49 protein-coding genes (1 of these 49 running past the window's edge) are annotated in these 57,671 nt (G+C 51.8%); 17 read left to right on the plus strand and 32 right to left on the minus strand.

Annotation, left to right across the window (positions count from 1 at the left end):
- Nucleotides 1-444: 444 nt before the first annotated feature.
- Both ACX93W_RS09045 and ACX93W_RS09050 read right to left on the minus strand, forming a co-directional pair.
- The gene (locus tag ACX93W_RS09045; protein WP_459392041.1) at nucleotides 445-1,029 is read right to left on the minus strand and encodes an AAA family ATPase; all 585 of its coding nucleotides are present in this window, start codon (nucleotides 1,027-1,029) and stop codon (nucleotides 445-447) included.
- An 86-nt stretch (nucleotides 1,030-1,115) separates the two neighbouring features.
- On the minus strand, nucleotides 1,116-1,511 hold the full coding sequence (locus ACX93W_RS09050; protein WP_459392042.1) for a hypothetical protein: 396 nt from the start codon (nucleotides 1,509-1,511) through the stop codon (nucleotides 1,116-1,118).
- Between the two features lie 97 nt (nucleotides 1,512-1,608).
- Here ACX93W_RS09050 and asnB point away from each other — a divergent pair, with 97 nt between their 5' ends.
- Nucleotides 1,609-3,453, plus strand: coding sequence for an asparagine synthase (glutamine-hydrolyzing) (asnB, locus tag ACX93W_RS09055; RefSeq protein ID WP_459392361.1), 1,845 nt, complete (start codon nucleotides 1,609-1,611; stop codon nucleotides 3,451-3,453).
- Between the two features lie 67 nt (nucleotides 3,454-3,520).
- On the opposite strand, the gene ACX93W_RS09060 is transcribed toward asnB, so the two are convergent.
- From ACX93W_RS09060 to ACX93W_RS09070, 3 genes are all read right to left on the minus strand, one after another.
- Nucleotides 3,521-4,324 carry a non-canonical purine NTP pyrophosphatase gene (locus tag ACX93W_RS09060; protein ID WP_459392043.1) on the minus strand — a complete coding sequence of 268 codons (804 nt, stop codon included), beginning with the start codon at nucleotides 4,322-4,324 and terminating at the stop codon, nucleotides 3,521-3,523.
- Between the two features lie 4 nt (nucleotides 4,325-4,328).
- On the minus strand, nucleotides 4,329-5,066 hold the full coding sequence (gene rph, locus ACX93W_RS09065) for a ribonuclease PH (RefSeq protein WP_459392044.1): 738 nt from the start codon (nucleotides 5,064-5,066) through the stop codon (nucleotides 4,329-4,331).
- A gap of 260 nt (nucleotides 5,067-5,326) precedes the next feature.
- Nucleotides 5,327-6,412 carry a GerMN domain-containing protein gene (locus ACX93W_RS09070; RefSeq protein WP_459392045.1) on the minus strand — a complete coding sequence of 362 codons (1,086 nt, stop codon included), beginning with the start codon at nucleotides 6,410-6,412 and terminating at the stop codon, nucleotides 5,327-5,329.
- Nucleotides 6,413-6,539: 127 nt separating this feature from the next.
- On the opposite strand from ACX93W_RS09070, the gene ACX93W_RS09075 reads away from it, so the two are divergent.
- Nucleotides 6,540-7,079 carry a phosphatidylglycerophosphatase A family protein gene (locus ACX93W_RS09075; protein ID WP_459392046.1) on the plus strand — a complete coding sequence of 180 codons (540 nt, stop codon included), beginning with the start codon at nucleotides 6,540-6,542 and terminating at the stop codon, nucleotides 7,077-7,079.
- 188 nt (nucleotides 7,080-7,267) lie between these two features.
- On the opposite strand, the gene glpX is transcribed toward ACX93W_RS09075, so the two are convergent.
- The 3 genes from glpX to ACX93W_RS09090 form a co-directional block, all read right to left on the minus strand.
- Nucleotides 7,268-8,272 (minus strand): class II fructose-bisphosphatase, encoded by a 1,005-nt coding sequence (gene glpX, locus ACX93W_RS09080; protein WP_459392047.1) that lies wholly within the window; start codon nucleotides 8,270-8,272, stop codon nucleotides 7,268-7,270.
- Between the two features lie 268 nt (nucleotides 8,273-8,540).
- Nucleotides 8,541-9,566, minus strand: a complete 1,026-nt coding sequence (locus ACX93W_RS09085; RefSeq protein WP_459392048.1) for an MBL fold metallo-hydrolase — start codon at nucleotides 9,564-9,566, stop codon at nucleotides 8,541-8,543.
- Nucleotides 9,567-9,643: 77 nt separating this feature from the next.
- Nucleotides 9,644-10,390 carry a class I SAM-dependent methyltransferase gene (locus tag ACX93W_RS09090; protein ID WP_459392049.1) on the minus strand — a complete coding sequence of 249 codons (747 nt, stop codon included), beginning with the start codon at nucleotides 10,388-10,390 and terminating at the stop codon, nucleotides 9,644-9,646.
- A gap of 150 nt (nucleotides 10,391-10,540) precedes the next feature.
- On the opposite strand from ACX93W_RS09090, the gene ACX93W_RS09095 reads away from it, so the two are divergent.
- Genes ACX93W_RS09095 through ACX93W_RS09105 form a run of 3 tightly spaced genes read left to right on the plus strand, consistent with a single transcriptional unit; the run spans nucleotide 10,541 to nucleotide 14,069 of the window.
- The gene (locus ACX93W_RS09095; protein WP_459392050.1) at nucleotides 10,541-11,872 is read left to right on the plus strand and encodes a spore germination protein; all 1,332 of its coding nucleotides are present in this window, start codon (nucleotides 10,541-10,543) and stop codon (nucleotides 11,870-11,872) included.
- Entirely contained in the window at nucleotides 11,869-12,969 is a 1,101-nt protein-coding gene (locus ACX93W_RS09100) for a GerAB/ArcD/ProY family transporter (RefSeq protein ID WP_459392051.1), read from the plus strand. Before ACX93W_RS09095 ends, ACX93W_RS09100 begins: the two co-directional genes overlap by 4 nt.
- Entirely contained in the window at nucleotides 12,966-14,069 is a 1,104-nt protein-coding gene (locus tag ACX93W_RS09105; RefSeq protein WP_459392052.1) for a Ger(x)C family spore germination protein, read from the plus strand. The genes ACX93W_RS09100 and ACX93W_RS09105 overlap by 4 nt, the downstream gene beginning before the upstream one ends.
- Before the next feature lie 10 nt (nucleotides 14,070-14,079).
- On the opposite strand, the gene fni is transcribed toward ACX93W_RS09105, so the two are convergent.
- Nucleotides 14,080-15,123: a type 2 isopentenyl-diphosphate Delta-isomerase gene (gene fni, locus ACX93W_RS09110; RefSeq protein ID WP_459392362.1), complete on the minus strand. Its 1,044-nt coding sequence runs from the start codon at nucleotides 15,121-15,123 to the stop codon at nucleotides 14,080-14,082.
- 344 nt (nucleotides 15,124-15,467) lie between these two features.
- Between fni and nagB the strand changes: the two genes are divergently transcribed.
- The 3 genes from nagB to ACX93W_RS09125 all read left to right on the plus strand — a co-directional run bounded on the left by nagB (nucleotide 15,468) and on the right by ACX93W_RS09125 (nucleotide 17,887).
- Nucleotides 15,468-16,193 carry a glucosamine-6-phosphate deaminase gene (gene nagB / locus ACX93W_RS09115; protein WP_459392053.1) on the plus strand — a complete coding sequence of 242 codons (726 nt, stop codon included), beginning with the start codon at nucleotides 15,468-15,470 and terminating at the stop codon, nucleotides 16,191-16,193.
- Complete coding sequence (gene nagA, locus ACX93W_RS09120) at nucleotides 16,194-17,417, plus strand: N-acetylglucosamine-6-phosphate deacetylase (RefSeq protein ID WP_459392054.1); 1,224 nt, start codon at nucleotides 16,194-16,196, stop codon at nucleotides 17,415-17,417.
- A 143-nt stretch (nucleotides 17,418-17,560) separates the two neighbouring features.
- The gene (locus ACX93W_RS09125; protein WP_459392055.1) at nucleotides 17,561-17,887 is read left to right on the plus strand and encodes a YnfA family protein; all 327 of its coding nucleotides are present in this window, start codon (nucleotides 17,561-17,563) and stop codon (nucleotides 17,885-17,887) included.
- A 206-nt stretch (nucleotides 17,888-18,093) separates the two neighbouring features.
- Here ACX93W_RS09125 and ACX93W_RS09130 read toward each other — a convergent pair whose 3' ends face one another.
- The 7 genes from ACX93W_RS09130 to citZ form a co-directional block, all read right to left on the minus strand.
- Nucleotides 18,094-18,876 carry a DeoR/GlpR family DNA-binding transcription regulator gene (locus tag ACX93W_RS09130; protein ID WP_459392363.1) on the minus strand — a complete coding sequence of 261 codons (783 nt, stop codon included), beginning with the start codon at nucleotides 18,874-18,876 and terminating at the stop codon, nucleotides 18,094-18,096.
- A gap of 2 nt (nucleotides 18,877-18,878) precedes the next feature.
- A complete protein-coding gene (locus ACX93W_RS09135; RefSeq protein WP_459392056.1) occupies nucleotides 18,879-19,835 on the minus strand; it encodes a sugar kinase in 957 nt (318 codons plus the stop codon).
- Between the two features lie 53 nt (nucleotides 19,836-19,888).
- On the minus strand, nucleotides 19,889-20,314 hold the full coding sequence (locus ACX93W_RS09140; protein WP_459392057.1) for a hypothetical protein: 426 nt from the start codon (nucleotides 20,312-20,314) through the stop codon (nucleotides 19,889-19,891).
- Nucleotides 20,315-20,439: 125 nt separating this feature from the next.
- Nucleotides 20,440-22,773 (minus strand): DNA helicase RecQ, encoded by a 2,334-nt coding sequence (gene recQ / locus ACX93W_RS09145; RefSeq protein ID WP_459392058.1) that lies wholly within the window; start codon nucleotides 22,771-22,773, stop codon nucleotides 20,440-20,442.
- 1,584 nt (nucleotides 22,774-24,357) lie between these two features.
- Entirely contained in the window at nucleotides 24,358-25,302 is a 945-nt protein-coding gene (gene mdh / locus ACX93W_RS09150; protein WP_459392059.1) for a malate dehydrogenase, read from the minus strand.
- Between the two features lie 247 nt (nucleotides 25,303-25,549).
- Nucleotides 25,550-26,845, minus strand: a complete 1,296-nt coding sequence (icd, locus tag ACX93W_RS09155; protein ID WP_459392060.1) for an NADP-dependent isocitrate dehydrogenase — start codon at nucleotides 26,843-26,845, stop codon at nucleotides 25,550-25,552.
- A 231-nt stretch (nucleotides 26,846-27,076) separates the two neighbouring features.
- Entirely contained in the window at nucleotides 27,077-28,189 is a 1,113-nt protein-coding gene (gene citZ / locus ACX93W_RS09160) for a citrate synthase (RefSeq protein WP_459392061.1), read from the minus strand.
- 350 nt (nucleotides 28,190-28,539) lie between these two features.
- Between citZ and ACX93W_RS09165 the strand changes: the two genes are divergently transcribed.
- Complete coding sequence (locus ACX93W_RS09165) at nucleotides 28,540-30,054, plus strand: Ppx/GppA phosphatase family protein (protein WP_459392062.1); 1,515 nt, start codon at nucleotides 28,540-28,542, stop codon at nucleotides 30,052-30,054.
- A 133-nt stretch (nucleotides 30,055-30,187) separates the two neighbouring features.
- Here the strand turns inward: ACX93W_RS09165 and ACX93W_RS09170 are convergent, their stop codons facing one another.
- Nucleotides 30,188-30,898, minus strand: coding sequence for a gamma-glutamyl-gamma-aminobutyrate hydrolase family protein (locus tag ACX93W_RS09170; protein WP_459392063.1), 711 nt, complete (start codon nucleotides 30,896-30,898; stop codon nucleotides 30,188-30,190).
- A 210-nt stretch (nucleotides 30,899-31,108) separates the two neighbouring features.
- On the opposite strand from ACX93W_RS09170, the gene ACX93W_RS09175 reads away from it, so the two are divergent.
- The 7 genes from ACX93W_RS09175 to ACX93W_RS09205 all read left to right on the plus strand — a co-directional run bounded on the left by ACX93W_RS09175 (nucleotide 31,109) and on the right by ACX93W_RS09205 (nucleotide 38,440).
- On the plus strand, nucleotides 31,109-32,527 hold the full coding sequence (locus ACX93W_RS09175; RefSeq protein WP_459392064.1) for a spore germination protein: 1,419 nt from the start codon (nucleotides 31,109-31,111) through the stop codon (nucleotides 32,525-32,527).
- 21 nt (nucleotides 32,528-32,548) lie between these two features.
- Nucleotides 32,549-33,685, plus strand: a complete 1,137-nt coding sequence (locus tag ACX93W_RS09180) for a GerAB/ArcD/ProY family transporter (RefSeq protein ID WP_459392065.1) — start codon at nucleotides 32,549-32,551, stop codon at nucleotides 33,683-33,685.
- Between the two features lie 33 nt (nucleotides 33,686-33,718).
- Entirely contained in the window at nucleotides 33,719-34,912 is a 1,194-nt protein-coding gene (locus ACX93W_RS09185) for a Ger(x)C family spore germination protein (protein WP_459392066.1), read from the plus strand.
- 36 nt (nucleotides 34,913-34,948) lie between these two features.
- Nucleotides 34,949-35,167 (plus strand): hypothetical protein, encoded by a 219-nt coding sequence (locus tag ACX93W_RS09190; RefSeq protein WP_459392067.1) that lies wholly within the window; start codon nucleotides 34,949-34,951, stop codon nucleotides 35,165-35,167.
- A 327-nt stretch (nucleotides 35,168-35,494) separates the two neighbouring features.
- The gene (locus ACX93W_RS09195) at nucleotides 35,495-36,091 is read left to right on the plus strand and encodes an ECF transporter S component (RefSeq protein WP_459392068.1); all 597 of its coding nucleotides are present in this window, start codon (nucleotides 35,495-35,497) and stop codon (nucleotides 36,089-36,091) included.
- A gap of 4 nt (nucleotides 36,092-36,095) precedes the next feature.
- Nucleotides 36,096-37,649: an ABC transporter ATP-binding protein gene (locus ACX93W_RS09200; protein WP_459392069.1), complete on the plus strand. Its 1,554-nt coding sequence runs from the start codon at nucleotides 36,096-36,098 to the stop codon at nucleotides 37,647-37,649.
- Nucleotides 37,643-38,440 carry an energy-coupling factor transporter transmembrane component T family protein gene (locus tag ACX93W_RS09205; protein ID WP_459392070.1) on the plus strand — a complete coding sequence of 266 codons (798 nt, stop codon included), beginning with the start codon at nucleotides 37,643-37,645 and terminating at the stop codon, nucleotides 38,438-38,440. Before ACX93W_RS09200 ends, ACX93W_RS09205 begins: the two co-directional genes overlap by 7 nt.
- Before the next feature lie 129 nt (nucleotides 38,441-38,569).
- On the opposite strand, the gene ppk1 is transcribed toward ACX93W_RS09205, so the two are convergent.
- The 15 genes from ppk1 to ACX93W_RS09280 all read right to left on the minus strand — a co-directional run bounded on the left by ppk1 (nucleotide 38,570) and on the right by ACX93W_RS09280 (nucleotide 56,993).
- Nucleotides 38,570-40,639: a polyphosphate kinase 1 gene (gene ppk1, locus ACX93W_RS09210; RefSeq protein ID WP_459392364.1), complete on the minus strand. Its 2,070-nt coding sequence runs from the start codon at nucleotides 40,637-40,639 to the stop codon at nucleotides 38,570-38,572.
- Between the two features lie 116 nt (nucleotides 40,640-40,755).
- Nucleotides 40,756-41,148, minus strand: coding sequence for an FxsA family protein (locus tag ACX93W_RS09215; RefSeq protein ID WP_459392071.1), 393 nt, complete (start codon nucleotides 41,146-41,148; stop codon nucleotides 40,756-40,758).
- Nucleotides 41,149-41,165: 17 nt separating this feature from the next.
- On the minus strand, nucleotides 41,166-41,633 hold the full coding sequence (locus tag ACX93W_RS09220; RefSeq protein ID WP_459392072.1) for an acyl-CoA thioesterase: 468 nt from the start codon (nucleotides 41,631-41,633) through the stop codon (nucleotides 41,166-41,168).
- 120 nt (nucleotides 41,634-41,753) lie between these two features.
- Complete coding sequence (gene pyk, locus ACX93W_RS09225; protein ID WP_459392073.1) at nucleotides 41,754-43,508, minus strand: pyruvate kinase; 1,755 nt, start codon at nucleotides 43,506-43,508, stop codon at nucleotides 41,754-41,756.
- 145 nt (nucleotides 43,509-43,653) lie between these two features.
- Nucleotides 43,654-44,745 (minus strand): acetyl-CoA carboxylase carboxyltransferase subunit alpha, encoded by a 1,092-nt coding sequence (locus ACX93W_RS09230; protein ID WP_459392074.1) that lies wholly within the window; start codon nucleotides 44,743-44,745, stop codon nucleotides 43,654-43,656.
- Nucleotides 44,735-45,607, minus strand: coding sequence for an acetyl-CoA carboxylase, carboxyltransferase subunit beta (gene accD, locus ACX93W_RS09235; protein ID WP_459392075.1), 873 nt, complete (start codon nucleotides 45,605-45,607; stop codon nucleotides 44,735-44,737). The genes ACX93W_RS09230 and accD overlap by 11 nt, the downstream gene beginning before the upstream one ends.
- 43 nt (nucleotides 45,608-45,650) lie before the next feature.
- Nucleotides 45,651-45,839: a glutamate decarboxylase gene (locus ACX93W_RS09240; protein ID WP_459392076.1), complete on the minus strand. Its 189-nt coding sequence runs from the start codon at nucleotides 45,837-45,839 to the stop codon at nucleotides 45,651-45,653.
- 94 nt (nucleotides 45,840-45,933) lie between these two features.
- On the minus strand, nucleotides 45,934-46,425 hold the full coding sequence (locus tag ACX93W_RS09245; protein WP_459392077.1) for a phosphatidylglycerophosphatase A family protein: 492 nt from the start codon (nucleotides 46,423-46,425) through the stop codon (nucleotides 45,934-45,936).
- A 144-nt stretch (nucleotides 46,426-46,569) separates the two neighbouring features.
- The gene (locus ACX93W_RS09250; RefSeq protein WP_459392078.1) at nucleotides 46,570-48,810 is read right to left on the minus strand and encodes a helix-turn-helix transcriptional regulator; all 2,241 of its coding nucleotides are present in this window, start codon (nucleotides 48,808-48,810) and stop codon (nucleotides 46,570-46,572) included.
- 31 nt (nucleotides 48,811-48,841) lie between these two features.
- The gene (locus tag ACX93W_RS09255; protein ID WP_459392079.1) at nucleotides 48,842-50,029 is read right to left on the minus strand and encodes an MFS transporter; all 1,188 of its coding nucleotides are present in this window, start codon (nucleotides 50,027-50,029) and stop codon (nucleotides 48,842-48,844) included.
- 489 nt (nucleotides 50,030-50,518) lie between these two features.
- Nucleotides 50,519-51,466, minus strand: coding sequence for an ROK family protein (locus tag ACX93W_RS09260; RefSeq protein ID WP_459392080.1), 948 nt, complete (start codon nucleotides 51,464-51,466; stop codon nucleotides 50,519-50,521).
- 135 nt (nucleotides 51,467-51,601) lie between these two features.
- Entirely contained in the window at nucleotides 51,602-53,296 is a 1,695-nt protein-coding gene (locus ACX93W_RS09265; protein ID WP_459392081.1) for a hypothetical protein, read from the minus strand.
- 16 nt (nucleotides 53,297-53,312) lie between these two features.
- A complete protein-coding gene (locus ACX93W_RS09270; RefSeq protein ID WP_459392082.1) occupies nucleotides 53,313-54,185 on the minus strand; it encodes a carbohydrate ABC transporter permease in 873 nt (290 codons plus the stop codon).
- 202 nt (nucleotides 54,186-54,387) lie between these two features.
- On the minus strand, nucleotides 54,388-55,290 hold the full coding sequence (locus tag ACX93W_RS09275) for an ABC transporter permease (protein ID WP_459392083.1): 903 nt from the start codon (nucleotides 55,288-55,290) through the stop codon (nucleotides 54,388-54,390).
- Between the two features lie 89 nt (nucleotides 55,291-55,379).
- Nucleotides 55,380-56,993 carry an extracellular solute-binding protein gene (locus ACX93W_RS09280; protein ID WP_459392084.1) on the minus strand — a complete coding sequence of 538 codons (1,614 nt, stop codon included), beginning with the start codon at nucleotides 56,991-56,993 and terminating at the stop codon, nucleotides 55,380-55,382.
- 450 nt (nucleotides 56,994-57,443) lie between these two features.
- On the opposite strand from ACX93W_RS09280, the gene ACX93W_RS09285 reads away from it, so the two are divergent.
- Nucleotides 57,444-57,671, plus strand: partial view of a hypothetical protein gene (locus ACX93W_RS09285; protein ID WP_459392085.1) — the 5' portion only. Its footprint extends 102 nt past the window's final position; the window shows 228 of its 330 coding nt (coding positions 1-228); its start codon is at nucleotides 57,444-57,446; the stop codon falls past the right edge of the window.

The raw sequence follows: 57,671 nt of genomic DNA on the forward strand, positions 1-57,671 counted from the left end.
TGCCTATCCTTTTACATTAGGAGTTTTTTTAATGGATTTCCAGAGAATACCATCAATTTCTTCAAAATATAGGAACTTATGAGAAGGTTGTTTTTCATGTTAGGTTTGGTGCAAGGCTAGTGCCATTACAGCCTAAAAACATGCCATTGGGGCTCTTTTTCAAGCTGTAACGGTCATATGTGACCATTACATTGTTGAAAAGTTGCTTTTTCCCCTTCTTAGGGACATACATGTCCGCTACAGCGAAGATGACATAGCAGGTGAAAGTGGCGGGGATGCGTCTCGCCATGCACCTGCAAAAGCAGGCACATAAAAGGCTGGACGAAAAACCTTACGTTTTCCCGCCCAGCCTTTTATTTTAGGGACTTTTTGGACAGCCCCTTCCAGCCATGTTTATCCATTCGCTGGACGAAAAACCAGAACACAATTACCGCCGCCCAGCCTCTAGCCGATAAAGGACCGCAGCTGCTCCACCTTCTCATCGGTCAACTCGCCGCTGTTGTCGAACACCAAAATGGATGAGGAAGGGATATCCCAATTAATAGCGGGAACAAAGTCTACGCGCTTCTCGAAATCGCCCCAATTTTCCAGCTTCCACTGATCGCGCTCCGTCTGGCGGCCCACAATACGCGCCTTTTGCATACCCATGTCCTGCAAGGTAACGACGACGACTTTGACATCGACCCGCTCCTTGTCCAGTCCAGCAGCTGCCAATACCTCTTCGATCCATGCTTTATTTTTCAATTCCGCCGTGAACGGGGAAATCATAAACACGTTTTGGCCCGCGGCCAGATTTTCGATGCAAACGTCCTTGGCCGTATCATACTCAAGATCACGAAGGTTTTCCTTGTAGAACTGGGAATCCCGATCGTTTTTGTCCAATCCCTTCATTTCCAGAATCGCCTCTACAAAACGTCCGCCTATCGTATCGCGATCAAGAAAAGCAGCGGGAATATCAACGGACAGCTTGCGGGCTACCGTTGTTTTCCCCGTTCCCGCCACACCAACAAAAAATACCAGTTTCTGCATCTATACGCCCCACCTTTATGTAGTAAGAATTGCCAGGGCGTGTGTTCAGACACGCCATAATTCCTATCCTACCATAATCGGGGCATTCAGGGAATCTGGAAACCCAGTCCCATTGACGCAATATGCTCTTTCGTTTCAGCCGTTCCGCATTGATACAGATGCCGGTAAATATCCCGCAGGATGTCGTCGCTGCCTCTATTGATCTCGCTGTCGCCTGCCGTGCCATACGGGGATTTGGCAAAATGGAACGTTTCGGCTTCATCCATGCTGGACAATTCCTCAAACAGCTCCTCCAGCTTTGCTACATCCTCCTGATTGCCTTCAATCACGAGCTCATAAGCGGCTTCCTCCGGATTTTGCAGAATTTGACCCGCCTGTACGGAAATATAGTAGGTGGTTTTATCCTGAACATGTGTTTGCTGACTATTCTCAATGTCCATTTCGGTTGCTCCTTCTCTTGTCGTCAGAACTGGATTTATCACCTTAGCGTCCCCTGTCGGACAGACATTTTATTCCTTTTTTCAGCATATAACAATTATTATTGCATCTGGAGTCCAGCAGAAGAGAGGAATGAGGGAAATGTGCGGAATTACCGGCTGGATCGATTGGAACAGCGACTTGACCAAGGAAAGCGTCCATCTGGAGAGAATGACCGATACGCTGGCCCCGAGAGGGCCTGATGCCGCAGGCTCGTGGATTTCGGCGCATTGCGCGCTGGGCCACCGCCGCTTGTCGGTTATTGATCCCGAAAACGGCGCTCAGCCGATGATCCGGTATACCGGCGACGATCAATATGTGGTCGTCTATAATGGAGAGTTGTATAACGCGCCCGAGCTGCGCAAGGAATTGGAAAGCAGGGGAAGAATTTTCACGACATCCTGCGACACGGAAGTGCTGCTGGTGTCTTTTATGGAATGGGGACGCGCCTGCGTCGAGCGGTTTAACGGCATATTTGCATTTGCGATATGGGACGTCGCTTCGCAGGAGCTGTTTCTGGCCCGCGACCGGCTTGGCGTCAAGCCTCTCTTCTTCAGCAGGGGAGAAGGCTTATTTATTTTTGGCTCCGAGCCCAAAAGCATACTGCAGCATCCCGCAGTCAAAGCCGAGGTTGGCGCGGAAGGAGTTGCGGAAATATTTGTCATGGGTCCGGCGCGCACGCCAGGGGTCGGGGTTTATAAAAGCATCAGCGAAGTAAAACCGGGTCAATGCATGGTCGTTAACGCTGCGGGAGACAAAACGATTACGTATTGGCGGCTAAGAAGCGTTGCGCACGGACACGACAGTGAAGAAACCGCCCGACGGGTGGGAGAGCTGCTGCAGGATACAGTGGAGCGCCAGCTTGTGTCCGACGTTCCAATCGGGACGTTGCTTTCGGGCGGCCTCGATTCCAGCGCGCTCACAGCGATCGCGGTGCGCTATTATACGGAGAGGGGTCAAGGCGCCCTCCCGACGTTTTCGGTCGATTACCGCGACAACGACAAGCATTTCCAGGCGCATGATTTTCAGCCCAATAGCGATGCTCCCTGGATTGAACGGATGGTGTCCCATCTGTCCACCATTCATCATCCCGTGCAGTTTGACACGCCGGAGCTTATTGCCGCATTAAGGGACGCCACGCTTGCCCGGGATTTGCCCGGCATGGCGGATGTGGATGCTTCCCTGCTGCTGTTTTGCCATGAAATTAAAAAAAGCGCCACCGTTGCGATATCCGGCGAAGCTGCCGACGAAATTTTTGGCGGTTATCCATGGTTTCACCGGCAGGAGGCGCTTAATGCAGATACCTTCCCATGGTCCCTTGCCACGCCTATGCGCGCAGGGCTGCTGGCGCCGGAGGTTGCGGAATGGATCAGGCCCGCGGAGTATATCGGCGACCGGTACGCGGAAGCCGTAGCGGAGGTGCCGGAGCTGCCTGGAGAGACCCTTCAGCAGAGCAAGATGCGGCGTATGTCCTACCTCAACATCACCCGTTTTATGCCAACTTTGCTGGATCGCAAGGACCGGATGAGCATGGCTGCGGGGCTGGAGGTTCGCGTTCCCTTCTGCGATCACCGGCTGGTGGAATACGTCTGGAACATCCCTTGGGAGATCAAATCGGCCGGAAATCGGGAAAAGGGCATTCTTCGCAAAGCGCTTGGAGGCGTATTGCCGGAGGATGTGCTGACCCGCAAAAAAAGCCCTTATCCCAAAACGCATAACCCGGCTTATCTCGCTGCTGTCAAAGGGCTGTTGCTGGAGGTGCTGGATGACAGCAGCTCCCCGCTGCTGCCGCTGATCGACGCCAAAAAAGTAAGAGAGCTCGCCGACTCGTCGTCGGCAAGCTCCAATATTCCCTGGTTTGGCCAGCTTATGTCCGGCCCCCAATTATTCGCTTATTTGTATCAGGTCAACTTATGGCTGAAGCAATACAAGGTTTCCATTGGATAGTCAGTGGAATGAGATATCCGGCAGCTGCTCGTCTTATAAAGGGGTTGAAATGGCGGTTATCGGCACACTAGAGGGATGCAAGCAGCTTGCGAAGCGCTTCTCCCCGGTGGCTGATGCCGCCTTTTTCCTCGCGGCTAAGCTCGGCCATGCCCCGGCCAAGCTGCGGCAGCCAGAACAACGGATCATAGCCAAAACCTCCGTCGCCGTGAGGCTTGTCCGTAATGACGCCGTCCACGGTGCCTTCTGCCTCCACAAATTCTCCCGTAGCGGGATCGTACAGCGCCAGCGCGCACACAAATTGCGCGTGGCTGAGAGCCTTGGAGCCGTCCTGCGGCAGACGCCAGCCATCACTTTCCGAGAAGCCGGCTGCCGAAGACGATGTTGGGACTGCAGCGTGGCCCGCTTCGGAGGCTGCTGCTAAAGCTGCTTCCGAGGCTGCATCCTTGCCTTCCGGTTCAGCGCCTTCAGCTTCATCCCCTGATGCCGCTTCATGCGGTGTCTGGAGGACTGCGCCGATGGCGGCCAGTTCCTTCAGCAGCTTGGCATTGTTGCTGGCGTCTGTCGCTCCTTCGCCGCTGTAACGGGCGGAATATACGCCTGGCGCGCCATCCAGCGCGGCAACCCGAAGGCCGGAATCATCCGCAAGCGCCGGAACGCCCAAAGCGTCTCCGGCTGCTTTGGCTTTAATGCGCGCGTTGGCGGCAAAGGTATCTCCATCCTCCGGAATGTCGGGAATATGGGGATAATCGTTCAAGCTCACGATTCGTTTTCCGATTTTGGCGAAGGCATGGCCAAATTCTTTGGCTTTGCCGTTGTTTTTGGTGGCAACAACAATGAGATCGCCGTCAATCCCTCTTCCGTTTCCGTTCATGCTATTATCCTCCGATCCGTTCAGCCGCCGCTCCCAGCGTCTGCCGTTGGAGCTCGATTAGCTTGGAAATGCCGCCTTCAGCCAATGCAAGCAGCTGATTCAGCTCGTCGCGGCTAAACGGTGCTTCTTCACCCGTTCCCTGCACTTCAACAAATTTGCCTTGTCCGGTCATAACTACGTTCATATCGACCTTTGCTTTGGAGTCCTCCTCGTAATTGAGGTCCAGCAAAGCTTTGCCTCCAATAACGCCTACGCTGACCGAAGCCAGAAAATCGGTAATCGGGTATCTGGCAAAGGTGATGTTTTGGGACAGTTTATGTATAGCAAGCGCCAGCGCTACAAATGCGCCCGTAATCGATGTGGTGCGCGTGCCGCCGTCCGCCTGGATGACGTCGCAATCCAGCGTAATCGTTCTTTCCCCCAACGCTTGAAGGTCCACGACCGAACGAAGCGCCCGGCCAATCAGCCTTTGGATCTCCATCGTTCTTCCGCTCAGTTTGCCCCTTGCCGCTTCACGCTGGTTGCGGGAATGAGTCGCGCGCGGCAGCATGGAATATTCCGCCGTGATCCAGCCTTTACCCTGTCCCTTCATAAAAGGCGGAACCCGTTCTTCAACGCTCGCCGTGCAAATAACCTTCGTATCGCCAAACTCGATCAGCACCGAACCTTCCGCATGTTTATTGACGCCTGGTTCAATAACAGCGTGACGCAATTCGTCCGCTTGCCGCTTGTCTGTTCTCATATTCATTATGCCTCCTGAAATGGTTCTCTCGTCCGCAAGTCCTGTCTATTTTATCAGAAGCGCCGACGAAATGCATCCGCCAGCAACATAAAGCACGGCTTGAAAGAGTTTCTTTGTTCGGCCCAACAAAAAACAAGCCTCCGCTACACCGCTTTGTGCAAGCAGATAGGAAGGCTTGTTTGGGCTGTTGCATTTCAGTTTCTCATGCTGAGTTCAATGCATCAGATGGAATAGTCGGCTTTGAGGCGCACCGTATCGCTTTACGATTTCAGCGCATTGACATGATGCGGTCGGCCTACAGGCTCGCTGTAGGATTTTTGCTGATCGTCGACCAGATTGCTTTCTCCGTTAATCCGGATTTGAACGGTTTCCGCTTTGCTGTTTTCCGTTAACGAAAGAACAACCGCCTGCAGCATTTCGGCCGGAAGCACGGAACCTTTGCCGAATGTTTCATCCTCCAGATCCAGCACCGCTACCCCGTCTTTTACCTCCAGGCTTGTAACCTCCACATCGGGCCAAATAACGCTTGTCAGCTCTTTTTTGTTCAGAGGACCTGCAATCAACTCTTCCATTGCGGCTAGAGGAGCGGAATCGCTGCGTTCGACCAGGCGCGTAACGGGCACGTAATATTGCTCGTCATGCAGCGTTTGGGACGAGAAGTAGAGCGTTACGGGAGAGGATTTGGCAATATCCACTCCGTCCGCAGCTTCAATATTAATGCCGATGGAGCGGGTTAACACGTTGTCGATGGGATAAGCGGCTTGCGGCATTTCCACAAGACGTTCGCCGTCGACGGACAATTCGACGCCTTTGATGCCGGTCATGGCCGTTAACGTCCATGTAATCGCCTCAACAATGGAGCGTTCGTCTCCGGCGTAGTAATCGTTAAACGCACCGGAAAAATCCACTTGCGCAACCTGGCGCTCCTCGTCGTAATCATAACCAAGCACAACCGTGCCTTGCGGAATCAACGGACGGAAATCCTCCGGCAAGCTTGAAGCATACATGCCGTTTTCCACCATCAGCTCCAGCGCCCGTCTTGGGTACGTTTCATTCTCCGTAAGCGTCACGGGCACGGAAACCGGCGCTACATAGCCGTTGCGGTCAGCCAGATAGACGGTTACGCTGGAATCCTGAGCCACCGCAGCGGTATCATCGGGCAAGGCCTGTCCGCTCGGCGCCGCTTCTTCCCCGGTTCCGCTCTGAATGCCTCCCCCCGTCTCTACCTGAGGCGGATCAATTTCCTTGCTGGCCTGTTTGGAGAACAATCCGCATCCCGCCGTAACAACGGGCAGCGCCAATACGGCGACCATCGCGGTATAACGAATCCATTTTTTCTGAATCATGTACATAATTCCTCCCCAATGAATATTTGCCTGTCGGCTTTGTACAACTCCTGATTTGTAGTAATATGTATACGAGCCCTTCCTTGTTTTAGACCTGTTTTATCCAAAAATCGCTAGGGGGTACAGTATGAGCAATCCTGGTATTTACAGCTTGAACAGCGCGCACGTCGCGCATGCAACCGATGAATGGCTGGCCAAAAGAGGCGTTGCCAAAAGAGATATCGCCGAGCTGGTTCTTTTTTTGCAAAAGGACTATTTTCCCGGACTTACGATAGACGATTGCATTGTGCATGTTGATGCCGTGTTGTCGAAGCGCGAGGTGCAAAATGCCGTTTTGACGGGCATTCAACTTGACATATTGGCGGAGGAAGGCAAACTGATCCCGCCGCTGCAGGATATGATCAAACACGATGAAAGCCTGTATGGCTGCGATGAGATTTTGGCATTGTCGATCGTTAACGTTTACGGCAGCATCGGCTTTACGAATTTTGGTTACGTGGACAAGGTTAAACCCGGCATTCTGGTGCGGTTAAACAGCAAAACGGATGGAGAAATTCATACCTTTCTGGATGATATCGTAGGCGCGATCGCCGCGTCCGCTGCCAGCCGTATCGCCCACCGCAAGCAGGCCGAGCGCGAAGGCGTTACAACGCCTCCTTTGGACTAGCTCCCTGCAGGCAGGTTAGCTTATACACTGAAGATATCTTTAAGCGGTCGGAAAACGAATTGTTTGATGAAATGGAAAAAGCGTTCCTGTGCCACTCCATCCCCCTTGAAGGGGTGTGGCGGCATAGGAACGCTTTTTTGGCTTTAAGACCATTTTCAAAGTCTTGTTATCAGACAAAAGTCTTATGATCAGACGCTGCCAGCAGCAGCTTCAGCCGCTTGCGCCCGCTGCTCCTGAAGAAGCGGTTTGTTGGGCAAATAGTGAAGCGACTTGATAAAACGGATCGTTTTAGTTTTGGCCCGCATGACGATGGAATGCGTCTCGGCTCGCTGACCGGGAAGATAATGCACGCCGCCCAAAAACTCGCCGGGAGTTACGCCCGTAGCGGCAAAAATAACATCCTCCGTGCCAACCATATCATCCATGTTCAAAATCCGGTACGGATTATCAATCCCCATCCCGATGCAGCGTTCATATTCAAGTGCGTCGGCAGGCATCAGACGCCCCTGAAGCTCGCCGCCCAGACATTTCAGAGCCGCTGCCGCCAATACGCCTTCCGGCGCGCCGCCTGAGCCCACATACAAATCGATCCCGGTTTCCGGGAAAGCCGGGGCCATGGCCCCAGCCACATCGCCGTCCGATAAAAACTTGATTCGCACGCCTACCTTGCGAAGCACCTTGATCGTTGCTTCGTGGCGGGTACGATCCAAAATCATGACGGTGAGATCCGCCACCTTTTTGTTCAGCCCTTCCGCGGCCTTGCGCAGCGTCACTTCCATGGGATCGGCAATGCTGAGCTTCCCGCAAAGAGCGGGACCGTATGCAAGCTTCTCCATATACATATCCGGCGCGTGAAGGAGCTGGCCTTTTCCTGCCACCGCAATAACGGATAACGCATTATTAAGCCCTTTGGCAACAATTTCGGTGCCTTCCAGCGGGTCTACGGCGACATCAACTTCCGGGCCGTTCATGCTGCCGACCTCTTCCCCGATATACAGCATCGGTGCTTCATCCATTTCGCCTTCGCCGATAACTACCGTTCCTTTGATAGAAACCGAATCAAACATGGCCCGCATCGCGGAGGTCGCGGCTCCATCCGCCTGGTTTTTGTCTCCTCTTCCCATCCATGGCGCAGAAGCCAAGGCAGCCAGCTCCGTAACTCGAACAATCTCCAATGCCAATTCTCTCTCCATGACTCACGCTTCCTCTCAAAGGCTCTTTTAGAATGTCATATAAAACGAATATGACCACTTTTCATACTCTAATATGTATCATAATTTTATATATGACGCAATATATAATTTCATTATTATCATAATAGGGGTGTTCATCACGAAAAAGACATGCCAGAAAAGCCGAAGAAGAACCCGTGTTGATCGCGCCACGCAAAAAAGTTGGAGCGGAAACTAACGCGTTTCCCTCCAACTACGTGGGGTTGATAAAAATGTTTTTTTTTGAAAACTACTTGACGGTCTGATAATGCAAGACGCCTAAGCGATCATGGGCAGCGATGGCGCCCTTCAGCTCGAGGTGCACCAAATGCGCCAGCGTTTCTCCCATCGCAAAACGCAAATTATGAGGATTATCCCTCAAGCGGACGCCGAATAAAGCTTCACATACTTCAAATGCGGTTGATTCTTTCTCTGAAAGCATATCTTGAATGCCTTCGAGCCGTCGGGCATGATGGTTTTGCAGCTCGCCGATTCGTTCCCTAAAGCCGGTAAAAGGGTTCATATGTCCCGGCAGCGCAAGATCAACCTCAACATGCGCAAGAGTGCTCAGGCTGGTCAGAAAATGCTGCAAAGGATCGGATTCTTCGCCAGGAACCAGGCTGATATTAGGCGTAATACGAGGCAATACCTGGTCTCCGCATATCATCCAGCGCTGCTGCGGCTCATACAGGCACACTGCGCCAAAAGCGTGGCCCGGAGCATCGATCAGCTCCCAATTGCTGCCGTTCATCGCCAGTGTCGACCCCGCTTCCACATACGTCACCTGGGGCTGGGGAGATACCATGGCAATAAAACCGTCCAGATTGGAGCCGATGGCGTCTCTCAGCTCCCCCGGCATGCCATGTCGATTGAACAAGGCGTCTATTGCCTTGGGATATTCGCTATTGGCATTCCACAAACGCAGCGCGTAACGGTGGCTCCGTTCCGTCATGTTAACAATGGCGCCGCTTTGCTGCTGAAAATAACCGGCCAATCCGTAATGGTCGGGATGCTGGTGCGTCAGCAATATACGGGTGATATCGCTCCACCCGATCCCCAGTTCGGCCATTGCTTCCCCCCATACGCTCAGCGCCTCTTCCGTATGCAAGCCGGGATCGATGACGGTGTACCCTTCGCCATCGGGAACAATGTAGCTGTTGACCCATTTTAATGAAAAAGGAAGCGGCACCTTAAGCTGATGCCAGCCCCCTTCCAGCGGTATCAGAGATGCAGAAGTCCCTCCGTTTCCTTCATGGGATGCGTGTTTATCGCTCATAGTGGCGGCCTCCTTCTATGCTGTGCTCAGGTTCATTTGTATGTAAAATAGCGACAGGCAGAACGGTTCCCTCTCGCCTAATCCGCTTTACCGGCCAAAATCATTCTTGGCGAGTTTTGTGACTCGTACGGTTCGCCGTCGTACCCGCCGTACAGCGTTTCCAGCTTCAAGCCGGTTTCGGACAACCTCTTTTCAAACCATTGGAGCTGGTAAAGCCTTACGCGCTCCAGATATTGGCGCGGCTTGCCGGGCTCCTGTGGGTCATTCAGCGTGATTTCCTTCTGCACCCAGCCGTCTTTAATACTGCGCTCCTCTATAATAACGATGCCCGTTTCCTCGTCACTCCGCTCCGAGCGCGGCGTCAACGTCCGCTCCACGTAAACCGGATTCAAAAAATCAATCAGGAAGGAGCCGCCTCTGCGAAGCACTCGCCTGATTTGCTTTAACACATTGATATTGTCTTCTTCCAGCGTGAAATAGCCGAAGGAGGTAAATAAATTGACGGTTGCATCAAAGGAGGCATCTCCAAAAGGAAGACTTCGCATGTCCCCATGCCGCCACTCCACTTTGCCGGAACTGTCATGCTGTCGAGCTACATCCAGCAGCGTTTCCGACAGATCAACCCCGGTTACCCGAAAACCGTAATCCGCCAGCGCAGTCGAATGCCTTCCCATGCCGCAGCCGATATCCAAAACAGCGGCGTCTTGGGGCAAATGGAGCCATTGCGCCATTTTCCGGACTTCCTTCGCCGCATCTTCCCAGTCCCGGTGTTTGTATACCAGCATATAATCTCTGCCGAAGCTTTGTTCATACCAAGGTTTCATTCTACAATCCCCTCGCTTTGCTGCATTGCAGGTCTGTGCAGGCTTCGCCTTTGTCTATATTAGCATAATCTGCCGGGAATGGCGCAAACTATGGGAACTTTACAGTGACCGTTGGTCATGGCATCCGGCAACGCTAAGGGGAGAATCGATATGATTGAACGGATTAATCTTTTGTTTGCCGAGGCTGTAGATGTTAAGACAGCACATCTCTCCAATGGCGGGATATCGATCGAAATCGCCTATTTGTCCAGCCTTTGCAAAGAGGATAAAATCAGCAGCTTCATTACGGTCCCCTTCACCAAAGCGGACATTCCATTTGCCGTGCATCTGGAGACAAACCCCGCGTATCAGAAGGTGGAGGACCCTGCAAAATGGCAGGATATGCTGTTAAGAGGTTATGTTCTGATACAATCGAACTCTGTTGTTTATGCTTTTTTGGCATCGGACGTTATTAGCAGCGACGGCTCTCAAACCCAGGTGGAAAGCGCCATTCAGGGCCCCCAGCTTGCGCTTAGCGAAGATCTGAACAAGTCTCTTAATCTGATTCGCAGCATGTATCCCTCTCCGGAGTTATGCGTGGAGCAATATACGGTTGGCTATGAATCAAGAACGCCGCTATACGTCCTGTTTGACCAAAGACATGTTGATGCCGCCGTGCTGGACAATGTACGCAGCAAGCTAAGCAGCATCAGTGTGGATATCGTTCATGCGGCCGGCGAGCTGGAGAAGCTGCTGGTCGGCAAGCGCCGCCATCTTTTTCCGACTGTTCTCATCACGGAGAGGCCGGACCGCATCTCCAGATCCATCGGCAAGGGAAAAGTGGTTGTGCTGATCAAAGGAAGCATGTTTGCGCTAATTATGCCCGCTTCTTTTTTTGAATTTATGCATGCGATTGAAGACAATTACGAGGCCTATTGGATGACCCGGTTTTTGATTTTTCTGCGATTTGCTTCCATCGTGTTGACCATTACGCTGCCGGCGCTCTATATCGCGGTTGTTTCTTATAATCCGGAGCTGTTTCGGGTTCAGTTGGCCTTCTCTATCGCCGCCAGCCGCTCGGCGGTGCCGTATCCCTCTTTTATCGAAGTGTTTATTATGCTGTTTATGATTGAAACGCTGATCGAAGCCAGCATTCGGCTGCCACGCTATATCGGATCGACTGCAACGACAGTTGGCGGGCTTATCCTTGGACAAGCCGCGCAGCAGGCGGGACTTGTCAGCAGCATTATGATTATTGTGACGTCCGTTGTCGCCATTTCCAATTTTGTTATTCCGATTAACTCCATGTCGTTTGCCATTCGTTTTTTGAAGTATCCGCTTATCGCCGCCGCGATCTTCTTCGGTTTGTCCGGCATTGCGGTCGGCATTTTTCTGTACATGGCCTATCTATGCAATCTGCGAAGCTTCGGAAAGCCTTATTTCCGGCTGCATGGCAAATTAAATCCGGCGGAAGGCGATATCGGAGGGGTGGAAATTAAATGAACCGCTACTTTTTTTATTTGTTTCTGTTTGTGGCGTTGATGAACATTATGTTGTTTGTGCCCCACATATTAGTCGATAACCGCTTTGAAGGCAGTGTCGCTGCTATTTTGATCAGCCCGATATTTGGTTCGATCATGATCTATATGTTCACCAATGCAATGGCTCGTTTTCCCGGACAAGGACTTCCGGAAATCTTTGCTCAATTTTTCCCGCGCTGGTTCGTGTCGGTGTATATGTTTTTTTATGCCATGATGTATTGGTTTTCCAGTACGGTCGTTGCGATGGCTTTTGCCGTGCTGATCAACCGCTTCTTCAACCCCCATGCCAACGTGCTCATTATTATGGTCGTTATGGTGCTGGCCTCCGGCTATGCCGCCACCCGTTCGACCTTAACCGTCATGCTGCTCCTTGAAATCATTATTATTATAAATGTGCCGATTATTTTGTTCATTATGTTCAAAATGGTTACTAGCCCTCAATTAAACCTCGACTCCATCCACGTAGTAGCCAATTACATCGGACATTGGCCGAACCTGGCCTCCATTGCCGCGGCTACCTACATCTTTACGGGCTATATCAATTTATCGTTGTTTAATCGATTGTTCCCTCCGAATTTCCGATTCAAGCTGTTGTGGACGTATCCCATTCTCGGCCTTCTTATTTTGCTGGTCACCTTTTTTGTCCCGATCGGCTTTCACGGCACCCAAGGCATTTCGCAATATATCTATTTATGGACGATAACCGCCGATTCGTTAATGATGCAATACGGATTTATCGAGCGCGTTATGTTCCTGTTTTTGATTGTGTTTCTGAATCTAAGCCTTGTCTATACGGCAACGGCCTGGCACCAGGCAATGGAGTTTATTAAAGGATGTATGCCATCCATGAAGCCGGAAACCGACAGCCCCAAGGCGCCCATAACCAATTACGTTATCATTGGTCTATTTACGGCGGCCAGCGTTCTCTATATGGTATTTACGAACGAAAAAATGAATTTGGCAATTACGACCGTCTGGTTGATCCTTCGCATGTTTACGGAGGTAATGACGGTGGTGACTGTCTTTATACTGAGTCGCCGGAGGTTGGTGCCGAGATGAGGAAGATTCTCTGCCGCATCAGGAGCCTTGTTCTTGTACTACTGCTGGTTGTGCCGCTTGGCGGCTGCGGATTCAAGGATATCGACAAACGTTTTTTTGTCGTGGGCACCGGTCTCGACCTATCCGGAAATAAGGAGAAGCCTTACCGGATTACGATCCAGCTTGCTATTCCTTCGCCCAAAATAGAACCCGGTACTTCAAAATTCCAGTTTGAAACGATTGATGCTGTCAGCATCGCGGAAGGCTTGCGGATGTTGAAGGCTTACGTGGATAAAGAGCTTGATTTCGGCCATTGCCGAATTTTTCTGATCGGGGAGTCACTGGCAAGGCAAAATATAACGCCCGTACTGGATTGGATGAAAAGAAGGCGCGATATCCAGATGGTTGCCATGATGGCGATTGGCAAACCCGACGCTGCCAGCGTGCTGAAAATCAAGCCTATCTCGGAACAATATCCCGGGAACGCGCTGCTGCTGTCGTTTGGAGCGGATGGAACGGAATCCAGCTACAACTATGCGGAATCGTTGTCCGGTTTTTCGCGGCGGCTTACGGAAAGAGGCTTTGACCCTGCGCTCGCAATTGTCAAAGGAGACAAAAAGCTGGGGTATATTATTAATGAAATTGCCTTAATGGACAAGCAAAGGATCAAATTGATATTGTCGCCTGACGAGTCTCAGATGTTTAACCAACTGGCGAGTCGTTTTACGAAAGCTTCCATGCACGGCATCTTCAGGCATCAAAAAATGGTCGTCGCCATCAACCAGTTGCACTCCCGGTTCCGTATCGAAAACCGGGATGATCAAGATGTCATAAAAGTGAATATGCGGATGAAAACCGTTGTTGAGGAATCAGCCGCTTCCTTGTTCGACAAGGACTTAAAACCAATCGAGAGCGAGCTGGAGAAATCGTACGAAGCAGAAGCCAACAAACTTTTAGTCAAAATTCAAAAAGCAAACGTGGACCCGCTCGGGTTTGGCCTTCGCTACCTGGCCATGCACAGCGGAGACCAAAACTGGGAGCGCTGGCAGCAACTCTATCCCGAGGCAAGCTTCCAGGTCAACGTTAGGCTTATCATTGAAGGCACGGGCCTCATCCGCTAAACAAGCGCAGCTATACACGAATCAACCGGTTGCTGCCGCGAAGCTCCTCCACAGAACCCGCGCCAATGCCGAACATGGCGGCACGCAGCTCGAATTCGATGCGCCGAAACTGCTCCAGCAAACGCTCCTCCGACAATTCGCCGCTGCCCGCCGCCGCGCGCGGCAGCAAGGCTCGGCCATACCCGGCCAAATGGGCTCCCAGCGCCAGCGCTTTGGCGGCTTCCACCCCGTTGTTCAGTCCCCCGCTTGCAATAAGCGGCATATCGGGCAATGCGGCGTGGATCTCCGCCACGCAGTCAGCCGTTGGATTTCCCCAATCGGCAAAAGCTTCGGCTGCTGCCCGCTGAACGGGGTCCGTTGTCCGGAACTTCTCTACCTGGCTCCATGAGGTGCCGCCTGCCCCGGCGGCGTCGATAAAGGATACGCCGGCATCGCGAAGCCGGACCGCCGTTTCGCCGTCAATGCCCCAGCCTACCTCCTTAACGCCTACCGGTACGGAAAGTCCCCTGCATACCTCTTTAATCCGCCCCAGCAGCCCGTAAAAATCAGTATCGCCTTCCGGCTGAAAAATTTCCTGCAGGCTGTTCAGATGCAGCACCAGAGCATCGGCGCGGGCAAGCTCCACCGCCCTTTGGCTTGCTTCCAGACCATAACCATAGTTAAGCTGCACCGCCCCTAAATTTGCAATAACGGGCACTGTCGGCGCTTGCTTCCGAATGTCGAAGGTTACTGCGAGCTCCTCTTGTTCAATGACCGCACGCATGGAGCCAACGCCAATCGCCCAGCCCTGCCGCTCTGCAGCAGCCGCCAGCCGGCGGTTGATCGCTCCCGCTTCGTCCGTGCCGCCCGTCATGGAGCTGACGAGCAGCGGCGCCGACAACAATTTGCCAAACCATTCGGTTTCGAGAGAGATGTCCTGAAATGATAATTCAGGCAATGCATTATGCTTAAAGCGGTACCGCTGGAATCCGCTTCCCGCTCCGGTTCCATTTACTTGCTCCTGCAAGCAGATGGCGATATGCTCGCCCTTGCGCTTGGCGGTGGCATCCGGCATGGAGGCAAAACTGCCGCTATTGCCGCTTTCGTTGCTTTCATTGCTGTTGAAACCACTGCCGCTGTTACTGCCGGCAGCGCCGTCGTTATTCGCGCTGCTATCGTCGTAACCGGCTGCGGTTATTCTTTTTTCATATCGTTCCAAGAAGGCCAACCTCCTGTATCGGTCTCCATTTATCTTTCTTACTTTTAATAAGCATATCACATTTGGAGTGCCTCATGGAATTTTGATCGTTACAATCATTAATATGACATTTACAATCATTTTAATTGAATTTTTCTTTAAAATTTTATACACTGGAGATAGATAAATACGAGAAGACGACATCATCGGGAGGGAATCTCATGGACATTAGAATTTTTGACAGTGCGGAGAAATTGGACTTGCATGCGGCGGAGTGGTTTAGCGAGTTGATCAGCGAAAAACCGGAAGCCGTGCTGGGGCTGGCAACAGGGTCCACGCCTGTTGGCATATATAAAAAGCTGGTTGAGCAGCACCGTAACGGCAAAGTAAGCTTTGCGGGAGTAACAACTTACAATCTGGACGAATACGTCGGCTTGACGCCGGGCAATGATCAAAGCTACGCTTATTACATGAATCAACATTTGTTCTCCCACGTAGACATTCCTGCGGGGAACACTCATCTGCCTGACGGAATGGCGCCGGATTCCGCTGCGGAATGCGCCCGTTATGACGCCTTGCTGGCGGAACATGTCGCGGATGTGCAGCTTCTGGGACTGGGCCATAACGGCCATATCGGCTTTAATGAGCCGGATGAACAGTTGTCCAGCGGTACGCATGTAGTCTCCTTAAAGGAAGAAACGCGCCAAGCAAATGCCCGGTTCTTTTCTTCGCTGGACGAAGTGCCCAAGGCGGCTTATACGATGGGCGTTGGCTCCATCCTGAAGGCCAAACAAATTTTGTTGGTCGTGCGCGGCTCCGATAAAGCCGGCATTGTCAAGGAAGCGCTGACGGGGCCCGTCACAACCCAGGTGCCCGCTTCGCTGCTTCAGCTTCACCCTAACGTTATCGTATTGCTTGACCAAGAAGCAGGAAGGTTGTTGAGCTAAATGAATCTTAGTCAGAAAAATCTTCTTATTACCAATGTTCGCATTGTAACAGAGCAGGATATTATTATCGGTCATGTCAAAATAAGCGGCGGCATGATTGAATCCATTATTGCTGACAGCGGGAAAAAGGATGCGGCTCTTGCAGGCGGGACGTTTAGCCCTGCTGTCGTGGATGGTTTCGAAGGCGATGTTATTGACGGCAATGGAGGATGGCTGCTTCCTGGTTTTATCGACATGCACGTTCACGGCGGATTCGGCGGAGACTTTATGTATGCGACTGCCGAAAGCTTCGATCGCATTACAGGTTTCCATGCTTCGCAAGGCACAACGGGGATGCTGGCCACAACAATGACCGCGTCCCGTGACGATATCGAGAAGGTTCTCGATGCCGTTGCCGCCTATCAAAAAAACGGCATGCCCCATGCCGAACTGCTAGGCGTTCATCTGGAGGGCCCGTTTATTAGCGAAAAGTGGCCCGGCGCCCAAAATCCGGACTATATCGTCGATCCACAGCTGGAATGGCTGCAAAATTGGACCAGGACTTACCCCGGCCTGGTCAAGATGGTCACATTGGCGCCTGAAAAACCCGGCTCCCTGGAAAGCATCGCCTGGCTGAAAAACCAGGGCGTTATCGCCGCAGCCGGACATACCGATGCGGTATATGCCGAATTGATCGCCGCCGCGGATAGCGGCCTGACGCATGCCGTACATACGTACAACGCCATGCGCGGTCTGCATCATCGCGAGCCAGGAACGTTAGGCGCGGTATTAACGACAGACAGCATCTATGCCGAAATTATTGCCGATGGTGAACATGTGCACCCGGCCGCCATTTCGCTGCTCCTGGCCAGCAAACCAAAGGACAAGGTTATTTTGGTTACCGATGCAATAGAAGCCGCCGGCATGCCGGATGGAGAATATGAATTAGGCGGTTTGCCTGTTGTCCTGAAGAACGGCACGGCGAGGCTAAAAGACAGCGGAGCGCTGGCAGGCAGCAGCCTGAGCATGATCTCCGCCTTCCGCTTTATGGTGAATGTAATGAGTTTGTCTGTGACGGAGGCCAGCAGAATGGCGAGCGGAAATCCGGCGCGGGAGCTCGGCCTTGCGGGGGTTACAGGCAGCATTGCCATCGGCAAGCGGGCCGATCTGGTCGTGACCGACGGCGACTTTAACGTCAGCCGCACACTGCTCAGAGGAACGCCGATTTTTAGCAAAAACGAATAGAAAAGCACTAATCGGGCGGCTGCGCTATGCAATGGAGTTTCGTTGCATAGCGCAGCCGCCTATTTTTTTGTGCCTAAAACGTTAACTTGTAGTAGGATAGAAACTGCGGAGTGATCATTTAATTGCGAGAAAAGGGGCTTATTATGCTGTTTGCTATTTTTATTTTTTTGCTCGCGGGTTTGGCGGAAATCGGCGGCGGCTATCTGGTATGGCTGTGGCTGCGCGAAGCCAAATCCTATTGGTACGGCGTTGCCGGCAGTGTTATTCTGGTTCTGTACGGCATCATTCCAACCCTGCAGAATTTCCCTTCCTTCGGTAGAGTGTATGCCGCCTATGGCGGCGTTTTTGTCATATTGGCCGTCATATGGGGCTGGCTCGTGGACAAAAAAACGCCTGACTTCTACGATTGGCTTGGTGCGGCCATCTGTATCGTCGGCGTTTCGGTAATGCTTTGGGCGCCTCGCAACTGAATTAATGAAGCGGAAACATGAGAAAACCGCCAGGAACGAAATGTTCTTCAATCTCAAGACGACGTCTAGTGATGGGAGAACAACTCGGGCCAGGCGGTTTTTTAGCCTCTTGGCGGTAGATAGAGACATGCTAGCGTATGGGTTCAAACTCAGCAGGGAGCAAAAAGGCCGTGAAAGATGCCCTTGAGCGAGTATGAAGACACGCCCTAATCCGTCACATGGATCTCTACGCTCAATCGCCCCAGTTCCTCAGCCAGTTGGCCGCCTGGCGGCCGATCCGTAATGACGGCATGCAGCTCAGACAGCTCGGCTATTGAAAACAGGGAGGTTTTATTGCTTTTTGAATGATCGAATACGGCAAAGGTTTGCTGTGAACGTTTAAGCATGGCTTTGGAGCTTTGGGCTTCCTGCTCGGAGTAGCTGGAAATTCCGCTGGCTGCGGAAATGCCGTCTACGCCTATAAACATTTTTCCGATATGTATTCGGGCCATCATCTCTTCCCCTAAAGGACCGCATAGCTCAAAGCTGTTGTGACGCATAATGCCGCCGGTCACCACTACCTGAATCGCGCTGCCCGCCAGCTCCATCGCGATGTTGACGGCATTGGTAACGACCGTTAAGCCTTTACGGGACTTCAACAGCTTCGCCAGCAAAAAGTTGGTGGAGCCGCCGGACAATCCGATAATATCGCCCTCCTGAATAAGAGAAGCCGCGAGCCGGGCAATCTTTTCTTTTTCCAGGATGGATAAACCTTCCTTCTCCGAGAAAGGCAGCTCCCGCAATGTTCCCATGCCGTCGTACATGGCTCCGCCAATCGTGCGAATAACGGGATATTCGGCCTCCATTTGCTCAAGGTCACGTCTTGCGGTAGCTTCGGAGCAGCCCATCCGCTCCACCATTTCCGCAATTGTGATTCTCCCCTGATGCTTCAGCACCTGCAGGATGGCTTCACGCCGGCGCTGGCCCTTGGAGCCGCCGCTCTCACCAATTGTCACCGTTCCACCCACGCTTTCGCTCCAAGCCGCTGCTGCACAATATCCCATTCCGGCAATGCTTCCCAGTCTCCGCGCATCTGTACGACGAGAGAGCCGCACACGCTGGCAAGAGTAACCGCCTCGACCGGATTCATGCCCTTCATCAAGCCGGCAAGGAAACCCGCGCAGAAGCCATCACCAGCCCCCACCGTATCAACAACCTTGTCCGCAGGGTAAAAGGGAACTTCCGTTTCCGAATTGCCGTCAAGCACTACTGTTGCGTCGCCTTTGCCTTTGATGATCGTGACGGCCTTTAGCGCAGACAAACGCTCCTTAATCTCGCTGTAGTCTTCGGTTTCGTACAACTGGATCAGCTCGTCCCAGCCGGGCAGGAAATAATCCGCGTCTTCCGCAAGTGGAAGAAGAGTTTGCCGCGCCTCTTCGATGCTCCAAAGCTTCAGCCGAAGATTGGGATCAAAGCTGACCAGCACGCCAGCTTCCTTGGCAATATCCACCGCCCGCCTTACCGTACGGCGACAGTCCTCGCTAAGCGCCGTTGTAATGCCCGTCACATGAAGAATTTTTGCTCCTCTTATGTAATCCTCGTCCAGATCCTCCGGCGTCATTCGGCTGGCCGCAGAATGCTTGCGGAAATAATGCACCGCCATTTTGCCCGCCACATGCTCCCGAAACATCATTCCGGTTGGAGCCGCATCACTCAATTTGACTCGTGAGGTGTCCACGCCTTCCCCTCGCAGCGCTTTCAAAATAATTTTGCCAAAAGGGTCATTGCCCAAAGCGCCAAACCAGCCAATGGATGCACCAAGCCGGGCCAGGCCGATTGCGACATTGCTTTCCGCTCCGCCAAAGCCTTGCTCCAGAACTGAAGCCCGTTCAATCGCTTTATGCTCCTGCGGCATAAACAAAGCCATAGACTCGCCAAACGTTATGATTTGAGGTGAAATTTCCCGCACAAGAATATCCCCCTAAACGTGATTTGTTGGCCGTTAGGCCGCATCAGCGGCCATTATTTCATAATCGGATATTTCATAAAATAAATCATCGCTACGTAAAGCACCAAAATCAGCAGGCTGAACAGTTTTGCTTTGCTGATGTTTGCCGCAGCGCTTTGGCCTTGCTCGATTGCTTGCATAACGCCTTTAAGCGGTTTGGCGATAACGCCGCCGAAAGCCGCGATGCCAAGAAACAGCACCATAACAATAACCATCCAAATCACAGCGTAGTCGGACTGGGACATCATATAGCCGCCAGTCAGCAATTGCAGAACCAGACAATATTGCGCGATCCGGTTGCCGGCGATCAAACCGTCGGCCAAACCGCCTTGTCCCGCACCGGCGAGTTTCGACGCTCGTCCCAAAATAACGGGGAGCACCACATAAAAGCCCATTCCAATCGCCCCTAATAAATGGAGCAGCCACATTGCACTTGACATATTAATTCCTCCTGTTTCTATTGGGACTATACCAACCAGTTTATCAGAAACTCAGTTTTTTTCAATTGCTGCGGGCGTTTTCAGTAGCTTTGCCCCCTTAAAACAGTGCATTTTACAAATGACAGCTACCCTTTCAAGCCCATCTTAGCCATAACCCCGCGAATCGCAAAATAAGTGACCTCCGCCGGCAACGCCTCCTTGACCGGTTTCAGCTTGCCGCTCTCCTCGTTCCGAACCGCATCCGCAATGAGAGGTTCCAGCCCTGCAGGGATAATGCGATCCCAGTCCACCTCAAGCCCTTCCTCCGCGCAGCGAATGATATGCCCTTCCACAGTCACGGCGCTAAGACCTCGCAGCTTTGCGATTTCAGACGGAGCATGGCCGTCTTGGAACAACTCCAGGGAAGCAACATGGCTAGGCGTTTCGTCGCCTGCCGCGCTATCTCCTCCAGTTCCGCGGCCCGTGACCCCGCCCAAAAGATCCGTTTCTGCAAAACCGGGATCTGCTGTTCCTCCGCCTTTAGGAGCAACGAATCCAGACGCGCCTTGATGACCAACGAATCCAGACGCGCTTTTATGACCATTGGACTCCAATTGTACCGACGTTTCACGCTCTGTAGCAGCTTGTCCGCCCGGCGCAGTCCTCCGCCCCGTTGCGCCTTCGTGACCTGCCGTCCCTTGAACGCCGCCGAACTCCGCAAGAATTGGAGCGATTCCGTTCCAGTATTTTTGCGCTTTGGCAGAACCAATGCCCTTTACTCCAAGAAGCTCATCCATCGATGCGGGTCGAACCATAGCAATCTCCTTTAAGGTCGAATCAAAAAAGACCATAAATGGCGGAACGCCTTCCCTTGCCGCCGTTTCCTTGCGCCACGCCTTAAGCGCCTCGAATATCGGCGAAGAACCGCTTGCCGACTCTCCGCTTTTTCGGACGGAAGCTCTCACCCGCTGCATAATTTCCTGTTTGCCTTCCAGCACCGGCAACGCATTGGTTGTCAGGGACACAACCGGATATTGTCCCTCGCTCAGCCGCAGGTACCCTTCTGCGACAAGCCAGTAGAGCCAATCGGCAATCTCCTTTTCGGGCAAATGGCGCATGAGGCCGTAGGTCGTAAGCCTGTCCAGCCCAAATTCAAGCAGCCGCTTGTCGCGTGAGCCTTTCAGCACCTTGGCCGCCATTGTAACGCCAAAGCGCCCTTTCATGCGGCCGACGCAGGATAACGCCATTTTGGCATCCTCCGTACGGTCCACCGGCTCGCTTTTGTCCTGGCAGCAGCTGCATTTGCCGCAAGGCCCAACGTCGCTTTCCCCAAAATAATCGACGATAAACTGCTGCAGGCAGCGCTGGGTGCGGCTATAGTTCATCATCATATGCAGCTTGGACATCTGAATGGACTTTCGTCCTTCGTCGCCGGCTCCCTGTTCGATCAGAAAGCGCTGCACCTGCATGTCGGCAGGTTCAAACAATAAAACACATTGGCTTTCTTCGCCGTCCCGGCCTGCCCGGCCAGCCTCTTGATAGTAGGATTCAAGATCGCCCGGCATTTGCCAATGCAGTACATAACGCACGTTGGGTTTGTCGATGCCCATGCCAAACGCGTTGGTCGCAACCATAATACGGATATCGTCAAAACGAAATTGCTCCTGAGTCTCCGCCCGTTCCGTATCCGACAAGCCGCCATGGTATTTCCCCGCCTCAAATCCCGCCTTCTGCAACTGCGAGCAAACATCCTCCGCCTCCTTGCGCGTTGCCGTATAAATAATGCCGGATTGGTCCTTGCGGTCACTTAAAAATTGCGTTAAAAACCGCTTTTTATCGACGCCGGTTATAACGGAAAGCGACAAATTGGGGCGGGCAAACCCCGTCACAAAACGACTAGGGCTCCTCAAGCCCAGCACATGCTCGATGTCGTCGGCCACATCTGAAGTAGCGGTCGCCGTAAAAGCGGCAACCAAAGGCCGCTGCTCCAGCCGATTGATCCAGCCCGCGAGCTGGCGGTAGCTGGGGCGGAAATCATGTCCCCATTGCGATACGCAATGCGCTTCGTCAATCGCGATAAGCGGAATTTTCATGCTTTCCGACAACGCCTGAAACATCGGAGCGTCCAGCCGCTCAGGCGCCGCATAGAGCAGCTTGTAATCGCCGTTTCTTGCGCCCTGCAGCACCTCGCGATATTCTGCCGGCGATAGCGAGCTGTTCAGAAATGCAGCCGGTACGCCAAGACGGGTCAGGCTGTCCACCTGATCCTTCATTAAAGAGATAAGCGGCGATATAACCAGCGTTGTGCCTGGCAGCAGCATAGCGGGCAGCTGGTAGCAGATCGACTTGCCGCCGCCGGTTGGCAAAATCGCAAGCGTATCTTTGCCATTCAAAATGCCTTCGATAATATTCTCCTGGCCTTTCCGAAAGGAGTCATAGCCATATATTTTTTTCAGCAGTTGTTTTGCATTCTGGAGCAATGTTCCGGTCCCTCCCTCAACAGAAAAAACCCTGGCAGCATTTGTGTCAGGGTTCTTCCCATGCCGTTCGTTTGAACGTTTTTTCCATTATATCATGCCTGGCTCCAACTACACCAGACATAGCGGCTAATTCATAGCCGTGCAGATTAATGCTTGTTCATCATCCAACCCGGCCAGCATGTGTACATTTACTATCGTTCGCGTCTACACTTGCCGAATTCCTTGTCCACGCTTACTGGCGTTCGCGTCTACACTTGCTGAATCCCTTGTCCACGCTTACTGGCGTTCGCGTCTACACTTGTTAAATTCCTTGTCCACGCTTACTGGCGTTCGCGTCTACACTTGCTAAATTCCTTGTCCACGCTTACTGGCGTTCGCGTCTACACTTGCTGAATTCCTTGTCCACGCTTACTGGCGTTCGCGTCTACACTTGCTGAATTCCTTGCTTACTGTCATTCGCGTCTATGCTTGCTGAATTCCTTGTCCACGCTTACTGGCGTTCGCGTCTATGCTTGCTGAATTCCTTGTCCACGCTTACTGTCATTCGCGTCTATGCTTGCTGAATTCCTTGTCCACGCTTACTGTCATTCGCGTCTACACTTGCTGAATTCCTTGTCCACGCTTACTGGTGTTCAGTTAGCTAACGGTCATTTTTGACCGTTAGAATATCAAAATCGTAGAATTGGTTCGTGTATCGGACATCGATGTCCATTAGCGGCAAAAAAAACGGAAATTAACCAAAAAACAGCCTCTTACGGTCATAAATGACCGTTACAAAAAAAATTTGGTCAAAAATCACTTCTAACGGCCATAGATGTCCGCTAGAGATTTATCAAATTATCAACCTGAATTTTAGCCAAAAATCCGCTAGTAATCACAGAATTGTGTTAGCTTGTAGCTGGCTTGCACTGCACTGTACTCGCTTCTGTCGATTAATGCTAGCCTCTGTACGAGCTTGCACAGGTGTGTGCTATCTGGCGCTTGCTTGTGCTGGCTTTTGCTGGCTAGTACTAGCTACGCTAATTTGCACCAGTCTGCGCCTGCTTGTATTGGCCTTTGCCGGCTTGTACTAGCTACGCTAACTTGCATGGGGGTGTATCTGCGCCTGCCTGCATGTATTGGCCTCTGCTGGCTGTGCTGGCTTGCACGAGCTTGCACGGGTGTGCTATCTGCACCCGCTTGTACTGGCCCTATACTGCCTTGTACGAGTTTGCACGGGTGTGCTATCTGCACCCGCTTGTACTGGTCTATACTGGCTTGTACTAGCTAAGCTAACTTGCACAGGCCGTGCTATCTGCACCCGCTTGTACTGGCCCTATACTGCCTTGTACGAGTTTGCACCGTTGTGCTATCTGCACCTGCTTGTACTGGCCTATACTGGCTTGTACTAGCTAAGCTAACTTGCACAGCCTGCACCCGCTTGTACTGACCTTGCTGGCTTGTACTAGCTAAGCTAACTTGCACAGGCGTGCTATCTGCACCCACTTGTACTGGTCTGTGCCGGCCTGTGCTCTCTAATGGCCAGTGCTGGCTTAATCTAGCCAGCACAAACGCCTGATGGATACCGCTCCGCCTGCGTCACAATCAGCCGTTTTTCACCACTTGAATGACATTTCGCACGGAATCCGCCGATTTGTCCAGCGCTGCTTTTTCCTCTGGCGTCAGTTCAAGCTCGATGACCTTTTCTATGCCATCTCCGCCGATTATAGCGGGAACGCCCATAAACAAATTGCTGTAGCCGTATTCGCCTTCAAGAAACGCGATAACGGGGATGATCCGTTTTTTATCTTTCAAAATCGCTTCGGTCATTTGCACAAGGGATGCGGCCGGCGCATAATAAGCGCTGCCGTTGCCAAGCAAATTAACGATTTCTCCGCCGCCGACGCGCGCACGCTGCACAATGGCTTCGATACGGTCCGCCGGAATAAGCTTTTCGATAGGAATGCCCGCTACATTGGAATACCGTACCAGAGGCACCATATCATCACCATGTCCGCCAAGCACAAAACCGCGAACATCCTCAACCGACACATTTAGTTCCTGGGCGATAAAGGTGCAATAACGAGCTGTATCCAGCACGCCGGATTGTCCGATCACCCGGTTTTTCGGGAATCCCAATGCTTCAAAAGCGACATATGTCATCGCATCAACCGGATTACTCAGAAGAATGACATAAGCATCAGGCGAAGTCGCCTTCACCTGCTGGCATACCGATTTCACAATACCTGCATTTGTGTTTACCAGATCGTCCCGGCTCATGCCCGGTTTGCGCGCTACGCCCGCAGTGATAATGACCACATCGGAGTCACGCGTAAGCTCATAATCGGAGGTGCCGATTATGTTGGCGTCTACGCCAAGGACCGGGGTTGCCTCCAGCATATCCAGCGCTTTGCCTTTGGTTGGATTCTCAAGCGGCGCAATGTCCACCAGGATCACGTCGCCCAACTCTTTTTGCGCCAGCATCAGCGCCGTTGTTGCCCCTGTAAAGCCGGCTCCTACAACTGTAATTTTTTTGCGTTTAATCGCCATATCGTGTTACCTCCTAAACCCATCATTGGGGAATTTGCCGCTAAATGCTGAAACATTCTCATGACTCATCAAAAGCGGAGAGAGCCCCTCACAGCAGCTTTTTTTGACAAAGCTGTCTGCAAGGGGCCTCTATCTACCGCCGCCGCAAACCGCCGTTTGGACTCCGCGGCATTTGCCAGGGAGCCGGCAACGTTTTGTTGCGGCTTGAACCCCCTCCTTGCGGAGGGAATCCAGCGGGCTTTATTTCCTACATGTTTTTGATGATTTCGTCAGCGAAGGCCGAACATTTTACTTCTGTTGCGCCTTCCATCAGGCGGGCGAAATCATAAGTTACCGTTTTGTTGTTAATGGACGTTTCCATGCCTTTGTAGATCAGGTCAGCAGCTTCTTGCCAGCCCAGATGCTCAAGCAGCATAACGCCGGACAGAATAACGGAGCCTGGATTTACAACGTCTTTGTCAGCATATTTTGGAGCCGTGCCGTGAGTCGCCTCGAAAATGGCATGTCCAGTCAAGTAGTTGATGTTAGCGCCCGGTGCAATGCCGATGCCGCCAACTTGCGCAGCCAGAGCGTCGGACAGATAGTCGCCGTTCAGGTTCAACGTTGCGATTACGTCAAAGTCGGTTGGGCGAGTCAGAACTTGCTGAAGCGCGATATCCGCAATGGCGTCTTTTACGATGATTTTGCCGGCTGCTTCCGCATCCGCTTGCGCCTTGTTGGCCGCGTCAACGCCTTCGGCGTCTTTAATGCGGTCGTATTGGCCCCAAGTGAAGGTTTGCTCTGCAAACTCCTGCTCAGCCACTTCGTAGCCCCAGTTTTTAAACGCGCCTTCTGTAAATTTCATGATGTTGCCCTTGTGAACCAGGGTAACGGATTTTCTGCTATGCTTGATTGCGTATTCGATCGCAGCGCGCACCAAGCGTTTCGAACCTTCGGCCGAAACAGGTTTGATGCCGATGCCGGATGTTTCAGGGAAGCGGATTTTGTTAACGCCCAGCTCCGTTTTGAGGAACTCGATGACTTTTTTCACTTCTGCGGAACCTTCTTGATACTCGATGCCCGCATAGATATCCTCCGTATTTTCGCGGAAAATAACCATGTCTACCAGCTCAGGACGTTTTACCGGCGAAGGCACGCCGTCAAAATAGCGAACTGGACGCAGGCATGTGTACAAGTCAAGCTCTTGGCGAAGCGCAACGTTCAAGGAACGGATACCGCCGCCGATTGGCGTTGTCAGAGGCCCTTTGATGGCAACGATGTATTCGCGGATCGCGGTCAGCGTATCGGCCGGCAGCCACTCGCCGTATTCGTTAAACGCTTTTTCGCCGGCAAACACTTCGTACCAAGCGATTTTTTTCTCGCCGTTGTAGGCTTTTTCTACAGCAGCGTCAAGCACGCGCTTGGATGCGCGCCAGATGTCGCGTCCCGTTCCGTCACCCTCGATAAAAGGAATGATCGGTTGGTTTGGCACCTGCAGCGCGCCGTTATCGATTGTGATTTGCTCGCCTTCGGTCGGAAGCGCGAATTTTTCGAATTGAGCCATTATAAAATCCTCCTAAAATAGTATGGAATATTGTTAGCATACACTTAATGTTTGACGTAAAGCAAAGTTTTACGCCAAATTTATCCCTTAAAGCGGGCAAAACCGGATAATGCTTGCGCTTTCACTGCGCCACACCCTGTTTGTGATGAAAATCATAGGCAAAATAGGGCAATAAAAGGAGAACAAGCACCGGCTCGCCCTCATGCAGTTTATGATCTATGTTGTTTTGGACTATCTTTGGTCAATCGGAACATATTTTCCGCCAACGGGACCGACATAATCGGCGCGTGGACGAATTAAGCGATTGTCCTGGTATTGCTCCAAAATATGAGCGCTCCAGCCGGAAACGCGGCTAATCGCAAAAATCGGAGTAAACAGGTCGCGCGGAATTTGCAGCGCCGTATATACGGATGCGGAGTAGAAATCGACATTTGGTTTCAAGCCTTTTTGGCCAGTAACCAGTTCCTCGATTTTGACCGACATTTCGTACAGCTCCATGTTTCCAGTCAGCTTGCCCAGCTCACGCGACATTTTTTGCAAATGTTTGGCGCGCGGATCTCCGTTTTTATAGACGCGGTGTCCAAAGCCCATAATTTTTTGCTTGTTTGCCAGCGCATTGCCGATATAGCTCTCTACGCTCGCCGGCGAGCCGATCTCCTCCAGCATCACCATAACGGCTTCATTGGCTCCTCCATGCAGAGGTCCCTTCAGCGCGCCGATGGCGGAAGTAACGCCGGAGTAAATATCCGACAACGTAGCAACCGTAACTCTTGCGGCAAATGTGGAAGCGTTAAGCTCGTGGTCGGCATGCAGCACAAGCGCTTGGTCCAGCGCTTTGACCGCGACTTCGTCGGGATCGTTGCCAGTCAGCATATAGAGGAAGTTGTGCGCGATGGACACGCCTGTTTTAGGCGCCACCGGCTCTTTGCCTTCGCGAATTCTGGAGAATGCCGCGATGATGGTTGGCAGTGCGGCTTGCAATTTAATCGCTTTCAGTTGATTTGCTTCCGCAGACATGTCGTTTGCTGTCTCGTCATACAGTGCCAGGCTGGAAACGGCAGTGCGCAGCGCAGCCATGGAATTGGTGTTCTCGGGATAGAGCTTGATGCCTTCGATTACAGCGCTCGGGATGACCGAATATTGATCCAATTGCTTTTGCAGCCCGTCAAGCTCGGAACGATTGGGCAGCTTGCCGTACCATAACAGATACGCGACCTCTTCGAATGAAGCGTTTTCTGCCAGATCATCGATGTCGATTCCGCGGTATGTGAGCACTCCGTCAATGATCGAGCTGATGGAAGACGCCGCTGCGACTATTCCTTCAAGACCTTTCGTTGCTGTCATCGTTCTCTCTCTCCTTTTTCCTTCAATTATTCAACTACGCTCGCCTCTTGCATGTTATTTATCATAAATGATTTTGACAATTAAGAAAACATCAAGGGGCATAAAAATGCTTTATCGGTATCATTGATAATTTGAATCGGTTGCGCTTTCAAATCAAGTCCCATCGCAATTTTCCTATTTTCGCCAACACAGTTTTCCCGCGCCGGAGCCCAATTATACTTCAACTTTTTGCTGAAAATATGGTAAAATGGGCCCTATTAGTTAGTGTTCAAAAAGTTCGATTGTCAGCAATGCTTCGTAATCAAACCCGGAACTTTTGAACTACCTCTACGCAGAAGGTGAGGCACTCTATGACAGGACAGCGTATCGGCATCATTGACATCGGCTCCAACTCCATTCGCCTGGTTGTGTACGAAAGAACCGCAAACGGCGCGCATCGGGTCGTCGATGGCAGTAAACGCTCCGCACGGCTTAGCGGAAAAATGGACTCCCAAGGCGCTCTGCCGGATGAACATATCAGCGATCTCATTGATACGCTGCATCATTTTTCCCTGATTTGCAGCCATCACGGGGTCGGACATATTCGGGCCGTGGCTACGGCCGCGATTCGCAATGCGACCAATTCGGCCGCCATACTGGAAAGCATCAAATCCGAAACCGGGCTTCACATCGAGCTTCTTTCCGGCGTCGAAGAAGCTTCATACGGCTTTTTGGGCATGATTAATTCGCTTCGAATCGAAGAGGGTTATCTGATCGATATCGGCGGTGGAAGCACGGAAATTACACTGTTCCGCAACCGGGACATTGTCCAATCCGTTTCCTTTCCATTTGGCTGCGTCAGCCTCAATCACCGTTTCGATTCCAAAAACGGTTTGAGCGACGAACAGCTCAAGCAGCTGGAAGATCTGGTTGCCGATGCGATCAGCGATTGCCCATGGATATTCCAGCACCCAGGACTACCTCTCGTCGGCGTAGGCGGCACGGCGCGCGCGCTCGGAAAGCTGCATCAAGGCGCGGTCAATTATCCTTTCCACAGCACGCATAACTATATGATTCAAGGCGATCAGGTGGACGAGCTGTTCCATTCCACCAGAAGTCTTCCGCTGGAGCGCCGCCGCAAGCTTCCGGGGTTGTCCAAGGACCGCGCAGACGTTATCGTGCCCGGCATTGCGGTCATTCGCGCCATTTTCCGCGCAGCCAAAACGACGCATTACCGCATTTGCGGCGCGGGACTCCGCGACGGCTTGTTCCACTCCACACGGTTTCCCAACAGGCCAAAGCTGGATGATCCTTTGACCTACAGTCTGAAAAATATTAGCTCGCTGCACACAGAAGCGCCGCGCCAGCATGTACTGCAGGTCAATCGGCTTGCCACTGAGCTGCTGGAGTTCCTTTTGCCCCATTACCGGCAAAATCATCAGGCAGCCACTTTGCTTGACGCGGCTTCCCAGTTATATCGGATCGGCGCGGCAATCGACTATTACGATTACGCTACCCACTCTTTCTATCTGATCCTGCACAGCCACCTGAACGGGCTGACGCATCGGGAAATCGTCATGACGGCGGCCATTGCTTCTTACCGCAGCAAAGGCAAATCCAAAAACCAGCTGGCTCCTTACCGCGCGCTGTTAAGCGAGGAAGACCTGGAGTTAGTGGCTCGCTTTGGCGTGCTGCTGCAGCTTGCCGCAGCGCTTGACCGAAGCGAAACGCAAAGCATCGGACGTATCCAGGTCCGTATAGCCGGGCGCCAGCTGCTGCTGTCCCCCGTTCTGCCCCGAGGCCATCTGTCGGTGGAACGCCGCGAGGTGGAGGAATTGGCGCAGGAATTTAAGAAATTATGGGGATTGGAGCCTATCCTTCATTAAGCGCATCCATTGCGTCAATACGTCCTGAACGAAAAAGTTGGAGCGAAACGTTACTTCAAACCGTTTCGTCTCCAACTTTTTTTAACGATCTATTAAATGAAATGAATTGAGTTCTTATTAACTATTCAGGCTTTCATGAGCACGATGCAACAAAATGACGGAACATTTTCATGCTGTCATCATCTTCCGTAAAATTGAATTCAGGATGCCATTGAACGGCAAAAAGAAAGGTTTTGCCCGGCATTTCCACCGCTTCCACCAGGCCGTCTTCCGACAGCGCGGATGCTTGCAACACCGGCGCAAGTGCTTTGATGGCTTGGTGATGATAGCTGTTGACTTCGATGGTTTCCTTCTCCAGAAGCCTATAGAGGAGGCTGTTTTTATGGATGGTTACGGAATGAACGGGCACCGAATAAGGCGGCCGCTGCTGATGCTCTACGTTTGATTCCGCAGCCCGGCCCGTAGGCAAATCCTGATAGAGCGTTCCGCCTAACAGTACATTAAATAACTGCAACCCGCGGCATATGCCAAAAGCCGGTTTGTCCAGCTTGACGACATGCTGGAACAGTGCTTGCTCCAATACATCCCGCTCCCGGCACAACTCCCCGCATACCGCATCCATTTCTTCGCCATACAGCAGCGGATTAATATCATGTCCCCCTGTAAACAAGAAGCCGTCAAAGGACTCCGACAATGCCTTAATATCAAGCTCGTCCGATACCATGGGCAGCATGACAGGGATTCCTCCGGCCGCTTCTATGGCCTTCATGTATCCCGGCAGCATCCAATAGCTATCCTTTTCCCTATCGTACAGGGGCAATACGCCAATGATCGGTTTTCTCATGTTTGCCCTCCTCCGCATTGCCGCGTTAACTTTCCTCACACTATGTTCATTATTATAATCTCTTTTTTTGCCAAACGTCCAATACAGTTATCCTTATACGGTGATAAAATACAGTGATAAAAAATGCCTTATGCATAATTTTCCTATTCCTTGTACAGCATACTCACTATCTATTGAACCAATTTTCAATAGCAATGGGGAGGGATAAGGATGAGCAGACGGCAGGGAACTGGACGCGGCAATAACGGCAAAGGCAATGCCATTACCGGTCGGCTGACCATTGACGTAACAGCGCTGCGCGCTATTTTTGCCGACTCTACGGATATTATCTTTCATGACTTTCAAACGAGCAGCCGCATTTCGGCCATCTGTATTTTCTGCGTAGGTCTGTGCGATGCGGAACGGATCGAAAGACAAGTGCTGCAGCCCATGGCTGATACTAGCGAAAATGCGCCTGCTGTATCCTCCAGCCAATCGGTACAGACGATACAGGACGCCGTGCAAGCGATTCTGGACGGGTTTGCGCTTTTGCTTTTGGAAGGCGAACCACAAGGAACGATCTATCCCCTCTCCAAAAATCAGAGCAGGGCAACAGAGGAGCCTGCGGCTGAATCTACGGTTCGTGGAGCGCGCGACGGCTTTACGGAATCGCTGGAAAGCAACATGGCCCTGCTGCGGATGAGATTGAAGATACCTGATTTCAAATCAAAGTCTTTAACGATGGGCAAATATACAAACACCAAGGTGACGCTGGCTTACGTAGAGGGACTTATCGAACCATCGCTGGTGCAGGAAGCGGAAAAGCGGCTCCTCCGGTTAAAAATCGACTACGTGCTGGAAAGCCAAAATATCGAAGAAGGCATCGTCGATCAGCGCTTTTCCCCCTTTCCCCAAATGCTGGCGACGGAACGCCCTGACGTTGTCGTATCCAATCTGCTGGAAGGCCGCTTTGTCATTTTGGTCGATGGAACCCCCTTCAGCCTGGTCGCTCCCGTCACCTTGTCTTCGATGCTGCAGTCGCCTGAAGACTACTACCAAAATCTCTACATCGGCGTGGCGATCCGGTGGATGCGGTACATCTTTTATGTCTTATCGCTGCTGCTGCCTTCGGCCTATGTGGCCATTACCACCTATCATCAGGAAATGATTCCGACGGTGCTGCTCCTCAGCATCTCCAGAGCCCGTGAAGAAATTCCGTTTCCCGCGCTCATCGAAGCGCTTATTATGGAAATTTCGTTTGAAGCATTGCGGGAAGCCGGGGTTAGACTGCCCAAGCAGATCGGTTCCGCCGTCAGCATCGTCGGTGCCCTGATTATTGGACAAGCCGCTACCTCCGCCGGAATCGTGTCGGCTCCCATGATTATAATCGTAGCTCTTACCGGCATCGCTTCGTTTATGGTTCCGCGTTATTCGGCAAGCATCTCCACCCGCCTGCTCCGATTTCCGATTATGTTGATGGCGGGTACGCTGGGTCTGACGGGCATCATGCTTGGGGTCATACTAATCGTGATCCATCTGAGCAGCCTGCGCTCGTTCGGAACGCCTTACCTCTCGCCGGTAGCTCCCGCCTCCGCCCAAAGGCTCAAGGATGTATGGTGGCGCACCATACCCTGGAGCAAGTCACGTTAAGCGACAGAGGAGTTTTTGTTTATGTTGACCGATAAAGGAAAAATATCCGCGACTCAGCTTGCGATCATGATTTTCCCGGCGATATTGGCCACCGCCATTTTGTCCGTGCCGAGCCTAACGATGCAATTTGCTGGCCATGATATGTGGCTGTCTCCCATCTGGGGGTCGATCGTAGGTTTGGCGACCCTTGGGGTGTCGCTGGGATTACACTCTCTTTATCCCGGAAAAACGATCATGCAATCCAGCTTGCAGATTGCCGGCTGGCTGCCCGGAAAACTGATCGGCTTTGCTTTTTTGATCTTTTTGCCTCATTTAATCGGACTCGTTATCCGGGTATACGGCGAATTTATCGCCAGCAACGCGCTGCCCGAAACGCCGTTGTTCGTTATTATGGGCACAATGACCGCCGTCTGCGCCTTGAATGTAAGGCTCGGGATTGAAGTGGTTGGCCGAACCTCCCAGGTATTTGTTTCGTTGCTCGTCATCCTGTTAGTTCTGATCTTTGTCTTGCTAATCGGCGAGCTTAATCCGGCAGAGCTGCTGCCCTTTATGGAAAATGGCTTAATGCCAACCTTCAAGGGAGCGGTCGCCCCCGCGGCTTGGTTTAGCGAATACATCGTGTTGGCTTTCCTGCTTCCGTTCGTTAACACGAAAAAAAATGTCACGCGCATTATGCTGATTTCGCTTTTTATAACGACAGCCGCATTGGTGTGTTCCAATCTGTTTTGCCTCTTTCTGCTTGGGGACCTTACCAACAGCTTCGCCTATCCCGTCATGATTGCGGCGCGTTACATTACGATAGCCGATTTTTTGCAGCATATCGAGGCCATTGTCATCGCAATTTGGATTTTTGGCATATTTGTAAAAATATCCGTGTTCCTGTACATTTTCGCTACCGCCACGGCACAATGGCTAGGCCTGCGAGATTACAAGCCGGTTGTGTTTCCGCTGTCTTATTTGTGCATGGTTTATACCTATTGGATCGTTTCCGACCGGCCCGGGGCCTCCAATCTTGTAGGCACTTCGGCTAATTTGTACACTCTGCTGTTTCTGACGGCGCTGCCGACAGCACTTTATATTGTTGCGCTCCTAAAAAAAATGCGGGGCCGGAGAAAAAAAGGAGCAGCTCCAAGTGACGGTAAAGGAAAAAGGAGCTAAGGCAAAGGACGCTGATGAAAAGGAGCTGAAAACGTGAAGCCTGGCGTAATAAAAAGCTGTATCGTTTTTCTTCTTCCTCTTTTGTGCTGCCTGACCTTATCCGGCTGTTGGGACCGACATGAAATCAACGACTTGGCTGTCGTTTTGGCTACTGGCATTGACTACTCCAACAAAAAAGTACAATTAACCGCGCAAATATTTATCCCGCGCAAAAGCGGAGGCACCAGCAGCAGCGGCAGCACGGAAAGCAGCCCTAGCGGCGTAACCATGATCCGCACGGCAGAAGGCGTAACAATCGCCGAAGCATTGAATCGCCTGCAGAGAAAAATATCGCGGGAAATGTTTTGGGGACACTGCGAGGTTGTTGTAATCAGCGAACAGGCCGGCAAGCAAGGACTGCGCGAATATATCGATTTTCTTCTTCGCTATCCCCAATTTCGGGAGCATGCCTATGTGTTCTCCAGCAAAGGAGATGCCAAGGAAATTTTGACGCTGCTTGATCCCCTGGAGAGAAGTTCGGCGGAATCATTGCGCGAGATGGCTAATCTGGGACTGGGCACACGCGTTACGATGCTGGAATTGGCTCAATCCATTTCTGGCCCCAGCAGCTCTGCCATTTTGTCGCGCCTGCTCATATCTCCCGCCGATCCCGGGCAAAAAAAACTGGCCACAACACCTTTTATTAAAGGGCTCAGCCTGTACAGTAACGGAGATTACATAACAACAGTAACCGAGCCGGTCAGCATAGGGGTGCTTTTGCTTTCCAACGAATTAAACAACATCATCATGCCCATCGAAATCGAAAATGTAAAAGGGTCGTTTTCCATTCGGCCGGAAGACACCAAAACAATCTTGACTCCCCGCATTGCTAACGGCGAATGGAGCATGGATATCCATATTCAGTCAAAGGGCGAAATCGTGCTCAATACAACCGATTCCGATTTGGCCAACCCCATCGTTCTGGCCAAAGTCGAGGAGGCTTGGCTAAACCGGTTCAAGCAGTTGGCCGGGCAAGCCCTGCAGCTTGCCCAGCAAGAAATGTCGGCGGACCTTTTCAAATTCGCCGTCAAGTTCCGCCGCTATGACCCCAAGCAATGGAAGCAGCACCAGCGGAATTGGGAAAATATTTACCGTAATATGAAGGTCCATATTTCCGGAAAAGTGGTCATAACGGATACGGGCAAATCCATTGAGCCCCAAGGCATCCCGCATCAGATTACCGAATAGTCCAAAATGCCTTTAACACGCGGAAGGAGACGTACGATGAAGATTCTATCTACGATGGGCATTCTTTTGCTGACCCTCTCCATAATTTTTGGGGAATGGCGCGGCAGCCGGGTTAAAAAGGTTCGGGCAATAACTACGGGCATCACACTGGCGACGGCCGTTCTTGCCCTGCTTCTTCTATTTCAGCCAAGCTTGCCCGGGCCTTCCCAAGTGGTAAAGCTCCTTTTTGGAAAGCTGGATAAAATGATGCAATAAAGGCCGATTCCCCTCCTCGTTTAAGGAGGAATTGCGCAAATTCAAGCAGCGTTTTGATGGGTTATTCAAAAAAACAGTTGTCAAATAGGCCATTATTCGGTAAGTTTATAAAGAATCGCATACACAACGGGTGCTTGATGAAGTCTTGCTGAGATTGCGGCCTTATGCCGCTGACCGTCAATCTGATCTGGGTAATGCCAGCGTAGAGAATATTTGTGCATCTTTTTTTCGTGCATAAGTTGAAGCCTGCCGGTAAACCGGGAGGCTTTTTTTCATGGCTCCGTTAGTCATGCGACGATTTTGAATAAGGAAAGGGAGAGATTGTTTATGTCTTCGACTGCAAAAGGAAAAAAAGGGTTAACGTTAACCGATGTGTTGGTCACGATCGTTATCGCTGTTGTTTTAGGGGTCATCTATAAGCTTTGGGGACCGATGTACGATGTCGTCAAGCCATTTGGCACACATGCCGAACAAACGATTTACGGCATGTGGTTTATCGCGGGAACGCTGGCATTCCTCATTATTCGCAAACCGGGCGTCGCCATTTTGGCTGAAGTAGCCGCCGCTACCGTGTCCGCTTTGCTGGGCAGCGAATGGGGAATCGCTACATTATTTTATGGTCTTGCGCAGGGCGCGGGGGCGGAGCTGTTTTTTGCGTTGTTCGCTTATCGCAGGTCTGGCGTAATTGTTACGTCATTGGCGGCCATTGGAGCCGCGGCGGCATCGCTCATTCTGGATGTGTCTTACGGATATATTGAATATTTATCGCCATGGAATTTGACCTTGTTAATCGTCCTTCGTTTGCTGGGCAGCATCGTCATTGCGGGCTTGTTCGCATATGCGCTGTCGAAAGCGCTGGAGAAAACGGGCGTTACAAATCTGCTGCGCCCTGTAAGCAAAAAAGATTACGATGCTTTAGGTTAATGTCATGGATGTAGCAACGGGTTTTGAAAATTTGCGGCTAAAATACCCGGGTGAAGACGGCCTGCTATTCCAGGGGCTGTCTCTTTCTATAAAAAAAGGAACAAAAACATTGCTGCTTGGCCCAAGCGGATGCGGAAAATCAACCTTATTGCAGGCGTTAAGCGGGCTTGTCCCTAACTCCATCGAGCTTCCGATGAAGCATGATGGCATCACCGTGCCACAGCACTCCGGCTATGTGTTTCAGGACCCGGATACACAATTCTGCATGCCGTATGTGGACGAGGAATTAGCATTTGTCCTGGAAAATTTGAAGGTGCCCCGCGCGGAAATGCCTGCGGCAATCCTTGCTCTGCTGGAACTGGTCGGCTTGCAGCTTGGTGATGCCCATACATTGATCGGCACCATTTCGCAAGGCATGAAGCAGCGGCTGGCTATCGCCTCCGCCCTTGCGCTGAAGCCGGAGGTTCTGTTTCTTGACGAACCAACCGCCCTGCTGGACCCGGGAGGCACACGCCAGGTATGGGATACGATCAAGCGGAACGCGGCCGGAAAAACCATCGTAATCGTGGAGCACAAAATCAATGAGGTTCTCGACTGGGTTGATCGTATCCTCGTCATGGGACCGGACGGAAGCTGGATCGCGGACGGCACGCCTTCGGACGTGTTTGCTTCCTGCCGGGATCTGCTGACCGAATACGGCATCTGGCATCCCGGCGTTTGGGAGGAGCATCGCCGTAAGTTGAGATGCGAGGAATCGGGATACATTGTTGACTTAGCGCCAGATTCAAAAGAAGCCTTGAGAACAGCATCCGATAGTGGTTCGGCAATAGGCCCAAGGGACGCTTCAAAGTCGGCTGCAAGCGGCAGTTTGCCCCGGCTTGCTCTAGAGCATTTTCGAGGTCGGCGCGGCGGCGAGATTAAGATAGAGGTAGAGCGGGCTATTGTGAAGCCTGGCGAATGGGTTGCTGTTACAGGAGCCAACGGCGCAGGAAAAAGCTCTCTGCTGCTGGGTATTATGGGTTTGATCAAGACGGAAGGCCACCGTAAGGTGGAAAATCTGCTAAATGGCAAGGTCGAACAGGTAGCGGAGCTTGCCGCTTTTGTTTTTCAAAACCCCGAGCTTCAGTTTATTGCCGGAACGGTAGAAGAAGAAATCTCCTTCTCCATTCCTCGTGATCGTGTCCATTCTAGGGAAAGAGAACAGCGCATCACGGAGACGCTGGAACGGTTCCAGCTTCTGCCCTACCGAAAACGGCATCCCTACCAGCTTTCGATGGGACAAAAGCGGAGGCTTAGCGTAGCTGCCGCAATGGAGCGCGGGCAGCAATTGCTGCTGCTTGACGAACCTACCTTTGGACTGGATGCATCCAATACGTTTGCTTTGCTTGATAAGCTGGAGGAGCTGCGACGCAGCGGAACTTCCATTGTGATGGTTACGCACGACGAAGACATTGTTCGCGACTATGCAGCGGTGATTTGGCATGTGGAAAAGGGAAAGATTGCCGAGTTTACGCAAATCGAACGTTCCTGGATAAAGGAGGACACACGGCCATGCTGACATTTCCATTCCATTCGACGTGGCTGCACCGTCTAAACCCGACGGTTAAGCTGCTTATGTTTATGGCGCTGTTTGTTACCGTGCTCTTTATCCATAATCTGAACGTGTTAATCAACCTGACTATTTGCGTCCTTCTGCTGCTGGTCTGGTCCGGCCATCCATGGCGAAGGCTGCTGCTATACGCCTCCCCGTTTCTGCTCGTATTCGTGTCATCATCAACCGGTATGATGATGTTTGGCAGCGGATCGACAACCTGGTTCCGTTATGGACTAATTCATATTACCGAGGAGAGCTTTTACCGAGGATTGCATCTTGGCTTCCGCTCGCTTAACATGGCTGCCGCCGGTCTGCTGTTTGGATTGACGACCCGGCCGGTTGCCCTGTTTTATTCTCTTATGCAGCAGTGGAAGCTGTCGCCCAAATATGCATACAGCTTTCTGGCGGCAATGCGTCTGCTTCCGATCATGCTGGAGGAATTCCAGTCGCTGCGGCATGCGCACAAAATCCGTGGCATCCGAACGGGCTGGACCCCCGCCGGCTTTTACCGGACGCTGCGCCAATATGCCATACCGCTTTTGGCCCAAAGCATTCGAAGAGCCCAACGAATTGCCGTCGCCATGGAGGCAAGGCAGTTCGACAGCAGCGCAACCCGAACCTACTACTACCGGTTCGGGTACTCCAAACTCGATCCGCTGTTTGTCCTTTATCTAATCGCAGCCTTGCTGATATCAATCTGGCTGGGCACAGAGCTGCCGTATTTTGATACGCAGGATGCGAGGGGGATTATGTAGCGCATTTTGCCGTTCTCAATAAGCTGTATCCGAGGTCTTCAATACAAAAAACCTTTAAGCCAACCGGAGAAATTGTCCGACTGCTTAAAGGTTTATTTTGTGTTCACAGTTACGGCTGTCCTATTCTACTCAACCATGCCCTTTCCAGAGGGAAATAACCTTGGCTTCGAACTGGCTGCGGAACGGTTTGGCTTCCGGGGCTCCGGCTACCTTTTCGTACAATCCGTTTGGCTTCAGCTCTCGCGCCTTGACGTTATCCTCCAGATTCAGGTTCAGCATGGTGATCAAAATATCGCGCAGCGCAGGGTCGAAGACCGGGCACATCAGCTCAATCCGCTTCATCAGATTTCGCGTCATCCAGTCCGCGCTGGATAAGTATACTTCTTCATTGCCGTTGTTATAGAAATACATCACTCTGGAATGCTCCAGGAAACGGTCAACGATGCTGATGACCTTTATATTTTCACTGCGTCCCGCTACACCCGGACGCAGGCAGCATACGCCTCTTACAATGAGATCGATCTTAACGCCGGCTTGCGAAGCCTCGTACAGCTTGTCGATCATCTCCTGATTGGACAAGCTGTTCATTTTGGCAACAATTCGTGCATGCTTGCCCGCCAGCGCATTGTCGCGCTCACGATCAATTAGCCGGTACAGCTTCTCTTTCAGATCGGTTGGCGCCACCCCAAACGCCTTCCAGTCATACGGCGAGGAATAACCCGTCACTTCGTTAAACAAAGCGGAGGCATCCGCCCCGATAACCGGATGGGAGGTAAAAAGGCCAATGTCGGTATACAGCATAGCCGTATTGTCATTGTAGTTGCCGGTGCCGACATGAACGTATCGCCGCAGCGTTCCTTGCTCGCGACGGACGACCAGCAATATTTTGGCATGGGTTTTTAATCCGACAAGGCCGTACACCACATGGCAGCCCGCTTTTTCCAGCTGTCTCGCCCATGCGATATTTCGTTCCTCGTCAAACCTGGCTTTCAGCTCCACAACAACCGTTACCTGCTTGCCGGACTCCGCCGCTTTCGCCAGCGCTTGAACAAGCGCCGATTGCCCGCTCACCCGGTAAAGCGTCATTTTGATGGCTAATACATCAGGGTCGTAAGACGCTTGCATCAGAAAATCGGTAACGGCTTCGAAGGATTCGTAAGGGTGGTAAAGCAGAACATCCCTTTCGCGCATAACCTCGAACATATCGTCGTTGTCATCAAATTCACGCGGATATACGGGCTCCATCCGTTCATAACGCAAATTGTCATGTCCCGGCAAGCTGCCCGAAAAACGCATCAAAAAGCTGAGATCCAGCGGGCCGTCGATTTCAAACAGATTGTCCTGAATTTCCAACTCCTCAAGCAAGGTCTCCAGCGCATAGGGATGCATGCCCTTGGCGACTTCAAGCCGGACGGGAATCCCCCATCTGCGGCGGCGCAGCTCCTTCTCGATTTCCTCAAGCAGATCCTCTGCGCCTTCTTCATTCAGCGTAAGATCCGCGTTACGGGTCAATCTGAACGGATGTACGGCAAATGGCGTATAGCCATTAAACAATGTATTGATATGCCGCTCGATCAATTCCTCAAGCAGCACAAACTCCAGTTTTTTGCTATTAGTCCTGCCGGGGATCGGAACAAAACGCGGCAAAATCGACGGCACCTGCACGATGGCAAACAGCGGCTCGTCGTTCTCATCGGCTTCTACTCTCTGTAGCAGAACAGCCAAATAAAGCTCTTTGGTATGAACTAGCGGGAACGGCCTGCTCTGGTCCACGGCCATTGGCGTCAAGACCGGAAAAACAATTTCATGAAAATAATCGCTCATCGCATTGCTCTGAGTTACATTAAGCTCATCCAGCGTGCGCATGCAAATGCCTTCTTTGGCAAGCGACCTGATAATTTCCCGATAAGTACGGTATTGCTCTCCCACCATCGCAGCTGTGCGTTTAATCAGCCTTTTCCACAAACCTGCAGGCGTGTAGCCGGAAAAATCGGTTTTAGCCAAACCGGCACGCATCTGATCCTGAATGCCTGCCACGCGCACGCTCATAAATTCATCCAGATTGCTTGACACAATGGACAAAAACTTGGCGCGCTCCAGCAGCGGATTTTGGATATCCTGCGCTTCCTCCAACACTCTCCGGTTAAATTCGATCCAGCTTAAATCACGGTTGACGTAATGGGACATATGCTTAATCATCATGTTCCTCCTAGAGACACATCTACACAACACCAGGATATAAAACTACTTGTCTGTCCCATTGTAAAGGCCATTGTTTATCATCATATCAATTAATTATTAAGGGAAAGTAAAAACTAGTATCGGCGAATGGAATAATTTCCGTTTTTCATCACTTTTTCGAGCCATTTCAGAATCAGCCCTTTAAAAATAGGCCTTGTGGGCGGCAGCAACAGCAGAAGTCCCGCAATATCGGAGAAAAATCCCGGCAGCAGCAAAAGTAAACCGCCAACAAGCACACAAAGTCCGTCAATCATGGAACGTCCCGGCATAATGCCTTGCTGGGTCTGACGCTGAACCTCCTGCCAAACCTTTCTTCCCTCCAGCCGGGCAAAATAGGCGCCGCAGCCGCTCGTCACGAGCAGCAGCAAAAAGGTATTCCAGCCGCCAAGCCAATCTCCGACTTGAAGAATGCCCCAAATTTCGATGATGGGAAATATCAAAATGACCGGAATGATCCATTTTACCATTCTATTCCACCCTCTCCTTATTGACCACCTATTGCCGCAAAAAGCTCAGGCAGCTGTTTGCTCAGCCGTATCGGCTTCCACTGGCTATTGAGCCATACATGACGCGTTGACCCTTCCACCAGCAGCTCGCCAGGGAGCTCTTCCCTAGTTGCAGCATGGCAAGGCTGAAATTGCTCTTCAGATACTTTCCGGATCTGCGACTGAAAAGCAAGTCTAAGCGGCGACACCTCGACGACGGTTGTGCATACCATCACCATATCGTCATAACGGGCTGGCGCAAGATACGAGCATTGCAAATCCACCACGGGCAGCAGCAAACCATGCTCTTCTATGGCTTTATAGGAATAGCCCAACTGCCTTATCCATTCAGTACGGCCAATTTCAAACCAGGTTACATAATTTGCGTGAAAAACAACGCCCATGCTGTCGCATTCCTGATACCGGACGCGCAGCGGATGACAAACCCAGCTTTTATTGTTAAGCATGCCCCGTCCTCCCCTATTCGAATTCCGTATGTCTTTTCATTTGCAAAAAGCGACGGTGAATGCTCACCATCGCTTCTTGTTTACTGCGTTATATTAAGGGATGAGCCCAGTAAAGGCTCATTAAAGTACTTTGGATTGGCCGGAATAAATAACGCCGGTTTCTCCGTAAATTGTTACTTCCATGCCATCCTTCAGCGTCTCAAGCGCATTAGCTACGCCAAGTACAACCGGAATGCCCAGGTTCAGACCGCAAACGGCCGCATGGCTTGTAATGCCGCCTTGCTCGGTAATAACAGCGCCGGCTTTTTCGAATGCAGGCATATATTCTTTGTCGGTGGATACAGCTACCAGAATATCGCCAGGCTGAACTTTTTCATTCGCTTCCTGAGGCGTACGGGCTACAACAAGTTTGCCCGTTACGTTTTGGCTGCCGATGCCTTGGCCTTGCGCAAGCAATTCGCCGACATGGTGAATTTTAATCAGGTTTGTTGTTCCTGCGCGGCCGATTGGCACGCCTGCAGTAATAACAACCGTATCGCCCAAGCTCAGAAGGCCGGTAGCCAACGCGCCTTTAACAGCGTGCTCGAACATTTCGTCCGTCGAGTTTGCGTCTTGGCCTTTAACCGGGAATACTCCCCAGCCAAGAGCCAGGCGGCGCATAACGGATTCATCGGGAGTTACAGCGATAATCGGAGCTTTTGGACGGTATTTGGATACAACGCGTGCTGTAAAGCCGCTTTGCGTCGATGTAATAATCGCTTTAGCGTTCAAATCAAGCGCGGAGTTGGCAACAGCTTGGCTGACAGCTTCCGTTACGCTTGTTTTTTGCGCGTTTGCTTGTCTTGTGAAAATTTCGCGGTATTCCAAAGCCTGCTCTGTACGCTCGGCAATACGGGACATCGTTTGCACCGATTCCACCGGATATTTGCCGGCAGCCGTTTCGCCAGAAAGCATGATGGCATCCGTGCCGTCAAAAATAGCGTTGGCTACGTCGCTCGCTTCTGCGCGCGTCGGGCGCGGGTTGCGCTGCATGGAATCCAGCATTTGTGTAGCCGTAATAACCGGTTTGCCGGCATGGTTACATTTTTTGATCATCATTTTTTGAACCAGCGGAACTTCTTCAGCCGGAATTTCAACGCCAAGATCGCCGCGGGCTACCATCAGTCCGTCGGAAACTTCCAGAATTTCGTCCAGGTTGTCTACGCCTTCCTGGTTTTCGATTTTGGAAATGATCTGGATATGGCCCCCGTTATGCTTCTCGAGAAGCTCGCGGATTTCCAGAACGTCGCTTGCTTTGCGGACAAAGGAAGCCGCGATAAAATCGACGCCTTGCTCTACGCCGAATACGATATCCCCTGCATCCTTTTCCGTAATGCCGGGCAAGGAAATTTTTACGCCGGGAACGTTAACGCCTTTTTTGCTTTTGATAGGTCCGTTATTGATAATGCGGCAATGAATTTCTGTTCCTTCAATGCCTTCAACTGTCAAACCGATCAAACCGTCGTCGATAAGCACGGTGGAGCCAACAGTCAGATCGTTAGGCAGATTGCCGTATGTAACCGGAATGCGGTTGCGGTCGCCCAAAATCTCTTCGGTCGTCAGCGTAATCGTTTCGCCTTGAACCAATTCAATCGGCTCTTCCTTCAGCTTGCCCAGACGGATTTCAGGGCCTTTGGTGTCCAGCAGGATCGCTACGGAAGTGCCCAGCTCTTCGTTGGCTTTACGGATGTTTTTGATCCGGTTGCCGTGCTCCTCGAAGTCACCGTGGGAGAAGTTGAGGCGCGCCACGTTCATGCCTGCTTGAATCAGTTTTTTGGTGTTTTCCAACGACTCGCTGGAAGGACCGATTGTACATACGATTTTCGATTTGCGCATTTTTAAATTCCTCCGTTTAGAGCATAAAATGTCGTCCAGCTCATTGCCTAATTGTTGCAAGTATTGTAACTATCTATACATGCACGCCAGCCGGAACTTGTCCTCTCTCCGGCTTGACGAGTGTATGCACCTCTGCAAATCAATGCTAGTTAATTTGGGGAGCGGCTTCTTTATCCTGCTGCAAATTATCGCCGGAGCCATTGGAATGGTTTTCCGCGCTGACCTCATCCAATTTTGCCGGATCGGCTTGCTGGATCGGGGCTTCGGCAGCCTTTTCTGCAGCTGCAAATTGAAACTCTCCAATTTTGCGGAATTTCTGATAGCGGTCCTCTATTAATTCGGTTGCGTTCATGGCGAGCAGTTCTTCCAGATGGCGGGCTACCGCCGTCTTGATGGACTCCGCTTGAACTTCCAGATCGCGATGAGCTCCGCCTTGCGGCTCTGGAATTATTTCTTCAATGATGCCGAAGGCCAGCAGGTCCTTAGCCGTAATCTTCATTGCTTCCGCAGCCTGATCCGCACGCGAAGCGTCCTTCCACAGAATGGAGGCTGCTCCGTTAGGGGAAATCGCGGAGTAGATCGCATTTTCCAGCATCAGCACACGGTTGCCTACGCCAAGCGCAAGCGCTCCTCCGCTGCCGCCTTCGCCGATAACCACGCAGACGATAGGCACGCCAAAACCCGCCATTTCGCGCAGGTTGCGTGCTATAGCTTCAGACTGGCCGCGTTCCTCGGCCGTATTGCCAGGATAAGCGCCTTTTGTATCAATGAAGGTAATGATGGGGCGCCCGAACTTGTTCGCTTGCTGCATGAGACGAAGCGCCTTGCGGAAACCCTCCGGATGGGGGCTGCCGAAGAAACGCGCTATATTGTCGCGGGTATCCTTGCCGCGCTGGTGCCCGATAACGGTCACCGGCAAACCGTTCAGCTTTGCCAAACCGCCTACAATGGCGAGATCGTCCGCAAACAGACGGTCGCCGTGCAATTCAATAAAATCCGTAAAAATGGAACCGATGAAGTCCAGCGAGGTTGGACGCTGGTGATGGCGCGCCAAATGCATTTTCTGGGCGGGAGTCAGCTCGCTGTAGAGCTCTTCCTCCAGCTGTTTGCAGCGCTCCTCCAACCGCAATATCTCCTCGGAGAAATCGATTCCTTTGCCTACGCTCAGGCTTTTCAGCTCCTTGATTTTTTGACGAAGCTCCACAACGGGCTTCTCAAAAGGCAGCTCATTCGGCATCAATCGACTCCTCCTTTTTTACGCCATGCAGATCAAGCAGCTTGCTTAATGTGCTCTTCATATCTTTGCGATGAACCACCTTGTCAAGCTGGCCATGCTGCAGATTAAACTCCGCCGTCTGGAAATTATCCGGCAGCTTCTGGCGAATCGTCTGTTCGATGACGATACGTCCGGCAAAGCCGATCAATGCTCCGGGCTCGGCCAAATTGTAATCGCCAAGCGATGCGAAGCTGGCCGATACGCCTCCCGTCGTCGGATCCGTAAACACGGAAATATAGAGGCCGCCGTCCCCTTGAAAACGGGACAACGCCGCGCTCGTTTTGGCCATCTGCATCAAGCTCAAAATGCTCTCTTGCATGCGCGCGCCGCTGGATGTCGAAAAGATGATCAGCGGCAGCGACTTGCTGTGAGCAGCTTCAATTGCGCGCGTGATCTTTTCGCCCGCTACGGAGCCCATGCTGCCGGTGAAAAAGTCGAAGCTCATAACGGCGACAACTACAGGGTAGCCGCCGATAGTGCCTTCTCCCGTAACAACGGAATCGCGCAATCCCGATTTGGCTTTCTGCTGCTCCAGCTTACTTGCATAACCCGGGAACGTGAGCGGATCCACGGATTCCATTTCCTCGTCATACTGAGTCAGGCGTCCGCCGTCAAGCGTCATTCCGATGCGTTCCCACGCATTCAACCGGTAATGATGACCGCATGACGAACAAACCTTCAAGTTTTTCTCCAGTTCTTTGCTGTACTGAATGGTGCCGCATTTGGAGCACTTGTTCATCAACCCCTCCGGAATGTCCCGCTTGGGGCGTCCCGAAGGGATGGTTGCATATTTTTTCTTCGAAAACAAATCTTTTATCTGCACGTTATGTGACACCTCTCAAGGCGCAATAGTATTGAACCGGACCTTACGGGCGAATGATGGAATTAAACACTTCCTGCACTTCCTCTAGCTCGCCGGATGGGACCAAAATCTCATATTGCTGTTTGGACAGATTGACGGGCCGGATCTTGATTAAAAAACCTTCTTCCGTGAGCCGTTTCTTGATGTTTTCTGCCATTTTTGCTGTTGGTGCGATGTAAATAACCGTCCACATCGTGGTACCTCCTGAAAGCTATGCGTCAGCAAAGCTGACCTTCAAAACTTGCCAATCCCGCCAAAGGCCATATGATGTCACAATGATAACACAATTACAGGCTTTCCGGCAAATCATATTGGATGGCCGCGGGATCGCCATGCGCGATTCTCGCAGATGCCGCCGCGGCGAGACCCGCGACCAGATCATCCAGAAACACATGAATTTTTTTGCCTTTTTCGTTCAGTTGGCGGATAATGCCCGGTTTCATTTTGTCCAAATATCCAAAGCTGGTGAGGCCGATCATGCCGTAAACATTGGTAATGCCGAGGGCCAACGTCTCATCCACTCCGTAGAGGGATTCATCGCGTTCCATTATCGCCTGAAGCGGCTCCGGCAGCAAACGCCTCTCCGCCAGCTCATCCAATGCAATGCCTGTATAAAGCACGTACTGCACCTCGCGCTTCTCCAGAACGGCGCGCACGCTTTCCGCGCATTGCTCCAATGTAAGACTGGCATTGTAGGGCCGCTGAAGGCTAAATACGATATCCGCGACATCCCCGACTTTGACGCCTCGCTTCTCCAGCCAGCTTTCGATTTTGCTCATGGGCTTCATCCTCTCGCAACTGCTTGTATCTATATGCATATGCGCAAGCCGCAGATTATGTGCCTGTTCGGGATGGCATGACTGCCGCCTCAAAACAAAAAAAGCCGCGGGGCGGATGCGGCATCCTTCCTGCGGCTTACCTAATTACGGCTTCATGCCGTGTTTGCGATAATCGCCCGGCGTAACCCCGACGATCCGCTTAAATACGCGGCCAAATGTTATGGAGTTGGCATAACCGACCTTTTGCGCGATATCCTGTACATTGTCGCTTGTGGCGGCCAGCAAAAATTCAGCCCTCTGCATGCGAAGCTGCGTCAGAAAATCAACAAACTTCATATCGAACTCTTCTTTGAACAAATGGCTGGCGTATTTGCCCGATATTTGGAATTTGTCGCTTAAGTGCTTAAGCGACAAATCCGGGTTGTCGAAGTTTTCCTCGATATATTTTTTCATCTCGCTAATCATCGCTCGGTAGCTTTTGGACTCGCTCGCCGTCACGTAAATCCGGTAAATCTCCGCCAGCCAGCCCCGCATGGCTGCCTGCACGCCGGCAAGCGTCGATTCCGCTTCCAACTCGGCATAATAAACCGTGCTGCCCGGCCCGCTCAAAATGCGGCGCAAACCTTCCGACATCTCGCCCAGCTCACGGCCCAGCATTTGTACCAGCAAGCGCAGCACCATGCGGATTTCTTCGTCGCTGATGCCTTCAGCCCGAAAAACGGCAAAGATCTCCTCCAGCCTGCTTCGCCAGCCTTCGTCAGCCAGCCGGAACTCCCTGACCAGATCTCCGATCATTTTCAAATAATGATAGGACTTGGACGAGGTTGGCCCGGATACATTTCCGCCAACCACAACCATATCCTGTCCCAGCGCAAGCTTGTGGCGAAGCGCATTATCCGCTGCGGCCCGCGACATCGGAAGCTTTTCCAGCTCCGGCACGGCAGGGCCGATTCCGATAGCCAGCGACACGCCCAGATTGCCGCTTGTCCAGCGCAAATATCTGTCCGCCAGCGAGCGAAGCGCCTCTACATCCGCAGCGTTGTCCGGTTTTCCTTCCAGTGACACGATCAGCCCAAGCTTGCTTGCGCTGATCCATTCCGCCCAACCGCGCAGCCCTTCCTCGGCAGCCATCTCCTGAAACAGATTCATCATGGTCAGCTTCAGCACATTTTGATCCTCGTTGCCGAATTTTTCCCGAAACGCCGCATATTGATTGATCTCCGCTGAAATATAGGCGTAATGTGACGAATGACGCGACAACGGCAGCGCCTGCAGACGTTCCATCCTCTCCGCCGTTACCGCCGAAGGTTCCCCTTCCAGCAGATCCAGAAACAGCGCCCTGCGTTGAACAAGCAAATTTTCATCATATCGCTCCCGGTAATCCACCGTTTGGGCAATCAGCGCTTCCAATGCCTGATCGATCAGCACCAGTTCATTGCCGGAGGCGTTCTGAAGCGTTTCGTCACGCAATTGCAGAGCTTCCAGCCGGTTCAGCATCACTTTAATCGGACGATAGTTTTTGCGGGTAATGTAGAGGATATATGCCGTCCCCGCTATAACCGTCGCAACTCCGATGCCGATCCAGATGTAGGTAACAACCGTCATCCAGGCGAACAGCTCTCCGGCGGCAATGCCGCTTTCAAAAACCCATCCGGCGCGGTCAGACGCAATACGGTTCAGCACCCGGCCTTCTTCGGCGGAATCATGCTGAAGCGAAAAAACAAGGTCGCCGTTATGATCCGTAACCCGCATAAACGAAAGCTGACTGTTGGTCATTGCCTTGATCATGCTCTCCAGCCGATACATGCTTACATTTACAACGATCATGCCTTCCGAGCCAAAAGGAAGCGGCAGCTGCTTGCTGATGCTGATAACCTTGACGGAGCCATCCGAGCCATAGGCGCGGAAATCTCGGACTGGGCTCCACTCCCTTTCGTTTTCTCCAAGCTTCGCCTGCTCCAGAAAGTCGCGGTCGGGAAATTCGGCAACCGGCACCAGGCCGTTTATCGTCAACACCTGCTCGTCCGCTTTGCGGTATATATAAATGGTGTCGATCAGTTCATTCCGATATAGCAGCCCTCTCAGGTCATGGACAACGTCGAACATGACGTTTCTGTCGTCCTTCGACTCCATTCCTGCCTGCTCCAGAAAGTCGTCGAATTTCCGATTGGTTTCCACTTCCTGCAGCACCGCCTGTTGAACGCCCGCAAGAGCTTTATCGACGGCGTCCACCACATATTCCGTGGAGATGCGATTCGCCTTGGCTGTTTCATTTCGCGACATTTCCCCGACAATCAGAAAGGACAAAAAAATAAGAATCGACATGGTGAGCAGAAATATCGGAAAATAGGAAAACATCATTCTGCTAGACCAATTCCGTTTCATCTTCTCTTTGCCCCCTTTTTAATCAGCCTTATCACATGAGTTTAGCCCTGGTGTCCGCCATCCTGCTTATTCCGAACAATAGACCCGCTCCCGCGAGAGCGCTGATTGTACAAGCCAGATACATGGAGTTGGCGCCGCCATGGTAGAATAGATAACCGTTAAGCAAGTTGCCCACGATGCCCCCAAGGCCGGAGAACACCATCGTAAAAATACTTTGTCCCGTCGCCTGCATCTCTTTTCCGGAAGCAGCCGCCACATATTCCACCGCCGCCACGTAAAACAACCCGAAAGAAAGGCCGTGCAGCACCTGAATGGCGACCATCACGGACGGAATCGGGAATAGCCACTGAATGCCCCAGCGCAGCGCATAAAAAAAGGCGGCCAGCAGCAACGTCCGCTCGTGTCCGATGCCTTTTACGATTTTTGCCGCCAATAGCATGGAGGGCACGTTCGTCAAGGAAGCCAGCAGCAGCGCAGTACCAACAAGCGAATAACTGCCGCCCGCGCTTTGAAAGGACAAAACAAAAAACGAGTTGTACGCCGTAAGCGTCTGATTGACGAAAAAGCAGGCAACCAGAAACAGCACAAAGCGCGTATTGCCCAGCAAATCTTTTAATCCTCGGGACAAAGAAATGGATGACGACATTTCATTGCCTCGCATAGACAAGGTCAATGCGGTGACGGCTCCCGCAAGACTGAGGCCGAGAAACGGCATCCATAACTGCGTAATGGCGAAGTGCGACAGAAAAGCGCCGCCTGCGTAGCCGCCAAGCGCCGTACCCAGACTTCCCAGGCTGCGAATGGTGCCATAGGAGGTTTTGGCCGCTCGGGCCGCCGACACCGCATAGGAATCCGCTATCGGACTTTGGGTTGCCTGAAACGCGATAGACAGTATATAAGCTGCCACGATAAGAGCGATATACTCAAAACGGTAAAAAAACGACAAGAACGCCGGCACCGCTATGCTCAGCAGCAGCACCAGCTTGGTTTGGCGGAAGCGGTCGACCAGTATGCCCCAGATCGGCTGAACCATAATGGACAACAAGGTTCCGACCGACATCAGCACCCCCGCCACATCCGCTCCGATTCCTTGATGCACAAACAGGGTTGTCAAATAGGGATTGAACAATCCACCGGCCAAACCCGTAAACAAATAGAGCATTCTTAGCTTAAACAGGTCGCTCCGCGCTTCCACAGGTATTATCGCCTTGTTCATCATGATGCAATCTTCCTTCTTTAAGTGGTAGTTCAAAAAGTCCGCTTTCCATTACGGAGCATGACTGGCGTCATGGCCGGCGTCGAATATGGCATTCAGCCGAATTCTCCGGTCCTCACGTAGCTTCCACTACGCTCCGGTCCTCGATTTCTAGCTTCTTGCCATCTTCTCGGTACTGAAAAGCGAACTTTTTGAACTTTCATTTGATGTGGTCGTTCAAAAAGTCCGCTTTCCATTACGGAGCATGACTGGCGTCATGGCCGGCTTCGAATATGGCATTCAGCCGAAATCTCCGGTGCTCTCGTAGCTTCCACTACGCTCCGCTCCTCGATTTCTAGCTTCTTGCCATCTTCTCGGTACTGAAAAGCGAACTTTTTGAACTTTCATTTGATGTGGTCGTTCAAAAAGTTCGCTTTCCATTACGGGGCATGACTAGCGTCATGACCGGCTTCGAATATGGCATTCAGCCGAAATAAGCGAACATGCTGTTTATTATTCGAAGATGCGCGCTGCGGCGGCAGCCGCTCCGATCGCTCCCGCTTTATTGCCGAGTCCGGCTTTTCGGATATCTACACGGAACGGCGTAAACGCCGGCACGCGCTCAACGATTTCTTTTACGTAATAATCGCCGGAATCCGCAACGCCTCCGCCCAGAAGAACAAGCTCCGGGTTCAGCAGACTTGTTGCGCTTCCGATAAACGCTGCCATATGTTGAAGCGGCTTCTCCATAATCGCCAGGTAATCAGGATCGCCGGCAATGGCGCCTTGAAGCACCTGAGGAGCCCCGATGCTGTCACTGCCGCTAACGGATTTGCCTTCAAAATAAGCCTTCGCATGGTCGCCGATGCCTGTTCCCGACGTAACGCTCTCCAGCGGTCCAAACGCGTCTCCGCTCAGCGGCTGGCCATTCAAGGCGGGAAGGTCAACAATGGCATAACCGGCTTCTCCTGCCGCGCCGCCTGCTCCCTCGTAGAGCCTGCCGTTCAGCAGCATCGCTCCGCCGATGCCCGTGCCAACAGTCAGCAGCAGCACGTGCCGCTTTCCTTGAGCCGAACCCTGCCAGCATTCGCCCAGCAGCGCCATGTTGACATCGTTGCCGAGTTTGACATAACCCTGGTAATACTGGCGAATATAAGGAAGGATATCGCCTTCCGGCCATGGCAGCGCCGGAGCGTGGCTAAGCTTTCCGCCCTCCGAAATGACGCCGGGAAAGCCGATTCCGATGCCCGAAATGTCTTCCAGCGTCAATTCCGTACGCGCCAGCAATGATCTCAGCTCTCCAAACAGCCATTCAAAAAACAGTTCCGGCTTGCCATGTTGCGATGTTTCCCATTTTTCCAGCAGCTTGATGCCGCCGTCCGCGCTTGCGATACATACCATCGTTTTGGTGCCACCGACGTCAATACCAACTACATGACCCATTCCCTTTTGAATATCCATGCCTGCCTCCATCCCACGGCGACCCCTCTGTTGCGCTTCAAGGCGATCCGCAGCATTATCATATCAGCCTATCATTATAAATCATTAGGGGATTTCGGTAAATGACAAGCTGCATGAAATAGATAACCCGTCCGGCTATTGATTCCTCGGCTTTTCGGGTTCAAGCTCCAGCGTAAAGCGCATCTCCACACTTCCGCTGCCCGCCTGGTAAGGATATACGATTTCCGCTTTTCCAGACTCTGCAAGGAATGAAGGAGCGGGAGCCACCGCTTTAACCTGGCAGATCAGACCAGGCAGCTTCCACAGCCCGGGCGTCAGTTCAGCCCGCGACAAGCCGGGACCCGCAATTTCAAAATAAACCTCGATATCAAGCTCGCTGTCGATTCTGACGAAGGCTTCCAGCTTATCCTTTTCAACCTTGGCGTCAAAAACGATGCCGCGGAAATGCGTATTCCAGCCACGGCCCTTCTCGCGGCGAATCAGCCGCAAATAATATCGTTCGCCAGCCGGGCTCTTCCAATGAATCGTGGCAGGATGCATTTGGCCGTTTGTATTCCGGCTCCCCGACATCGCCCCGATCATAATATCTCTTTCGATCCAGGCCGATGCCGTGCACAAATTGCGATTTTGACCCGGGCGGTCGCGTTCGCACAATTCCCTGAAGCGCTTGACGGCATAGCGGTCTCCACTATGCTCCAACAAGCCGGGCAGCACATCCTCCGGCACATTTACGCCAACCAGCGCAATAAGCGGATCATGGCTGGTTTCGCAATTTACGCCGGTCAGATGGCGGCTGTCATCGCCTAATGCAAGATAAAGAAACACCCCTACGGAGCTATGCTCCGTCATTTCCATTTCATAGGCGCGGGCGAACGGCCCCGACAAATTTTCCAATACGGGATTGTAAAACAGCCCGATATTGCGCCAAAGCCCTGCTTCAATCTCCAATCCCGCCGCCAGAATGCCCGGCGAACGTCCATAACGACGCCACATGCCCAGCACGGTCAAATCCACTCCATAATAGGTCGTTGTATTAAATTCGGCAAAGCTGTCAAACTCGCGGAATTCGGCAAGAAAGCCGCTTGCTTCCCGCTCCGCGTGCTGGATCCATCCGCTATTGCCCAAACGGTAGCCAAAATAATGGACGGCAAAAATGTGCATCAGCTCGATGTTGGAATTCATCGGGATGGCGTCATTCAGTCGGCGATCGATCGAACCGGCCACCGCGCGCACCATGGAGGCATCCATACGCTCCACTATCCCGCTGGGCAGCTCCGCTTCGAAATGCTCCAGAATAACAGCAAAGGAGCACGCGATAAATTCGCGCCAGTTGGGGTCATAGCTCCGCCATACGGGCGGGATAACGGAATCCGCCGCTTTCCAGAAGCGGCCGCGGACCTCGCCCGGTTCCAACCCCGTGACGCTCTCTGACATGGACTTCTCCAGAGAGGACGCTATCTTTTCAAACGTGTCGTTTAGAAAAAAGGAAAATCCGGGCCCAAACCGGTTCCATTGCCCATACCCGCTTGGAGGACGAGTCGCCTCCGGCGCAGTCAAAAAGGTGCCGTCATAGATTTCGCCGGGCGCATCAAGCTGCAGATCTATCACGTTATGCAGCACCTTCTCCGCCAGCAAAGCATCGCCTTCTCCGCCTCGAACAAGCAGTCCTAGCGCATAATGCACGCTGCTGCGCGTATTGTGGCGGTCCAAACTTTCTTCATCCCAGAGCAGTCCCGCCGCTCCGTCGTACAACGCATCCATCATATCCATCGCTTGCTTCACCAGAAAACGAGGGCGTTCATCCAGCCTGTCCAACATAGTGGTTACCATTCACCTGTCACCTTCCTTAACCTTTTACCGCCCCCAGCATAATGCCGCTGATGAAATAACGCTGCAGAAACGGATATACAATCAATATCGGCACGGTTGAGAAAATTACACTGGCTGCCTTCAAACTTTCCGGCATCAATTCCGTCATGCCGAGGCCCTCCTGCTGCAGCAGATCGCCTACCTGATTGTTTTGGATCATTTGATAGAGCTTAAGCTGGAGCGGATAAAGCGCCGGCTTTGTAATATACATCAAGGCGTCCTGAAATGCATTCCAGCGTCCAACGGCATAAAACAAGCTGAGTGTCGCAAGCGCAGGCATGGACAAAGGAAGAATGATTCGGAACAACGTGCCGATATGGGAGCTGCCGTCAATCTGGGCCGCTTCCTCCAGACTGCCCGGAATGCCTTTGAAAAAAGAGATGAGAATGATCATATAAAACGGGCTGACCAGCCCCGGGAGCACTAACGCCCAGACGGAGTCAAGCAGCTGAAGGTCGCGGACAAGCATATATTCGGGAATGATGCCTCCGCTGAAAAACATCGTAACCACGATAACGAGCATAAACCATTTTCGCCCTTTAAGGTCGCTTTTGGACAAGGCGTAGGCGGCTGCGATTGTCATCACCATGGAAAATACAGCAGTCAGCAATGTCAAAAAGATCGTAAAGCCCAATGATTGAATCATGCTGGTGTCGGAAAAAACTTTCATATAGGCTTCAAACGTGAACTCTTTTGGAAAAAAGCTGACCAATCCCGACATAATGGGACGGCTGGAGCTTAACGATATCGCAACAATATGGATAAACGGAGTCAGGCATAGCAGCACGGCTCCAAACAAGAGCACAATGTTGGCGGAATCGAACAATCGGTTAATACTGCGTTCGCTCATCGGGATTTCCTCCTCTACTTGTTGTTCAAAAAGTCCGCTTTCCATTAAGAAGCATACCTAGCGGCATAATCGGCGTCGAATATGAAATTCAGCCGAAATATCCAGTGCTCACGTAGCTACCACTACGCTCCGCTCCTCTATTTCTAGCTTCATCCCATCTTCTCGGTACTGTAAACCAATCTTTTTGAACTTGCATTTGTATTTAAAGAATGCTTTCATCAGCCAGTTTTTTGGATGCATAGTTAGCGCCAAGCAAAAAGACGAGACCAACCAGCGCCTGGAACAAACCTACGGCGGTAGCAAGTGAAATTTGCCCGGATTGCATGCCGATCCGGTATACAAAGGTGCTCAGAACATCGGAGAAATCCCTGACGGCCACGTTGCCGATAACAAACGGGCGATCAAAACCGATGGCGACCATATTGCCCAGATTAATAATCAGGAGAGTTGCGATTGTTGTTTTGATGCCGGGCAAGGAAATATGCCAGATTTTGCGGAAGCGGTTGGCGCCATCCACTTCGGCTGCTTCAAACAGCTCCTTGTTGATGCCCGTCAAAGCCGCTAGATACAGAATGGTTCCCCAACCCGCGCTCTGCCAGACCCCAACAATGAGATACGTGAACAGCCAGTAATATTTGTCGGAAAGAAACGGGATAGCATCAATTCCAAGCCCATGGAGCATGTTGTTGATAAAGCCGGATTGCGTGCCGAATACTTGCAGCACGATACCGCCGATTATGACCCAGGAAATAAAGTGCGGAATATACAGTATCGTTTGGGCCATTTTCTTGAACCAGGCTACGCGAAGCTCGTACAGCATGATAGCCAGAATAAGCGGCGCCGGAAATGAAACCACAATATCCAGCAGGTTCAGAAACAGCGTATTTCGCAGCGCTTTGAAAAAATCATTGTTTTGGAAAACTTCGCGGAATACCTCCATGCCTACCCAATCGCTGCCGGCAATGCCTTGAAAAAAGTTAAAATCTTTGAAAGCAACCTGTACGCCGTACATCGGCCCGTATTTGAATAGTAGAAAATAAGTCAGCGGGAGCACCAGCAACACATACAGCTGCCAGCTTCTCCTGATGTATATCCAATTTTTCATTGCTGTCACTCCTCGCGGGGGATTGGGAAGCGGCGGCGGGGACAAACCTTCGAACCAGTTTCGGAGACTGGCCCCGCGCCGCTATTGTGTTATTTGCCGGACATTGCTTTGTAAGCCTCAGTGCGCTCGTCCAGAATAGCCTGGCCGCCGCTCGCCATATAATCCTTCAGCATGGCTTCAAACGTGCTGTCGAACTGCTCCGGCTTCACCATAGTCAGCTTAACGATCATTTCTTCGAATTTATCCGACAAGGCGTTGCCGTATTTGGCTTCCGCCGCGATTGGATGGTCAAAACGAACCGGTTGAATGTTGTCGGTATTGGAGATTTCAACCGATTTGCGCATGTCGGCCTGGAAAGCAGTCGGAGTTTGGGCAATGTAGGCCGACTCGTTTTTCACGTCGTCGCCGGCGAATTTGCCGTTTACGATGATTGCGATATCGCCAAAGTTGTAGATCCGGTCTTTCGCCTCTTGCGTAGCATCCGCTTTAACAACGGGCACTCCGTCAACCAGAGTAAAGTTTTCATTTTCAATGCCGTATTGGATATCAAACAGGTTTGTTCCGGAAGCCATCCAGTCCAAATATTTGAGCGCCGCTTCTACATTTTTGCTGGATTTCGGAATCATCACGTACATAGCGTTAGGCGCATACGCTGGTTTGGCATGTTTGCCTTCGGCATTCGTAAACGCGTCGACTGGAGTCATGACGGCTCCCGGCACGTTTTTCTGCAGGTTTTCGTAACCGCCGTTGGCGCTGAAATAAAGCTCCCCTGCATCTTCGGTATAAAATCCGACGAGACCGTTTTGCATATCCTGCCAGAGTTGTTTCTTGTCCTTGTCCAGGCCAAAATCTTTGCTCATTAAGCCTTCATTGAAAAGCTTGTTCATGAAACGGAGAGCATCCTCAAAGCCGGGCAAAAGCGTCGGATAGTCGCTGGAGCCTAGTTGTTGCGTCAGTGTATAACGCTGCTCATCGGTCATAGGCTCGATAAAGGACCATACGAGCGGTTCATATTGGGCAGCTGCAAGGCTTACGCCGAAGGGGATAATGCGGCCGCCTGTTTCGCCCGGATCGTTTTCCTTAAACGCTTTAAGCGTTTCGTAGAGCTCCTCAGTCGTTTGCGGAACCGGCAGCCCCAGCTTGTCCAGCCAGTCCTGGCGCACATACCCGGCATATTTGCCCAATACCAGGCGTCTTCCCGGAATGGCAAACTGCTGTCCCTTGTATTGGCCGTATGCAAGCGTATCTCCGCCCAAAAACGTCTTCAGATTAGGCGCATACTGGTCCAGCAAGCCGGACAAATCGGTCAGCCCGCCTTGCTCCGCATAACGGTTAAACGTTCCGGAATCGTACGTAAATACTATGTCGGGCACTTCGCTTTTGCTCGCCATCAATACGTTGAGCTTCTGGGTTTCCTCTGAACGCGGCACCGGTACAAATTCCACATTAATATTGTTTGGCGTGCCGAATCTCTCTTGGACAAGGTTGGTCAAATAACTGTTCGTAATGGTATAGCCGGCAGGCGCATTGCCCCGATCGAAGATTTCCACCTTTAATGTTGTGGTTTCTCCGGATGCGGCGCCGTTGCCGCTCCCCGTCGTCTCCTCCTTCGTAGTGGAAGAACATGCGCTAAGCAGCAATGAGGATGCCAGCGTTACGGCGAGCGCAGGACGCGCCCATTTTTTCAACATGCTTTCAGTCATTTGTCATCACCTTGCCCCTTCTCGGTTTCTTATTATCATCTCCGGCTGTCCGCAAAACTCACCACTTGCTTCCCACCGCGTTTCGGCTTCACATCAGCCTCTGCTTAAATAGAGAAGATTGATTGTGTTTGTTTGCTTTGCGATTTCGTTCGCCCTCGATGTTAGAAAGTATCACATGAAAGTTATCAGGAGCACAATAAACCATTTTCACCCCATTATTTTCACTGGATTTATGTTAATTTATCTGACATTATAAACGATTTTCGTCTAAACAAACTATTTTCCCGCAAAAAAAAGCCTCTTTTGAGGCCCAAACCATAAATCAATGCTTGACTTCAACCGAGGGACCGAGATAAAAACTGAGAGACAATGGTCGGGCTCGGGTCTTCCCTTTAAATTGAATTTCATTTCTCGGAATGTATAATGTCAATGTGAAGGAGGTTTAACAAAATGGGTTGGGAGTACGGGATGAAATCAGCGGAGTCTGCAACTTTGCCTGAAGTCGTAAAACGTCTGGCAAGCGCACTAACCTTTAACGAGAGGTATTCCCTGGAGCGCCATGCCAACGGTTTTATTTTGGTACGTGATGATCCAGCCTGGCCGAAAGCTCTTGAAGTATGGGGGCAGCCGCCTTCCGGATTGGATGAGGTTGCGGACGGAGAAGCCTATATCTATTGC

The organism is Paenibacillus sp. CAU 1782 (assembly GCF_054551715.1).

Coding starts and splice junctions, on each gene's coding strand:
- ACX93W_RS09045 (WP_459392041.1), bottom strand. CDS start 1,029: ATGCAGAAACTGGTATTTTTTGTTGGTGTGGCGGGAACGGGGAAAACA.
- asnB (WP_459392361.1), top strand. CDS start 1,609: ATGTGCGGAATTACCGGCTGGATCGATTGGAACAGCGACTTGACCAAG.
- ACX93W_RS09060 (WP_459392043.1), bottom strand. CDS start 4,324: ATGAACGGAAACGGAAGAGGGATTGACGGCGATCTCATTGTTGTTGCC.
- rph (WP_459392044.1), bottom strand. CDS start 5,066: ATGAGAACAGACAAGCGGCAAGCGGACGAATTGCGTCACGCTGTTATT.
- ACX93W_RS09070 (WP_459392045.1), bottom strand. CDS start 6,412: ATGATTCAGAAAAAATGGATTCGTTATACCGCGATGGTCGCCGTATTG.
- ACX93W_RS09075 (WP_459392046.1), top strand. CDS start 6,540: ATGAGCAATCCTGGTATTTACAGCTTGAACAGCGCGCACGTCGCGCAT.
- glpX (WP_459392047.1), bottom strand. CDS start 8,272: ATGGAGAGAGAATTGGCATTGGAGATTGTTCGAGTTACGGAGCTGGCT.
- ACX93W_RS09085 (WP_459392048.1), bottom strand. CDS start 9,566: ATGAGCGATAAACACGCATCCCATGAAGGAAACGGAGGGACTTCTGCA.
- ACX93W_RS09090 (WP_459392049.1), bottom strand. CDS start 10,390: ATGAAACCTTGGTATGAACAAAGCTTCGGCAGAGATTATATGCTGGTA.
- ACX93W_RS09095 (WP_459392050.1), top strand. CDS start 10,541: ATGATTGAACGGATTAATCTTTTGTTTGCCGAGGCTGTAGATGTTAAG.
- ACX93W_RS09100 (WP_459392051.1), top strand. CDS start 11,869: ATGAACCGCTACTTTTTTTATTTGTTTCTGTTTGTGGCGTTGATGAAC.
- ACX93W_RS09105 (WP_459392052.1), top strand. CDS start 12,966: ATGAGGAAGATTCTCTGCCGCATCAGGAGCCTTGTTCTTGTACTACTG.
- fni (WP_459392362.1), bottom strand. CDS start 15,123: ATGCCGGATGCCACCGCCAAGCGCAAGGGCGAGCATATCGCCATCTGC.
- nagB (WP_459392053.1), top strand. CDS start 15,468: ATGGACATTAGAATTTTTGACAGTGCGGAGAAATTGGACTTGCATGCG.
- nagA (WP_459392054.1), top strand. CDS start 16,194: ATGAATCTTAGTCAGAAAAATCTTCTTATTACCAATGTTCGCATTGTA.
- ACX93W_RS09125 (WP_459392055.1), top strand. CDS start 17,561: ATGCTGTTTGCTATTTTTATTTTTTTGCTCGCGGGTTTGGCGGAAATC.
- ACX93W_RS09140 (WP_459392057.1), bottom strand. CDS start 20,314: ATGTCAAGTGCAATGTGGCTGCTCCATTTATTAGGGGCGATTGGAATG.
- mdh (WP_459392059.1), bottom strand. CDS start 25,302: ATGGCGATTAAACGCAAAAAAATTACAGTTGTAGGAGCCGGCTTTACA.
- icd (WP_459392060.1), bottom strand. CDS start 26,845: ATGGCTCAATTCGAAAAATTCGCGCTTCCGACCGAAGGCGAGCAAATC.
- citZ (WP_459392061.1), bottom strand. CDS start 28,189: ATGACAGCAACGAAAGGTCTTGAAGGAATAGTCGCAGCGGCGTCTTCC.
- ACX93W_RS09165 (WP_459392062.1), top strand. CDS start 28,540: ATGACAGGACAGCGTATCGGCATCATTGACATCGGCTCCAACTCCATT.
- ACX93W_RS09170 (WP_459392063.1), bottom strand. CDS start 30,898: ATGAGAAAACCGATCATTGGCGTATTGCCCCTGTACGATAGGGAAAAG.
- ACX93W_RS09175 (WP_459392064.1), top strand. CDS start 31,109: ATGAGCAGACGGCAGGGAACTGGACGCGGCAATAACGGCAAAGGCAAT.
- ACX93W_RS09180 (WP_459392065.1), top strand. CDS start 32,549: ATGTTGACCGATAAAGGAAAAATATCCGCGACTCAGCTTGCGATCATG.
- ACX93W_RS09190 (WP_459392067.1), top strand. CDS start 34,949: ATGAAGATTCTATCTACGATGGGCATTCTTTTGCTGACCCTCTCCATA.
- ACX93W_RS09195 (WP_459392068.1), top strand. CDS start 35,495: ATGTCTTCGACTGCAAAAGGAAAAAAAGGGTTAACGTTAACCGATGTG.
- ACX93W_RS09200 (WP_459392069.1), top strand. CDS start 36,096: ATGGATGTAGCAACGGGTTTTGAAAATTTGCGGCTAAAATACCCGGGT.
- ACX93W_RS09205 (WP_459392070.1), top strand. CDS start 37,643: ATGCTGACATTTCCATTCCATTCGACGTGGCTGCACCGTCTAAACCCG.
- ppk1 (WP_459392364.1), bottom strand. CDS start 40,639: ATGATTAAGCATATGTCCCATTACGTCAACCGTGATTTAAGCTGGATC.
- ACX93W_RS09215 (WP_459392071.1), bottom strand. CDS start 41,148: ATGGTAAAATGGATCATTCCGGTCATTTTGATATTTCCCATCATCGAA.
- ACX93W_RS09220 (WP_459392072.1), bottom strand. CDS start 41,633: ATGCTTAACAATAAAAGCTGGGTTTGTCATCCGCTGCGCGTCCGGTAT.
- pyk (WP_459392073.1), bottom strand. CDS start 43,508: ATGCGCAAATCGAAAATCGTATGTACAATCGGTCCTTCCAGCGAGTCG.
- ACX93W_RS09230 (WP_459392074.1), bottom strand. CDS start 44,745: ATGCCGAATGAGCTGCCTTTTGAGAAGCCCGTTGTGGAGCTTCGTCAA.
- ACX93W_RS09240 (WP_459392076.1), bottom strand. CDS start 45,839: ATGTGGACGGTTATTTACATCGCACCAACAGCAAAAATGGCAGAAAAC.
- ACX93W_RS09245 (WP_459392077.1), bottom strand. CDS start 46,425: ATGAGCAAAATCGAAAGCTGGCTGGAGAAGCGAGGCGTCAAAGTCGGG.
- ACX93W_RS09250 (WP_459392078.1), bottom strand. CDS start 48,810: ATGAAACGGAATTGGTCTAGCAGAATGATGTTTTCCTATTTTCCGATA.
- ACX93W_RS09255 (WP_459392079.1), bottom strand. CDS start 50,029: ATGATGAACAAGGCGATAATACCTGTGGAAGCGCGGAGCGACCTGTTT.
- ACX93W_RS09260 (WP_459392080.1), bottom strand. CDS start 51,466: ATGGATATTCAAAAGGGAATGGGTCATGTAGTTGGTATTGACGTCGGT.
- ACX93W_RS09265 (WP_459392081.1), bottom strand. CDS start 53,296: ATGGTAACCACTATGTTGGACAGGCTGGATGAACGCCCTCGTTTTCTG.
- ACX93W_RS09270 (WP_459392082.1), bottom strand. CDS start 54,185: ATGAGCGAACGCAGTATTAACCGATTGTTCGATTCCGCCAACATTGTG.
- ACX93W_RS09275 (WP_459392083.1), bottom strand. CDS start 55,290: ATGAAAAATTGGATATACATCAGGAGAAGCTGGCAGCTGTATGTGTTG.
- ACX93W_RS09280 (WP_459392084.1), bottom strand. CDS start 56,993: ATGACTGAAAGCATGTTGAAAAAATGGGCGCGTCCTGCGCTCGCCGTA.